General features: G+C 46.4%; 55 protein-coding genes, 1 tRNA gene, 2 pseudogenes and 1 riboswitch (2 of these 59 cut by a window edge). Of the genes and pseudogenes, 35 read left to right on the top strand and 23 right to left on the bottom strand.

What is annotated here, in order from left to right:
• The 5 genes from rbsK to rbsD all read right to left on the bottom strand — a co-directional run.
• Positions 1-743, bottom strand: partial view of a ribokinase gene (rbsK, locus tag BIT28_RS17690; RefSeq protein WP_075766130.1) — the 5' portion only. It extends 175 nt beyond the left edge of the window; only the first 743 of its 918 coding nucleotides appear in the window; the start codon lies at positions 741-743; its stop codon lies beyond the left edge, outside the window.
• Between the two features lie 180 nt (positions 744-923).
• The gene (gene rbsB / locus BIT28_RS17685; RefSeq protein WP_075766128.1) at positions 924-1,802 is read right to left on the bottom strand and encodes a ribose ABC transporter substrate-binding protein RbsB; all 879 of its coding nucleotides are present in this window, start codon (positions 1,800-1,802) and stop codon (positions 924-926) included.
• Positions 1,803-1,884: 82 nt separating this feature from the next.
• The gene (gene rbsC, locus BIT28_RS17680) at positions 1,885-2,868 is read right to left on the bottom strand and encodes a ribose ABC transporter permease (protein ID WP_075766126.1); all 984 of its coding nucleotides are present in this window, start codon (positions 2,866-2,868) and stop codon (positions 1,885-1,887) included.
• Entirely contained in the window at positions 2,865-4,370 is a 1,506-nt protein-coding gene (gene rbsA / locus BIT28_RS17675) for a ribose ABC transporter ATP-binding protein RbsA (RefSeq protein WP_075766124.1), read from the bottom strand. Before rbsA ends, rbsC begins: the two co-directional genes overlap by 4 nt.
• 35 nt (positions 4,371-4,405) lie before the next feature.
• Entirely contained in the window at positions 4,406-4,825 is a 420-nt protein-coding gene (gene rbsD, locus BIT28_RS17670; protein WP_075766122.1) for a D-ribose pyranase, read from the bottom strand.
• 399 nt (positions 4,826-5,224) lie between these two features.
• On the opposite strand from rbsD, the gene BIT28_RS17665 reads away from it, so the two are divergent.
• A complete protein-coding gene (locus BIT28_RS17665) occupies positions 5,225-5,470 on the top strand; it encodes a hypothetical protein (protein WP_075766120.1) in 246 nt (81 codons plus the stop codon).
• Here the strand turns inward: BIT28_RS17665 and BIT28_RS17660 are convergent.
• Positions 5,467-6,255 carry a TOBE domain-containing protein gene (locus tag BIT28_RS17660; RefSeq protein ID WP_245823746.1) on the bottom strand — a complete coding sequence of 263 codons (789 nt, stop codon included), beginning with the start codon at positions 6,253-6,255 and terminating at the stop codon, positions 5,467-5,469. The two genes, BIT28_RS17665 and BIT28_RS17660, sit on opposite strands and share 4 nt — an antisense overlap.
• A gap of 125 nt (positions 6,256-6,380) precedes the next feature.
• On the opposite strand from BIT28_RS17660, the gene BIT28_RS17655 reads away from it, so the two are divergent.
• Entirely contained in the window at positions 6,381-6,752 is a 372-nt protein-coding gene (locus BIT28_RS17655) for a DsrE/DsrF/TusD sulfur relay family protein (RefSeq protein ID WP_342743779.1), read from the top strand.
• Positions 6,753-6,797: 45 nt separating this feature from the next.
• A complete protein-coding gene (gene def / locus BIT28_RS17650) occupies positions 6,798-7,301 on the top strand; it encodes a peptide deformylase (protein WP_075766118.1) in 504 nt (167 codons plus the stop codon).
• A 114-nt stretch (positions 7,302-7,415) separates the two neighbouring features.
• Here the strand turns inward: def and BIT28_RS17645 are convergent, their stop codons facing one another.
• Together BIT28_RS17645 and BIT28_RS17640 are read right to left on the bottom strand one after the other, a co-directional pair.
• Positions 7,416-8,891 (bottom strand): oligopeptide:H+ symporter, encoded by a 1,476-nt coding sequence (locus BIT28_RS17645; RefSeq protein ID WP_075766116.1) that lies wholly within the window; start codon positions 8,889-8,891, stop codon positions 7,416-7,418.
• A gap of 28 nt (positions 8,892-8,919) precedes the next feature.
• Positions 8,920-10,317 carry an aminopeptidase gene (locus BIT28_RS17640; RefSeq protein ID WP_075766114.1) on the bottom strand — a complete coding sequence of 466 codons (1,398 nt, stop codon included), beginning with the start codon at positions 10,315-10,317 and terminating at the stop codon, positions 8,920-8,922.
• Positions 10,318-11,282: 965 nt separating this feature from the next.
• On the opposite strand from BIT28_RS17640, the gene trxB reads away from it, so the two are divergent.
• From trxB to grdB, 9 genes are all read left to right on the top strand, one after another.
• Positions 11,283-12,494: a thioredoxin-disulfide reductase gene (gene trxB, locus BIT28_RS17635; RefSeq protein ID WP_075766112.1), complete on the top strand. Its 1,212-nt coding sequence runs from the start codon at positions 11,283-11,285 to the stop codon at positions 12,492-12,494.
• A gap of 10 nt (positions 12,495-12,504) precedes the next feature.
• A complete protein-coding gene (gene trxA, locus BIT28_RS17630) occupies positions 12,505-12,831 on the top strand; it encodes a thioredoxin TrxA (RefSeq protein WP_075766110.1) in 327 nt (108 codons plus the stop codon).
• Between the two features lie 156 nt (positions 12,832-12,987).
• Positions 12,988-13,455, top strand: coding sequence for a glycine/sarcosine/betaine reductase complex selenoprotein A (gene grdA / locus BIT28_RS17625; protein ID WP_083651932.1), 468 nt, complete (start codon positions 12,988-12,990; stop codon positions 13,453-13,455).
• A gap of 14 nt (positions 13,456-13,469) precedes the next feature.
• Positions 13,470-13,934 carry a glycine/sarcosine/betaine reductase complex selenoprotein A gene (gene grdA, locus BIT28_RS17615; RefSeq protein WP_089153690.1) on the top strand — a complete coding sequence of 155 codons (465 nt, stop codon included), beginning with the start codon at positions 13,470-13,472 and terminating at the stop codon, positions 13,932-13,934.
• A gap of 72 nt (positions 13,935-14,006) precedes the next feature.
• Entirely contained in the window at positions 14,007-15,539 is a 1,533-nt protein-coding gene (gene grdC / locus BIT28_RS17610) for a glycine/sarcosine/betaine reductase complex component C subunit beta (protein ID WP_075766104.1), read from the top strand.
• A gap of 12 nt (positions 15,540-15,551) precedes the next feature.
• Positions 15,552-16,715 (top strand): glycine/sarcosine/betaine reductase complex component C subunit alpha, encoded by a 1,164-nt coding sequence (gene grdD, locus BIT28_RS17605; RefSeq protein ID WP_075766102.1) that lies wholly within the window; start codon positions 15,552-15,554, stop codon positions 16,713-16,715.
• 176 nt (positions 16,716-16,891) lie between these two features.
• Positions 16,892-17,941, top strand: a complete 1,050-nt coding sequence (gene selD, locus BIT28_RS17600) for a selenide, water dikinase SelD (protein ID WP_083651929.1) — start codon at positions 16,892-16,894, stop codon at positions 17,939-17,941.
• 51 nt (positions 17,942-17,992) lie between these two features.
• Positions 17,993-19,285 carry a glycine/sarcosine/betaine reductase component B subunit gene (locus tag BIT28_RS17595; RefSeq protein ID WP_075766098.1) on the top strand — a complete coding sequence of 431 codons (1,293 nt, stop codon included), beginning with the start codon at positions 17,993-17,995 and terminating at the stop codon, positions 19,283-19,285.
• Between the two features lie 14 nt (positions 19,286-19,299).
• Entirely contained in the window at positions 19,300-20,598 is a 1,299-nt protein-coding gene (gene grdB / locus BIT28_RS17590) for a glycine reductase complex selenoprotein B (protein ID WP_083651928.1), read from the top strand.
• 474 nt (positions 20,599-21,072) lie between these two features.
• Here grdB and BIT28_RS17580 read toward each other — a convergent pair whose 3' ends face one another.
• Positions 21,073-21,498, bottom strand: coding sequence for a GrdX family protein (locus BIT28_RS17580; RefSeq protein ID WP_075766092.1), 426 nt, complete (start codon positions 21,496-21,498; stop codon positions 21,073-21,075).
• Between the two features lie 386 nt (positions 21,499-21,884).
• On the opposite strand from BIT28_RS17580, the gene BIT28_RS17575 reads away from it, so the two are divergent.
• From BIT28_RS17575 to BIT28_RS17555, 5 genes are all read left to right on the top strand, one after another.
• Positions 21,885-21,976: transfer RNA gene (locus BIT28_RS17575), tRNA-Sec, on the top strand.
• Between the two features lie 324 nt (positions 21,977-22,300).
• Positions 22,301-23,668, top strand: a complete 1,368-nt coding sequence (gene selA / locus BIT28_RS17570) for an L-seryl-tRNA(Sec) selenium transferase (RefSeq protein ID WP_075766090.1) — start codon at positions 22,301-22,303, stop codon at positions 23,666-23,668.
• Positions 23,665-25,470: a selenocysteine-specific translation elongation factor gene (gene selB, locus BIT28_RS17565; RefSeq protein ID WP_075766088.1), complete on the top strand. Its 1,806-nt coding sequence runs from the start codon at positions 23,665-23,667 to the stop codon at positions 25,468-25,470. Before selA ends, selB begins: the two co-directional genes overlap by 4 nt.
• Before the next feature lie 233 nt (positions 25,471-25,703).
• Positions 25,704-26,651, top strand: coding sequence for a DUF4382 domain-containing protein (locus BIT28_RS17560; RefSeq protein ID WP_075766086.1), 948 nt, complete (start codon positions 25,704-25,706; stop codon positions 26,649-26,651).
• A gap of 212 nt (positions 26,652-26,863) precedes the next feature.
• On the top strand, positions 26,864-28,579 hold the full coding sequence (locus tag BIT28_RS17555; protein WP_075766084.1) for an NAD-dependent malic enzyme: 1,716 nt from the start codon (positions 26,864-26,866) through the stop codon (positions 28,577-28,579).
• A 79-nt stretch (positions 28,580-28,658) separates the two neighbouring features.
• On the opposite strand, the gene BIT28_RS17550 is transcribed toward BIT28_RS17555, so the two are convergent.
• Positions 28,659-28,991, bottom strand: a complete 333-nt coding sequence (locus BIT28_RS17550) for a DUF3392 domain-containing protein (protein ID WP_075766082.1) — start codon at positions 28,989-28,991, stop codon at positions 28,659-28,661.
• Between the two features lie 177 nt (positions 28,992-29,168).
• Here BIT28_RS17550 and arfB point away from each other — a divergent pair, with 177 nt between their 5' ends.
• From arfB to BIT28_RS17530, 4 genes are all read left to right on the top strand, one after another.
• On the top strand, positions 29,169-29,582 hold the full coding sequence (gene arfB, locus BIT28_RS17545) for an alternative ribosome rescue aminoacyl-tRNA hydrolase ArfB (protein WP_075766080.1): 414 nt from the start codon (positions 29,169-29,171) through the stop codon (positions 29,580-29,582).
• 92 nt (positions 29,583-29,674) lie between these two features.
• Entirely contained in the window at positions 29,675-30,124 is a 450-nt protein-coding gene (locus BIT28_RS17540; RefSeq protein WP_075766078.1) for a hypothetical protein, read from the top strand.
• Positions 30,125-30,197: 73 nt separating this feature from the next.
• Positions 30,198-31,094: an aspartoacylase gene (locus BIT28_RS17535; protein WP_075766076.1), complete on the top strand. Its 897-nt coding sequence runs from the start codon at positions 30,198-30,200 to the stop codon at positions 31,092-31,094.
• 129 nt (positions 31,095-31,223) lie between these two features.
• Positions 31,224-32,075, top strand: a complete 852-nt coding sequence (locus BIT28_RS17530) for a DMT family transporter (RefSeq protein WP_075766074.1) — start codon at positions 31,224-31,226, stop codon at positions 32,073-32,075.
• Positions 32,076-32,196: 121 nt separating this feature from the next.
• Here the strand turns inward: BIT28_RS17530 and BIT28_RS17525 are convergent, their stop codons facing one another.
• From BIT28_RS17525 to BIT28_RS17515, 3 genes are all read right to left on the bottom strand, one after another.
• On the bottom strand, positions 32,197-32,412 hold the full coding sequence (locus BIT28_RS17525) for a hypothetical protein (RefSeq protein WP_075766072.1): 216 nt from the start codon (positions 32,410-32,412) through the stop codon (positions 32,197-32,199).
• Between the two features lie 91 nt (positions 32,413-32,503).
• Positions 32,504-33,724 carry an alanine racemase gene (gene alr / locus BIT28_RS17520; RefSeq protein ID WP_075766070.1) on the bottom strand — a complete coding sequence of 407 codons (1,221 nt, stop codon included), beginning with the start codon at positions 33,722-33,724 and terminating at the stop codon, positions 32,504-32,506.
• 49 nt (positions 33,725-33,773) lie between these two features.
• On the bottom strand, positions 33,774-35,402 hold the full coding sequence (locus tag BIT28_RS17515; RefSeq protein WP_075766068.1) for a methyl-accepting chemotaxis protein: 1,629 nt from the start codon (positions 35,400-35,402) through the stop codon (positions 33,774-33,776).
• 762 nt (positions 35,403-36,164) lie between these two features.
• Here BIT28_RS17515 and BIT28_RS30025 point away from each other — a divergent pair.
• Together BIT28_RS30025 and BIT28_RS30020 are read left to right on the top strand one after the other, a co-directional pair.
• On the top strand, positions 36,165-36,452 hold the full coding sequence (locus tag BIT28_RS30025) for a BUD32 family EKC/KEOPS complex subunit (protein WP_245823744.1): 288 nt from the start codon (positions 36,165-36,167) through the stop codon (positions 36,450-36,452).
• A 9-nt stretch (positions 36,453-36,461) separates the two neighbouring features.
• A complete protein-coding gene (locus BIT28_RS30020; protein ID WP_245823742.1) occupies positions 36,462-36,746 on the top strand; it encodes a hypothetical protein in 285 nt (94 codons plus the stop codon).
• Between the two features lie 24 nt (positions 36,747-36,770).
• Here BIT28_RS30020 and BIT28_RS17505 read toward each other — a convergent pair whose 3' ends face one another.
• From BIT28_RS17505 to BIT28_RS17485, 5 genes are all read right to left on the bottom strand, one after another.
• Positions 36,771-37,094: a DOPA 4,5-dioxygenase family protein gene (locus BIT28_RS17505; RefSeq protein WP_075766234.1), complete on the bottom strand. Its 324-nt coding sequence runs from the start codon at positions 37,092-37,094 to the stop codon at positions 36,771-36,773.
• A 147-nt stretch (positions 37,095-37,241) separates the two neighbouring features.
• Complete coding sequence (locus BIT28_RS17500; RefSeq protein WP_075766066.1) at positions 37,242-37,976, bottom strand: glutamine amidotransferase-related protein; 735 nt, start codon at positions 37,974-37,976, stop codon at positions 37,242-37,244.
• A gap of 6 nt (positions 37,977-37,982) precedes the next feature.
• Complete coding sequence (locus BIT28_RS17495) at positions 37,983-39,146, bottom strand: iron-containing alcohol dehydrogenase (RefSeq protein ID WP_075766064.1); 1,164 nt, start codon at positions 39,144-39,146, stop codon at positions 37,983-37,985.
• A 5-nt stretch (positions 39,147-39,151) separates the two neighbouring features.
• Entirely contained in the window at positions 39,152-40,564 is a 1,413-nt protein-coding gene (locus BIT28_RS17490) for an aldehyde dehydrogenase family protein (protein ID WP_075766062.1), read from the bottom strand.
• An 11-nt stretch (positions 40,565-40,575) separates the two neighbouring features.
• Positions 40,576-41,943, bottom strand: coding sequence for a glutamine synthetase family protein (locus BIT28_RS17485; RefSeq protein WP_075766060.1), 1,368 nt, complete (start codon positions 41,941-41,943; stop codon positions 40,576-40,578).
• A gap of 207 nt (positions 41,944-42,150) precedes the next feature.
• Here BIT28_RS17485 and BIT28_RS17480 point away from each other — a divergent pair, with 207 nt between their 5' ends.
• The 3 genes from BIT28_RS17480 to BIT28_RS17470 all read left to right on the top strand — a co-directional run bounded on the left by BIT28_RS17480 (position 42,151) and on the right by BIT28_RS17470 (position 45,365).
• Complete coding sequence (locus BIT28_RS17480; protein ID WP_075766058.1) at positions 42,151-43,554, top strand: tryptophanase; 1,404 nt, start codon at positions 42,151-42,153, stop codon at positions 43,552-43,554.
• Between the two features lie 152 nt (positions 43,555-43,706).
• Positions 43,707-44,525: a cytochrome c gene (locus BIT28_RS17475; protein WP_075766056.1), complete on the top strand. Its 819-nt coding sequence runs from the start codon at positions 43,707-43,709 to the stop codon at positions 44,523-44,525.
• Positions 44,526-44,678: 153 nt separating this feature from the next.
• Complete coding sequence (locus BIT28_RS17470) at positions 44,679-45,365, top strand: DNA alkylation repair protein (RefSeq protein WP_075766054.1); 687 nt, start codon at positions 44,679-44,681, stop codon at positions 45,363-45,365.
• A gap of 75 nt (positions 45,366-45,440) precedes the next feature.
• On the opposite strand, the gene BIT28_RS17465 is transcribed toward BIT28_RS17470, so the two are convergent.
• Positions 45,441-46,136 (bottom strand): MaoC family dehydratase, encoded by a 696-nt coding sequence (locus BIT28_RS17465; protein WP_075766052.1) that lies wholly within the window; start codon positions 46,134-46,136, stop codon positions 45,441-45,443.
• A 555-nt stretch (positions 46,137-46,691) separates the two neighbouring features.
• Between BIT28_RS17465 and BIT28_RS17460 the strand changes: the two genes are divergently transcribed.
• From BIT28_RS17460 to add, 3 genes and pseudogenes are all read left to right on the top strand, one after another.
• Entirely contained in the window at positions 46,692-47,801 is a 1,110-nt protein-coding gene (locus BIT28_RS17460) for a serine hydrolase domain-containing protein (protein ID WP_075766050.1), read from the top strand.
• Between the two features lie 119 nt (positions 47,802-47,920).
• Positions 47,921-48,133 (top strand): annotated as a pseudogene (locus BIT28_RS17455) (alternative ribosome-rescue factor A); the annotation flags it as partial.
• 116 nt (positions 48,134-48,249) lie between these two features.
• Positions 48,250-48,349, top strand: a riboswitch (purine riboswitch).
• A 25-nt stretch (positions 48,350-48,374) separates the two neighbouring features.
• Positions 48,375-49,370 (top strand): adenosine deaminase, encoded by a 996-nt coding sequence (gene add, locus BIT28_RS17450; protein ID WP_075766046.1) that lies wholly within the window; start codon positions 48,375-48,377, stop codon positions 49,368-49,370.
• Positions 49,371-49,438: 68 nt separating this feature from the next.
• Here add and BIT28_RS17445 read toward each other — a convergent pair whose 3' ends face one another.
• Complete coding sequence (locus tag BIT28_RS17445; protein WP_075766044.1) at positions 49,439-50,794, bottom strand: alpha-amylase family protein; 1,356 nt, start codon at positions 50,792-50,794, stop codon at positions 49,439-49,441.
• A 579-nt stretch (positions 50,795-51,373) separates the two neighbouring features.
• Complete coding sequence (locus BIT28_RS17440) at positions 51,374-52,003, bottom strand: hypothetical protein (RefSeq protein WP_075766042.1); 630 nt, start codon at positions 52,001-52,003, stop codon at positions 51,374-51,376.
• Between the two features lie 440 nt (positions 52,004-52,443).
• Here BIT28_RS17440 and BIT28_RS30400 point away from each other — a divergent pair, with 440 nt between their 5' ends.
• The 4 genes from BIT28_RS30400 (at position 52,444) to BIT28_RS17420 (ending at position 54,589) form a co-directional block, all read left to right on the top strand.
• Positions 52,444-52,596 carry an NAD(P)H-dependent oxidoreductase gene (locus BIT28_RS30400; RefSeq protein ID WP_089153689.1) on the top strand — a complete coding sequence of 51 codons (153 nt, stop codon included), beginning with the start codon at positions 52,444-52,446 and terminating at the stop codon, positions 52,594-52,596.
• A 171-nt stretch (positions 52,597-52,767) separates the two neighbouring features.
• Entirely contained in the window at positions 52,768-53,178 is a 411-nt protein-coding gene (locus BIT28_RS17430) for an ester cyclase (protein ID WP_075766040.1), read from the top strand.
• Positions 53,179-53,392: 214 nt separating this feature from the next.
• Positions 53,393-54,193, top strand: a complete 801-nt coding sequence (locus BIT28_RS17425; protein ID WP_075766038.1) for a class I SAM-dependent methyltransferase — start codon at positions 53,393-53,395, stop codon at positions 54,191-54,193.
• 45 nt (positions 54,194-54,238) lie between these two features.
• Entirely contained in the window at positions 54,239-54,589 is a 351-nt protein-coding gene (locus tag BIT28_RS17420; protein ID WP_075766036.1) for a hypothetical protein, read from the top strand.
• 24 nt (positions 54,590-54,613) lie between these two features.
• Here BIT28_RS17420 and BIT28_RS17415 read toward each other — a convergent pair whose 3' ends face one another.
• Positions 54,614-55,171, bottom strand: a complete 558-nt coding sequence (locus tag BIT28_RS17415; protein WP_075766034.1) for a MarR family winged helix-turn-helix transcriptional regulator — start codon at positions 55,169-55,171, stop codon at positions 54,614-54,616.
• 112 nt (positions 55,172-55,283) lie between these two features.
• Between BIT28_RS17415 and BIT28_RS17410 the strand changes: the two are divergent.
• Together BIT28_RS17410 and BIT28_RS17405 are read left to right on the top strand one after the other, a co-directional pair.
• Positions 55,284-55,934: pseudogene (locus BIT28_RS17410) on the top strand (protoglobin domain-containing protein).
• Between the two features lie 238 nt (positions 55,935-56,172).
• The gene (locus tag BIT28_RS17405) at positions 56,173-57,585 is read left to right on the top strand and encodes an MATE family efflux transporter (RefSeq protein ID WP_083651924.1); all 1,413 of its coding nucleotides are present in this window, start codon (positions 56,173-56,175) and stop codon (positions 57,583-57,585) included.
• On the opposite strand, the gene BIT28_RS17400 is transcribed toward BIT28_RS17405, so the two are convergent.
• A protein-coding gene (locus tag BIT28_RS17400; protein ID WP_075766030.1) for a helix-turn-helix domain-containing protein crosses the window boundary here: on the bottom strand, positions 57,560-57,671 show its final stretch. It continues 722 nt past the right edge of the window; 112 of the gene's 834 nt are visible here — the last part of the coding sequence; the start codon falls outside the window, past its right edge; the stop codon is at positions 57,560-57,562. The genes BIT28_RS17405 and BIT28_RS17400 overlap by 26 nt on opposite strands.

Below are 57,671 nucleotides of genomic sequence, written 5' to 3'. Positions count from 1 at the left end.
GTCGTATCTTTTGCCTCAACACGGAAGCCCAGAACTTGTTGCCCTTCACCATTCTGGCTTAGCCACACGCCCTGACTGCCGAGAGTGATCATTACCTGCTTGATACCTTTAGTATGCAATACATTCGCGGCCTTTTGTGCCGATGCCATATCTTCGACTTTTACACCGGTCAGCAGTTCTGCTTCAGTTTCATTTGGTGTAATCATATCAACAAGTTGCAATAAGTCATCTGATAATGGCTGTGCAGGGGCTGGATTGAGAACCACCCGCGTACCAGACTGCTTGGCAACCTTGGCGGCAGCTTCAATAGTTTCGATAGGCGTTTCAAGCTGCATTAACAGGGTATCGGCATTTTCGATCAGGTGATGGTGCGGCTGAATACGGGCCGGGCTGAGGCAACCATTGGCCTCGGCAGAGATACAGATACTGTTTTCGCCGGTGGCGGCAACCTGGATCATGGCGATACCTGTCGGTACACCTTCTTCGATCATTACTGCTTCGGTGTTCATACCTTCTTTGGCGAAGGACTCACGCATCTCGCGACCGAAGCTGTCGTCGCCCACGCTGGCAATAAATGCGATGTCTGCGCCAAGGCGCGCTGCCGCAACTGCCTGATTAGCCCCTTTGCCGCCGGGAATAACACAATAGCTGTGGCCATGCAGAGTTTCTCCCGGACGCGGGAAAGAGGCTACTTGCAATACATGGTCGGCATTGACGCTACCAAGAACAACTAATTTATTCATATCGGGACCTTTTATCACTAACTGCCGTTTTTATCTGGCCAAAATGTATGGGTTAGCATTGCGGGATAGAGGCTGCTAAACGATGCACTTTGGGATAGAGTTGAGGAAGAGCAGGCCCTAGTTACAAGGAAGAGCAAAAGCTTGTATTAATTAAGGCTTAAGCTCTTCCTGTAGGAACTATTACTTAGTAATGACTTTTAGAGGAACAGGAATGTTTGCCTCTACAGATTCACCCTTAAGCATCTTGTCAGCTGTTTCTACACCCAAAGCACCAATCATATCAGGCTGTTGGGCAATTGTAGCGCCTAGTTTGCCACGCTTAACTGCTGCAATACCGTCATCTGTACCATCAAAGCCAACGATAAGAACGTCTTTGCCTGATGCCTGTACCGCACGCAGGGCACCCAGTGCCATTTCGTCGTTCTGGGCAAATACCGCCTGAACATCTGGGTTAGCCGCTAGCATGTTTTCCATAACGTTCAGACCTTTGGTACGGTCGAAGTCAGCAGGCTGGCTGGCAAGCAGGTCCATACCGTTTGCTTTAACTGCATTCATGAAGCCTTGGCCACGCTCACGGGCAGCTGATGTACCAGCGATACCTTCTAGCTGGATAACGCGCGCTTTTTCACCCACTTTTTCCATGATGTATTTACCGGCCATTTCACCACCGGCAACGTTGTCGGAAGCAATGTGGCTAACAACTTCACCACGGCTTGCACCACGGTCAAGTGTCAGGACAGGGATCTTAGAACGGTTAGCCATGCGAATGGCGTTAGAAACTGCATCGGAATCGGTTGGGTTGATAAGGATGGCCTTCACACCGCGAACGGTAAGGTCTTCGATGTTAGATAGCTCTTTGCTTGGGTCGTTCTGAGAATCAAGAACAATCAGCTTATAGCCTAACTCTTGTGCTTTCGCCTCTGCACCTTCCTTCATGGTGACGAAGAATGGGTTATTTAGCGTTGAAACAACCATTGCCATAGTGTCTTGTGCAGCAGCTGTTGTGCTGAATGAAGCGGACAATACAGCGGCAGAGATTAGAGTTGCTAACTTTTTCATTCTGTTTTCCTTTCTACATATGTCGGGTTGGTTGCGAGCAGGGGAAGCCGCCCGCGTTACTAGTTTTACCTAGCTACAGAGGTTACTTATTTTTGTTATCTACCAAGACTGCCAGCAAGATGACGACTGCTTTGGCAATCATTTGGTAGTAGGACGATACGTCCAGTAGGTTTAGTGCGTTATTTAGGAAGCCGATGATAAGAGCACCAATCAAGGTACCCATAATACGGCCCTTACCACCGGCCAGGCTGGTGCCACCCAGTACGACGGCAGCAATCGCGTCCAGCTCGTATCCCATACCGGCCGTTGGCTGCGCCGAAGAAAGACGAGAGGTGACGATGATGCCAGCTAAGGCTGCTAACAGGCCGCAGATTGCGTAGACGCCAATCTTGACGCGATCTACATTGATGCCCGAAAGGCGAGTTGCTGATTCGTTACCGCCTAGTGCGTAGATATAGCGGCCGAAGCGAGTATGGTTTAGTAGATACCAGACTGCGGCGAACACGATAACCATCAGCCAGATTGGAACCGGAATACCCATAGCATAGCCAGTACCGAACCAGGCAAAGCTGTCTGCTACGTCAGTAAAGCCGGTAGAAATTGGACGACCGTCAGTGTAGACCATAGTGACACCGCGGAGCAGGGTCATGGTCACCAGGGTCGCAATAAAGGCCTGGACCTTACCTTTGGCAATGATCACACCACTGATTGCTCCCAGTGCCGCACCAGCCAGCAAGGCGGTTGGTACTGCGATGATCACCGGGATCTCCATGCCGATCATGGTGGCGGCAAAGGCGCCACAAAGGGCCAGTACCGAGCCGACACTGAGGTCAATTCCGGCTGTCAGGATAACCAGTGTCATACCTACTGCGATAATCGCGTTCACCGAGGTCTGGCGCAAGATATTGAGGATGTTATCGACGGTAAAGAAGTTAGGGTTAAGGAAAGACACTACCACGATAAGAAATACCAACGCGATCAGTGATTTTTGTTCAATTAACCATTCTTTGCTAAATAGCTTGTTGCTACCGGTTTCTTGTGTTTTGGCCATAGCGTTGGTGCTCATGCTGCTACCTCGTTGATTTGTTTACCCACAGCGCAGGCAAGTAATTTTTCTTGATCGGCATCAGTGGCCATAAACTCACCGCTGATTTTACCTTCATGCATAACCATAATGCGGTCACTCATGCCGAGAACTTCTGGCATTTCTGAAGAAACAAGGATGATGCTCATTCCTTCTGATTTGAATTGGTTAATTAGCTGATATATTTCTTTCTTCGCACCGACATCGACACCACGGGTAGGTTCATCGAGGATCAGAACCTTAGGCCGGGTCATTAAGCCTTTGGCAATTGCCACTTTTTGCTGGTTACCACCAGAGAGGTTGCCAATGATCTGGTTACGACTTGGAGTCTTGATATTGAACAGGCGAATAAAGTCTTCGACAGCTGTGACTTCATCATAATGATTGATCTGCACGCCTTTCGTCAGGTGATCGAGCGAACAGATAGACATATTCTCTTTGACTGAAAGCCCTAAAATCAGGCCGTCGCCCTTGCGGTCTTCGGAAATATAGGCGATGCCGTTGGCAAGACCGTCCTGTGGACTGACTGGGTTGATGGTTTTACCATCAAGAATAATGTCGCCGGACTCGCGGGCAAGGGCACCGTAGATAACTTTCATCAGCTCGGTACGACCGGCACCCATCAGGCCGGAGACACCCAGGATTTCACCGCGATCTAACGTGAAGCTTACGTTGTTAACGCCGGAGCCTGTCAGGTTTTTAACTTCGAGGCAGGTGGTACCATGCTTAACATCGATGCGAGGGTATTGCTCGTCCAGACGGCGACCTACCATCATTTCAATCATGGTATCTTCGTCGATATCGGCAACCTGGCGTTCGCCAATGAACTTTCCGTCACGCAGTACGGTGATGTCATCGCAGATCTCGAAGATTTCTTTCAGGCGGTGGGAGATATAGACAATACCGCAGCCTTCCTCGCGCAATTCATTAATCACCTTGAACAGTGATTCTGTTTCGGTATCTGTCAGGGCATCGGTCGGTTCATCCATGATGATAACCTGCGACTTGAATGACAGCGCTTTGGCAATCTCGACCATTTGCTGTTCACCCAGGCTCAACTCACCCAGCAACTGGCGTGAGCTGTGCTTGACGTTCAGGCGCTTGAGCAGAGTATCTGCTTCGCGGTACATCTCGGACCACTTGATACCACCGAAGGCATTGGTTTTCTCACGGCCAAGAAAGATGTTCTCGGCAATCGTCAGCTCGGGGATCAGGTTGAGTTCCTGGTGGATGATGCTGATACCCGCTTCCTGAGAGTGGCGCGGGCCGTTAAAGTTCACTTGTTCGCCCTGGTAGCGGATTTCACCGGCATCCATGGCGTAAATACCGGTAAGTGCCTTCATAAGGGTCGACTTACCTGCGCCGTTTTCGCCCATCAAAGCCATCACTTTGCCGGGGTAGACATTCAGGCAAGCATTGTCGAGTGCTTTTACACCCGGAAACGCTTTCTCAATGCCTTTTAATTCTAAGATTGGCTGTTTCATGTCAGTTCCTTGCAACTAAGCAGAAGAGTGAGGTGTTAAAACACTACGCCGGACTGAAAAATCACATTGGCATATGGGGTGCATTCACCAGTACGGATCACCGCTTTGCTGTTTTGGGTATGAACCTTGAATTCTTCGTGGCTGACATAGGAGATGTTGATTGACTTACCGCACAGTTCTTCTTCGTTACGGATAAGCTCGATCAGAGCATGGTGATGGTCCGGGCTTACGTGCAGGAATTCTTCTGCCAACACAATCCCTTCAATCTGCATTTCGCCAAGAACGGCTTTCACTGTATCAATGAAAGCAGGTACACCAGGAATAAGTGCGAGGTCGATACGTTGGGTTTCATCAGGAACAGGAAGTCCGGCATCACAGATAGTGATTTCGTCGGTATGACCTAGGGTCGCGACGATGTAAGACAATTCAGCATTGATGAGTGCGCTTTTTTTCATGGGTTGCACCTTATTTATTCATGGTGGTGATGCGTTGTGTCAGCCAGCCTTGGCTATTCTTCCTTGCTGTTTTTTTATACATCGAAACGGTTGCGCAATCGTTTCGATGGCTGTAAATGTAAAAGCAAACGTTTCGATGCGCACCTGTAAAGATAGCAAAGTGTGACTTGGGTCAGAACAAATATGCTTTTTCTGAATAAATGGCGGAGTGGATCACATTAATAAAAAATGAGAGTTCATATCCTTGAGATATAGTTATTGCACAACGTTTCATAATGTGAATGGTTAGCGTCAAGTTTATGTGATTTTATGCAAATTACGCCTGAATGCTTTGAATTAGGAGCAGAATCAGGCTTATCATTTGCTCCTGCTCTTATTCAATGAGGTATGGTGTCTGATATGTCACTTTCGGCAGTGAACTTCTTACCGCTTTCCCTACTGCTTGCGCCGGTATCCGCGTTGTTGCTGTGGTTTGCACTGAAAAAGAAAAAAGTCTGGCTGATAAGGCTGGCAATGGTCGGTCTGGTATTCGCCGCACTGCTTTTGGTTGTTTTCCAGTACCTGGATTTCAAGCAGTTCGAGAATTGCCTGTCACAAGGGGCAAATTACGGTGTTTTCCGTGGTTCTTGCATTCAATTTAACTAGCATAGTGTCGCGATGATAACCTGAGAGGAAGAAAAACAGGCGAGGGCATGGCTGCCTGGTTTCAACTGTTCAACGCCATTCTCGTTCTTGTTGATAAGCGCACATACCTCCTCCCCGCCATCAAGCCTTACTGATATTTCTGCGGTGCTGTCTCCGTTCTGAATGTCGCCGATAGTACCGTACAGCCTGTTATCCAGCAGCGGATCATCAGGCTGCTCGCGACAAACTTGTATGGACGGCCCTTTTACCAGTGCCACAACATCCTTGCCTGCACTTAGCTGTAAGCGCGTCGTACTGCCGTGGGTAACGGTTGCGATAACCTGTTGCTTATTTTGCAATGAGATAAACACACGATCATACAGGGCGTGGTTTTCGATGCTGCTGATGGTACCGAAAAACTGGTTTCGAGCACTGGTCTGCAACGAGAATTTTGCCATTACACCAAGCAGGCTATGAAGCGGCGCGTCTTTATCATTCAGAGCCTGGAGTCCCATATTCTGGATTGTATCCAACAAGTCATACATTTGGACGATACGCTGACCAAAATTAGTTAGAGATGCGCCACCGCCACCTTTTCCGCCTTTTTCGCTGGTGATCAAAGGGGTTTCAGAACGTGTATTCATATCCTTGATGGCATCATAGGCGGCTTTATAACTGATCCCTGCCTGCTTGGCTCCCTTGCTAATAGAGCCAGTTTGCTGGACGGCCTTGAGCAAAGCAACACGGCGGGGATTGGCAAAGACCTTTCCGTTCTCAGAGAGGGTGAGCAGGGCGTCGAAATCCATAATTGAAGGGCCTGTGTAAGCGAAAAATAGAGCTAAATCATGAGTGTAACGGCATAATTGACGTAGAGTATAGCGAATTATTCTTTCAGGCATAAGGTTGCCTCAGCATTTATCAGGACATAGCGATGTTAGATATGGCTAAACAAACGTTACTTTTTATTCTCAATGATGCCCCTTATGGCTCAGAGCGATCGTTCAACGCGCTGAGGCTGGCAATTAATCTTAATGAACAAGAGAAGACAGAGACCAGCATCAAGATTTTCTTGATGTCTGATTCGGTTTCCTGTGCCCTTGTTAAGCAGGCTCCTTCAGAGGGCTACAACATTCAGCAAATGATCGAAATCCTGATTGCGCAGGGGGCAGAGGTAAAGCTGTGCAAGACCTGTACAGATGCTCGCGGGTTAACGGCGCTGCCGCTGATTGAAGGCGTGGAGATAGGAAAACTGGATGATTTGGCAACATGGACGCTCACTGCAGATAAAGTCGTTAGTTTCTAGCACCGTTTTTTAGATTCACCTTTTTACATCGAAATTCGAGGCAAAATGGCAATATTAGATATACTGACTGTTCCAAATGAGAAATTAAAGCGCAAAGCATCACAAGTGGAAGACATTGCTGCCGTGCAACCACTCATTGATGACATGCTTGAGACCATGTACAGCACGGATAATGGTATCGGCCTTGCGGCCACTCAAGTAGGGCGAACAGAAGCTATTGTGGTAATAGACATTTCTGACTCCCGCAATGAGCCACTAGTGTTGGTTAACCCGCATGTTGCAGGCGGCGAGAATATCGCGGCGGGTCAGGAGGGCTGCCTGTCTGTACCAGGCTATTACGCCGATGTCGAGCGCTATACCAAGGTCAAGGTGACAGCGCTCGATCGTCATGGTCATGCGATTACTATCGAACGTGATGATTTCCTGGCAATTGTAATGCAGCATGAGATTGATCATCTCCAGGGGCAGCTGTTTATCGACTACCTGTCGCCGCTTAAGAAGCAGATGGCGCTCAAGAAAGTGAAAAAACACCTGAAGTTAAGTGCTTAAGTATCTTTCATTGAAGGCGAAGATAACCTGCTCGAATAGATAAAGCGCAAGACAGTAAAAAGCGAGAACCCAAGGGTTCTCGCTTTAATTATAACTAAAGGTTATGCGAGTAAATTACGCTGTTTGTAGCTCTTCTTTGGCTTCCTGCTCAGGATCAGCTTCAATCAATTTGTTCAGGCGAGGAGCCAGAATCACACAGACCACACCGACTACCGCTGAAGCGACGGCCAGGGCGTAGAAGTAGTTACCGTAAGATACTAAGCTTTCTACCGGTGTCATCTCAGCTTCGCCGGATGAAGACAGGCCTGCCACCCAGGCACCTGCTACGGATGCCAATGCCAGTGTCATGTTCCATGCACCGTAGATAAAGCCGCGGATACGGCTTGGGAACAGCTTGGCGATGGCAGAGAGGCCCAGCGCCGAAATCAGTAGCTCACCAATGGCAAACAGGAAGTGAGGCGCGGCAATCCAGAATGGATTTAGCATGCCTTTCTCGTCGCCAAAGTACTGGGAGAAACCTGCACAGGCAAACGCCGCCGCACAAATCAACATACCCAGCGCGAACTTACCCGGCATCGACAAGTCTTTGCCTTTTTCGCCCAGTGTCGTATAGATGTGAGCAAGAATCGGACTCAGGAAGATAACCCACATCGGGTTCAGGGACTGATAGGATACCGGGTTAATCGCGATACCGAATACTTCAGGTACAATATTGTTGATTGCAAAGAAGTTAAGCGATGTTGGCATTTGGTTGTAGAGAATAAAGAAGGCGAGTGCCTGTCCCATCAATACCAAGCCCACAACCATACGCTTGCGGCTGGTTGGTTTTTCTTTCTTCATTTCTTTGGTTATGAGGAAAAGAATAACCAGAGCAGCGACGGCCAGAACAAACTGCGCCAATGGCAGGTTAGTTAGCAGGTAGCTGGCTGCGGCAACAGCGAGCAATGCACCTGACAGGAACAGGCTGTTGGTCTTGAACGGAACCACGCGCTTGTCGGCTTCGGTTGCCTGCTTGATTTTCTTGTTCAGCAGCAGGTAAGTCACCACGTTCACAGTCATACCCACGGCCGACAGAATGAAAGCGGATGTCCAGCCAATGCTGTAGGCCATGATTGGAGCACCTAGCTGTGCTAGGAAGGCACCAATATTGTTGACCATATAGAACAAGGTATAGGCTCCATCAAGACGCGGGTCGTTCTTGTCATAAGAAGCGGCAATGATAGTAGGAGGCGCAACACTACCAATACCACGACCGACAGCGACCGTACCCAAACCGATAAATACGAAGTGCGGCTGCGCCGTTATCGCCGAATAGGCAATGATGAAATAACCCAGCCCCTGGAAGAAGAAGCCCCAAACCAGCGTCCGCTTGGCGCCAAGTACCTTGTCGGCCAGCCAGCCACCGACGAACAGCATGGCAGCGCCCAAAGCGGCAAAGGCACCGAAGGTTGCAAACGAGGTTTTCTGATCGATACCCAGCTCGTCGCCCAAGAAGACTGGCAGGATAGCCCAGAGACTATAGAAAGACAGCGCCCACCAGAACTGGCATGAACATAGGATATAAAAGGTCAACGGATGACGTTTTTTCATTGTTTATTCTCCATCACAGCAGAGGACGCTACAGAGCTTCGGTATAGAATGTCTTGTAGGCACGGTACAATTCGTAAATATCGAACTTGGAGGCCAGTTCGAACGGCGAGTGCATAGAAAGTAAGGCAGCACCGGCATCGATGGTATTAATGCCATAGTGCGCGAGGTATTTAGCCACAGTGCCGCCGCCGCCTTCGTCCACCTTGCCAAGCAAACCGGTTTGCCAGGTGATTTCGTGGTCGTCGAAAATACGGCGAAGAGCCGCGACATACTCGGCATCGGCATCATTCGATCCGGCTTTGCCGCCATGGCCAGTATATTTGGTCAGCACAAGCCCGTAGCCCAACTTGGAGGCGTTTTGTGCATCATGCACAGATTCAAATAACGGGTTAAGCCCGGCATTGACATCTGAGGACAGGGCATAGGATTTCCACAGACAGCGACGCAGCATCTGGTCGTTATACTGTGTGCCTGCCTGACGGATTAATAACTCGCCAGTGAAAAATTCAAGATAGCGGGATTCTAGACCTGTTGCACCAGACGAGCCAATTTCCTCTTTATCTACCAGGAAGCAGACAGCTGTTTGTTCCGGAGTCGGAATTTCCAGGATGGCTTCGAGTGATGTATAGGCGCAGATACGGTCGTCCTGGCCATAGGCACCAACGATACCCTGATCAATACCAACATCACGTGCATCACCGGCAGGGACTAGCATTAGCTCGGCAGAGATGAAGTCAGGCTCTGTGATTTCATACTTCTCGTGCAGCTTGATAAGAATGTGCTGTTTGACCTTGTCTTTGATCTTTTCGTCATCGAAGGACATAGGCACAGAGCCGACGATGATTTGCAGTTCTTCACCTTTCAGGACTTCTGCAGCATTACGTTCGCGCTGAACTTTCTTGTCCAGGTGCGGTAGCAAGTCCGGGATGGTGAAAACAGGGTCTTGAGGGTCTTCACCGATAACAATATCTACGGCACGGCCTGACTTAGTCACTACAACACCGTGCAAGGCCAACGGGCGAGAAGCCCACTGATACTTCTTGATGCCGCCGTAATAATGAGTACGCATTAGCGCCAGCTCATTCTTCTCGTACATCGGGTTAGGCTTTAGATCCAGGCGAGGGGAATCGATATGGGAAACGACAAATCGAATACCTTCACAAATAGGACGTTTGCCTACAACAGTTAACACAACGTTCTTATTGCGGTTGATGAAATATACTTTATCCCCAGCGACTAGTTGTTCAAATTCTTCAATAGGGCGGAAGCCATGCTGCTTGGCTTCTGCAATAGCTGCTTTCACGCATTGGCGTTCTGTTTTTCCTGCATTGAGAAAATGTTTGTAGTCTTCACAGAAATGATTGATCTCATCGATTCGGTTATTTTCAAGATTGAGCCAACCATTAGTGTATTGCAGTGTATCCATTGCGTAACTCCAAATGTCTATATGAACTTCGGGGCGGAGATTATCATTCTATCAAACAGGGGTTTTGTGAGCATTATCCTCTTATCATTTAAAATTAACGCGGAAGATTCTGCTGGTATCGATTGGGTGTGTAGTTGTTGCTATGTGTTATTGCTGTTTTTGATGATAGGTGCTTTAAATTCAAATGAAATGATTGTTTAACTAAGTTATTTGCTTGTATGCAGTGAATTTACTGAATTTGAATCTTACTGTTTATAGTCATAACAAATAAAAATAAAACATATTTCATTGGGTAATCATAATAATTTGCGGTGGAAAATTAATCTTTCGTGCCACTGATTTTTTATGTGCAACTGGTTCACTATATTTTTTTAACCTAAGCATTAGTTATTCTAATGGTAAATGTTATTTGTCAGCTTTGTTAAAATTTATAAAATATTAGTAATTAAAGTGTCAGATCGTAGAAATTTGAGGAAATTTGACACTATAGAGGTATGGTATTTCTTATAGTGTAACGAAATTTCTCATTTTAATTACTTTTTGTGCTTAAAATAACCCTAGTTATTCAAGGTGCTTATGGTTGAATATGATCTATGTATCATTAGCAGTTCTATTTCAGTGTTTTATCCTGTAATTGGGCATTGCTCACAAAAAAATAAACATTACTAATTATAATCGCCTACAAGTTGTTAAGGATGAGAGTCAATCATCTATATATAGGTAAAACTAATAAAATTAATTACTTGCTTATATAGAGAATACAATACCTTTTACTATCTGATTTTAAATGATGAGAGTGGCGATTAGTTATCTCGCATTGTTCGTATAAACCGTAGGGCTTATAAAGCTTGCGTCGAGAACTGATTTATTTTGAAGTGCCATAGATATTCGTAACACTTATTAATAGTGAATAAGTGCTAGGTGTAGATGGCATGTGGTAGTGAAAATAAAAATCGGTGATAAATATGTCAGAACTATACGATGTCATCATTATTGGTGGCGGCTCGGGCGGTATGTCAGCAGGTGTTTATGCAGCCCGCGGCAAAATGAAAACGCTAATTCTTGAAGATAAGCGTAATACCGGTGGCCAGGCAGCAACAACCAGCGAAATGGAAAACTATCCGGGAATCCTTGAAGCAACCGGCCCGCAGCTCATGGATATGTTCCGTGACCACTGTAATAAGTTTGGTGTCGAGTTTGCCCGTGGTTTAGTTACGGATATCAGTATTGCAGAAGATGGTTTCATCAAAACGCTGAAAACCAACAAAGGCGAAGAGTTCCAGACCAAGAGCATCATTATTGCAACCGGAGCAACGCCTCGCATCCTGGGTATCAAGGGTGAAGCAGAATTCCGTGGTAAAGGTGTTTCTTACTGTGCAACCTGCGATGCGGATTTCTATGAAGAGCTGGATGTTGTGGTTGTTGGTTCAGGTAATACGGCAGTTGAAGAGTCTGTCTTCCTGACCAAGTTCGTGAATAAAGTGACCATGATTGTCTTGCACGATCAGGGCATTCTGGATGCGGATCGTACGGCACAGGAACAGGCTTTCGCCAACGACAAAATCGAGTTTGTATGGAACTCAGTGGTGGAAGAGATTTGTGGTGACGAGCTGGTTGACGGCGTGAAGCTGAAGAACCTGAAAACAGGTGAGATCACTGAAATGTCGACCGACGGTGTGTTCATGTTCGTTGGTACCGTGCCGAAGACTGAATTCGTCAAGGAGCTGATTGAGCTGACACCGCAGGGCTACGTGATCACCAACGAGAAGCAGGAAACGAGCGTTCCGGGCATTTTCGCAGCTGGCGACGTAACCGATAAGTTCTTACGCCAGGTAGTAACAGCGGCAGGGGATGGCGCAGTTGCAGCAGTAGCAGCCGACCGCTATATCGAAGAAGAAGAGAGTTGGCGTAAGTCTGTTGCCGAGTTTGACGGCACAGCTATGGTGGCATTCTGGAACCCGCTGAGCAAAGAAAGCCTGGATGTTATCAACGAACTTGAAGTGCACTGTAAAGATCAGCCGGATCAGCGTGTCGTGACTATCGATACCTACAAGAGCCAGAACATTGCCAACCGCTTCAATGTGAAAGAAGTGCCCGTAGTAATCAGATTTGACGCTGGGCAGGAAGCCAAGCGAGTAGATGTGAAGGATATCGCTGAGTTAGAAACTCTGTATTAAGGGAAACGCAATGATCGAATTGAACAAAGAAAATTTCGATACTGAAGTTAACGTCGACGGTGTTGTCTTGGTTGATTTCTGGAGCGAAAACTGCGGCCGATGCATTGAGCTAATGCCTGATGTCATCAAACTGGCTGAGCAATACGGTGAAGAGATCAAATTCTGCAAGCTAAACATCCAGGGTAACCGTCGTTTGGCAATGGCGCAGAAAGTGATGGGTCTACCTTCAATTGTGTTCTACAAGAACGGCGAAAAAGTGAAGCACCTGTCTGGTGAAGAGCTTGAAATTGAAGAAATTGCACAAGAAGTTGAAAGCTTCATCGCTGAAAAAGCGTAAGGCCAACTGAAAAGAATTTGTATTGAATAGGTTATCTAACCTGTTGAACAAATAGAAAAACAACGTTTCACACTGAAACTGCGTTTTTAGAAAACATGTTGTACCGGGCAACTGGCAACAACATAACCTTAGTAATCTGTACCCTTGGAGTGAACAATGCTCAAAGATAAGAAAGTTATTATCTTGGGAGACAGAGACGGTGTTCCAGGACAGGCTATCGAAGCTTGTATCAAAACTGCTGGCGCACATGTTCTTTTCTCTACAACTGAGTGTTTCGTCTGAACCAGCGCAGGTGCTATGGATCTGGAAAACCAAAAGAGGATTAAAGGTTTTGCTGACGAGTTCGGCCCAGAGAATCTGGTAGTCGTACTTGGTGGTGCTGAAGCGGAAGCTTCTGGCCTTGCATGTGAAACCGTGACAAACGGCGATCCTACTTTTGCCGGACCATTAGCCGGAGTCCAGTTAGGACTCTCTTGTTATCATGTGGTTGAGCCGGAAATTAAAGACAATGTGGATTCTGACGTCTATGACGAGCAGATAAGCATGATGGAAATGGTACTTGATGTCGATGCCATCGTGGCAGAGGTCAAAGAGTATCGTGAGCAATTCGGAAAGTATGTTTAATCGGGAGAAAGATTGTGTTCGCTAATAAAACAGTGATCATTCTTGGAGACCGCGATGGCGTACCTGGTCAGGCAATTGAAGCTTGCATGAAGACCACAGGTGCTCACGTTGCTTTCTCTACTACAGAATGTTTCGTTTGAACAAGCGCAGGCGCAATGGATCTTGAGAACCAAAAGCGGATTAAAACCCTTGCCGAGGAAAAAGGCGCAGAGAATCTTGTTGTGATTCTTGGCGGCGCAGAAGCAGAAGCTTCTGGCCTGGCATGTGAAACCGTCACCACCGGCGATCCGACTTTTGCAGGACCATTGGCGGGAGTCCAGTTAGGACTTTCTTGTTATCACGTGGTTGAAGACGAAATTAAAGAAGCCGTCGATCCGGCAGTCTATGACGAGCAGGTCGGAATGATGGAAATGGTACTTGATGTCGATGCGATTAAAGCGGAAATGCAACAATACCGCAGCGAAACTGCATTAGCATAAGTATATCTCAATGCTGGTTCGGGTCAGGCCTCTGGCTCGAACCTACTATCCGGCTCGGATGCAGGAGTAACAATGGGATACGCAGTAATTAAAGGTGTGAGCTATGTGCTCGCCCATACCCCAGATGTATTGATTCAACATGGTTCGGTACAGGTGCAGTCTCGGGCTAAAGACCCGGCAGACAGCTATTTACAGCAGCTAAAAGACCACCTTCGTCCTTATGAAGACGTGGTTTCTTACCCGGCCAACCAGTGTTATATCGGTAACCTTACCCCACAACAGTTGGCAGATATTCCCCAGCCATGGTTTGAGAACAAAGAACATACTTCTCACGAAGGCAAGTTCGGCGAAATTTATAGCCAGGAAAGTTTCTATGCCATGTTGAACCACGTAGACGTGTTCAACCTGGTTCATTTCACTCAAGAATTTATTGACACCTATCAGCCAAAGGTTGGCCAGCATGCCCTATACGGTGATGTTGACCTGTTTGCCGGCCACCAGCTTATCACCAAAGATGAGATCCTGGCGCTGGTTGAAAATCATCAGGCGGAAGTGCTGATGATGAACAGTGAGCTGGTCGGCTGTGTGAAAGCCGCCCACGACGAGGATGAAAACCTGTCTGCCCATATTATGCTTGAAAACTTGTGTACCAAGGCATCAGGCGTAATGGCGGCCATGCACCTGAAACAGCAGGGTATTGAGCTCGACAAGGTTGATTACCTAATCGAATGTTCGGAAGAAGCCTGTGGTGACATCAACCAGCGTGGCGGCGGTAACTTCGCCAAAGCGATTGGTGAGGTTATCGGCTGTAATACCGCAACGGGTTCGGATGTACGTGGTTTCTGTGCGGCACCTGCCCACGCGATGACACTGGCTGCCGCCTTGGTTAAATCCGGCGTATTCAAGAACGTGATGGTTGTTGCTGGTGGCGCCGTTGCCAAACTGGGCATGAACGGCCGTGACCATGTTAAAAACGACATGCCGGTACTGGAAGACTGTCTGGCTGGCTTTGCCTGTATGGTGACAGAAAACGACGGTATCAGTCCTGAAATCAATACTGATATTGTTGGTCGCCATCAGATCGGTACCGGCTCCTCTCCACAGGCTGTTATGACAGCACTGATTGCCAACCCGCTGAAAAATGCCGGTATGGCAATGACTGACATCGACAAGTACTCTGTCGAAATGCAAAACCCAGAAATTACCAAGCCAGCAGGTGCCGGTAATGTTCCGGAGTCAAACTACAAGATGATTGCGGCGCTAGCGGTTAAAGAAGGCCAGCTAGAGCGCACCCAGCTACCTCAGTTTGTTGCTGAGCATGGTATGACAGGCTTTGCACCGACTCAGGGCCACATCCCGTCAGGCGTTCCATTCCTGGGCTTCGGTCGCGAAATGATTGTCAACGGTGACATCAACAACTTCATGATGGTCGGCAAGGGCAGCTTGTTCCTGGGCCGTATGACCAACCTGTTTGATGGTCTGAGCTTTGTGGTTCAGAAAAACAGCGGCAAGCAGGAAGAAGTGTTTGATGAGGCTCAGGTCAAGCAGGTTGTTGCCCAGGCAATGCGTGATGTGGCTGAGAACTTGTTAAATCGCGAACAGTAATCGGAGGTTGCTATGAGTAACATCAATCAACAACTGTCCGATACCTTCAACGCCATGGCTGATGGCCTGCTTAGCGGCCAGTTTGGCAAGAAGACCCGCATCGCCCTGACATTAGTTGGCAGCGAGCATGGTCCTCAGGAGTTACTTCGCGGCGCTCAGTTGGTCGCTCGCCAGTATAGCGATATCGAACCGGTACTGATTGGCTGTGACGATCCTGAGTGCGGATTCGAATGCTATCCGGCGGCCGATCTTCACGAGTGCCACAAGGTGATGGAAGGGCTGTTCGCTGACAAAAAGATCGATGGTTGTGTGACCTTGCATTACGCATTCCCGCTGGGTGTGAGCACCATGGGAAAAGTGGTAACCCCGGGAACAGGTCGTGAAATGATCATCGCCTCGACAACGGGTACCACAGATACCAACCGCCAGGCAGCACTGCTGAAAAATACGATTTATGGTATTGCACTGGCCAAGGCGAGCGGTATCAAAAAGCCAACAGTCGGTGTTTTGAATATCGACGGTGCGGCACTGTGCGAGCGTAGTTTGCGTGAGCTTGCCGAAGGCGGCTATGACATCCACTTTGCGGAGTCTGGTCGTGCCGATGGCGGTATCGCAATGCGAGGCAATGACCTGCTACAAGGCACACCGGATGTCATGGTGACTGATAGCCTGACCGGTAACCTACTTATGAAGATGTTCTCTTCGTTCACCACTGGCGGCAGCTATGAAGCATCAGGCTTCGGCTACGGTCCGGGGTTGGGTGAGGGCGCTTCCGACAAGCTGATAAATATCATTTCAAGAGCCTCAGGCGCCCCTGTTGTAGCCGGCGCGATGAGACTGTGTGCAGATGCTGCAAAAGGGAGTGTTATGAAGCGAGTCGATGAAGAGTGGGAAGCGGCGTCGTTGGCCGGGTTGAACAGCGTGCTGGCCAAGTATCGCCAACCTAAGCAACCGGTAGAGGCCAAGGCAGAAGTGACTGCACCACCGGAGAAGGTTACTGACGCAGAAATTGGCGGTATTGATATCCTCGAGATTGAAGATGCCTGCCAGGCGCTGTGGAAGGCTAACATCTTTGCCCGCACAGGCATGGGCTGTACCGGCCCGATAGTGTTAGTGGCAAGAGACGACTTGGAGCAGGCACGGGCACGGTTAACCGAAACTAAGTTTATCGGCTAATGGTGACAGTCGCCAAAACCTCCAGCCAATCTACTTCGATGGCAAGAGAAGTCACACACTAGGAAATTCGCGAGCGCGAAATCGGCAGCATCGAGAGTAGCGCCATGCCATCCTGAATAAGAACACATGATTTTTGTTTAGGGTGGTATCCACCGTCCGTTACTAAGGATATAGAGATGACAGAAACAGTAGTGCGTCTTACGCAGATGACCAAAAAAGCTGGGTGAGCGGCGAAAATTGGCCCTAAGGCCATGGCGCAGGTTCTGCAGTCCATTTCACCCCTATTTCCCGAACAAGCGTATCCCGATCTGATGGTTGGGTTGACGGTAAGTGATGATGCTGCCGTCTACAAAATCACTGATGATGTTGCCGTCATCCAGACATTGGACTTCTTTACTCCAATCGTCGATGACCCGTATGACTTTGGTGCCATAGCTGCTGCAAATGCACTCAGCGATGTTTACGCCATGGGCGGCCAGGTAACATTGGCAATGAACATATTTTGTGTTCCGAGTGATCTTCCCCAGGAGATCGTTGGCCAAATCCTCAAAGGCGGTGCGGAGAAAGTCCGTGAGGCCGGAGCGGTATTGGTCGGTGGTCATACCGTCGAAGACGATGAACCGAAATTCGGTTTGTCGGTAATGGGTACGATCCATCCCTCTAAAGTGCAAACCAAAGCTGCTGTTGACAGCGGCGATATTCTGGTACTCACCAAGCCGATTGGTACTGGCTTAATTTCAACCGCAGCAAAACGGGGTAAGGCGAGTCAGCAGGCTATTACAGCCTCAACCGACAGCATGAAAAAGCTTAACCGTAAAGCTGCTGAAATTTTCGCCCGCTATCCGGTGAAAGCCTGTACCGATGTTACTGGTTACTCGCTTCTTGGTCATGCCTTGGAAATGGCCGAAAAGAGCGATGTATGTATGCACTTTAACGCAACCCAGGTGCCGTTTCTGATCGAAGCCGAAGACTACGCAGCCCAGGGGTTATTTCCCGGTGGTGCCAAGCGTAATCTGGATGCTTACCGAGACGAGATTGAGTTCGCACCGGATCTTGATGAAAGCTGGCAGCGCAAGCTGTGTTGTCCGGAAACCTCCGGCGGCTTGCTGGCAGCCGTACCCAAAGATTGTCTGGACGCTTTATTAACTGAATTTAGCAATAGTGAAGAACCATGTTGGGTTGTCGGGTACGCCGAGGCAGGAGCCGGCATCAAAGTAAGCCATTAGTACGGATATTGAAGGCTACCCATCCCAATTGACGCTTGTTTGGAGATATAAATGAAACTCGAACTAGGCAATATTCATGTTCGTGATTTGGCTTTCGGGCCAGTGAGCGAAGTAAAAGAAAATACTGTGGTGATTGAACAGCAAGCACTTTTGAACCACCTGTGCGAACTGGATCACCGTATCCGCTCGATTGAACTATCAATCGCAAAACCAGGCGATAGCATCCGTATCATGCCGGTCAAAGATGCTATTGAACCTCGAGTGAAAGTCAGTGGTGGTGGCGACATCTTCCCTGGCCGTCACTTAGGCGAAGAAGCAATGGTGGGTGAAGGTCGTACGCATGTGCTGAAAGGCATGGCGGTGATCACTACCGGTGAGGTTGTTGGTTTCCAGGAAGGTATCCTGGATATGAGCGGCCCGGGTGCACAATACACACCATTCTCTTCAACCATGAACCTGGTTATTCAGTGTGAAGTGGATGACTCATGTAACCAGTACGACCACGAAGGTGTACTACGCCTTGTTGGCCTGGAAGCAGGTCGCTGGATTGGTAAGCTGGCTGCAGATGTAGAGCCGGATGAAATCCAGACATACGAAACCAAGCCATTGCTAGAGCAGGCTGCCGAGTATCCTAACCTGCCAAAAGTTGGTTATGTCTACATGCTGCAGAGCCAGGGTCTATTGCACGATAGCTACTACTACGGCGTTGATGTGAAAGGCATGCTTCCGACACTGATGTACCCAACAGAAGTGATGGATGGCGCAATCATCAGTGGTAACTGTGTATCTGCCTGTGACAAGAACACCAGCTATGTTCACCAGAACAGCCCGGTTATCTACGATCTTTATCGTCACCATGGTTCGAAATACAACTTCATGGGCGTTATCGTCACTAACGAAAACGTTACTCTGCGTGACAAAGAACGTTCATCTAACTTCGTTGTTAAGCTTGCCAAGCAAATGGGTTGGGATGCAGCGATTGTCAGTGAAGAAGGCTTTGGTAACCCAGATGCCGACCTGATGATGAACTGTGCCAAGCTAGAGGCTGCCGGTATTCAGACTGTCTTGCTGACTGATGAATATGCAGGCCAGAACGGTGAGAGCCAGTCATTGGCAGATTCACACGAGAGTGCGAACGCTGTTGTGACTAACGGTAACGCCAACCAGCTAGTGACACTACCTGCAATGGACAAAGTGATCGGTCACGACCGTTATGCAGATATGGTTGCTGGTGGCTTCCAGGGTAGCTTGCATGAAGATGGCTCTATCACGGTTGAAATTCAAGCGATTCTTAGCGCAACCAGTGAACTTGGTTACCATCACCTCACCACTAAAGCAAGCTAAGCGAGGATACTCACATGACATTGAAAGTAGTTTATTACTTGAACCAGTTCTTCGCCCAGAAAGGTGGTGAAGAGATGGCCCACACTCCAATGGAGGTGGTTGAAGGTACAGTTGGTGTTGGTTCTCAAGTGAACACAATGCTACAGGACAAGGCAGAAATCACACATACCATTATCTGTGGTGACTCCTACTTCAACGAAAATGAAAGCCAGTGCTGCCACGGACTGCAAGAAATCTTAACTCAGCTGAAACCGGATCTCATCATTGCGGGTCCTGCTTTCAACGCCGGTCGTTACGGTATGGCTTGTGGTACGGTTGCCAAAGTTGCTCACGAAATGGGCATCACCACAATTTCGGGTATGTATCCTGAAAACCCTGGTTATGAACTGTTCCGTCAGTATGCGTACATGGTTGAAACAGGTAACAGTGCAGCGAGCATGCGCAAAGCCGTTCCTGCAATGGTTAAGTTGATTAACCGTTATGTAGAAACCGATGGCGAAGTAGGTTCTCCAGAAGAAGCGGGTTACATGCCTCGTGGCATCCGTGTGAACTTCTTTGCAGAAAAACGTGGTTCTGAGCGTGCCGTTGACTTGTTGATTTCCAAAATTGGTGGTCAGGAGTTCACAACTGAATATCCAATGCCAGTGTTTGACCGCGTTGAGCCTCAACCTCCTGTTGAAATGATGAGCACAGCTAAGATTGCGCTTGTTACATCAGGTGGTGTAGTACCTAAGGGCAACCCAGACCATATCGAATCTTCAAGTGCATCTAAGTATGGCGAATACAGCATTCGTGGTTTGGAAACCTTGACGGAAGAGACTCATGAAACAGCGCACGGCGGATATGACCCAGTTGCTTGTAACCAGGACCCTAACCGAGTTCTTCCAGTCGACGTGTTGCGAGACATGGAACGAGAAGGTGTTATCGGAAGCCTGCATGACATGTTCTACACCACGGTCGGTAACGGTACGGCGGTCGCGAAGGCGAAAGAATACGGCGCAGAGATTGCGATGAAGCTACAGAAGGCAGGGGTGACAGCTGCTATATTCACCTCCACTTGAGGCACTTGTACTCGTTGCGGCGCAACGATGCTCAAAGAAATCGAAAGAGTAATGCCTGTAGTTCACGTTCTAACTGTCGTGCCTATTTCTAAAACGGTTGGTGCAAACCGTATTGTTCCTGCGATTGCGATCCCTCACCCACTGGGTGATCCAACAATGCAGCCGAAAGAAGAGAAATACGCGCGTCGTCAACTAGTCGAAAAAGCACTAAGTGCACTTCAGACTAAGATTGATGAGCAGACAGTGTTCTAAGCATTAGAAAACGATAGAACAAGAAGCACTCAAGCCAGCCGGTTTACCGGCTGGCTTTTTTAGTGTCAGAGTGCAGGTTAAAGATAGATTTCCTTTTATTCGGGATGAGAGTGTATTGTGTTTTAGTATTGAGTTTTCAACCCCATCTAGCTTCCCCCTTCTATCAACTCTCTCGATCTCGTTACCTTTTCGTACAAGGGGAAGAATATTCTCTGATGTTGAACAACCACGCTCATCTACAATCATTTCTGTTAGCCGAATAAGACTAACTTCCTATTGATGAAAAATGTACAGGTACAGAGAATAACTCTCCCCCTTGACTGAAATAGTAACTTGGCAACGGTTGTCACAAGAAGGGGGAGTTGGAGGGGGTTGCTTAGATTAGGCTCAACTTTATAACCTGAAGCAGGAGATAGTCGGCAGGGGAAAGGATCCCCGCCATGGCGGGGATCCTGATTTGGAGAAAGGGGAGGGCTAGTAAATACCCTTGAAGCCAAGAGAATCGAGACAGGATTTGATCAGCTGCAGATCGATGAAACGAAAATCAGTTTGTTGTTTTTCGGGGAACCGGGTATCAATCTCTTCATCGGTAAGAGTCAGGTGTGTTGGGTTAGCTTTGCATAGGGCTTGGTAACGTTCGATGGTCTGCTCGATAAGGTTTAATGATTCTATATCCAGCTCATCATGGTTATTAAGCACGATGATACTGCGATAGGGTGTTTCATGCGGTTTAACACTTCCTGCGAGAGGGTGGGAGATAATTTTCCCGCCAAGATGTACTTTGTCTCTGGTAAGCATCAATACATCTTCAATATGATTTCTGGATGTACATTGTATTTTGGTGTTTAGCTCAGCAATGCTTGGGTTGTTAGTAATTATTTCGAGTCTATCGTATCTCATGTTTATCTCCCTAAATAACCAAGCCAATGAAAAAATAAAGCTTTATTGGTCATAAATTGTTCTGTTGGTAGCGGTTATTATAATAAAAAGATCAATTCTAATAGCAGGCAAATATCTTGTTTTTGTTATTTGTTAATCAAAATTAGGATATCTAATGACACTCATTAATTTGTTAAAGGCTAATGTGAATGGTTTGTGATTTTGCTGTTTTATTTTTGGGTAAATAAATGTGTTACTAGCGGGATGTGACTGCAAAAAATGTTAGCTAGTTAACCAAAATAGAAATAAGTTTCATATAAAATCATCTTTGCCGGAAAGGTCACAGAATGACTGTTAAACACTTTCAAATCATAACCTTATTAGGTACATTACACCCATCGAAACGCGGAAGTGGATGGGGTCTGGTGGCCCTCCCGGTCTTCAAAACCGACGTGAGCTGAATAGGCTTTGGCAGGTTCGATTCCTGCTCCTTCCGCCAACTCTTTTTAACGTTACAGTCAGTTGATTGTCCATTCAAAAACGTTATAGAGACTAATTTTTTAGAACGAGTATATATAATATTATTATACTTGTTTACTCAGGGTTAGAAGAATGACGGTGACAACGTTACTCGCCAACTAATAATAGAAAATTAGTTTTTATCATTATACTTGTCCTTGAAATCTTCCTTGTTTGCCCCCTGAAATAATCAAAACATTTACTTTAATGGTTTCTTGGTTAATTATCAAAAGTTTATCAGCGTGGTCTGCTTTTATTATTAGTTAAGTTTCTGTTTTTATTAATTTCCAATCGGGGCTTGATTATGACAGTAAGCACCTTATCTTCCATTCCACAAGTTGAAAAAATACTTCAGCAGGCTTTTTTGTCACCATATATCGAGCGGTTAAGCCGTCCGGTCGTGACGGATATAGTCCGTGAGCAGGTGCAAACCTACAAAAAGAAGCACTTAAGTGATCCTGAAGGTGTGCCTTTTTCGGTAGAGCAGCTGTACCACTATATAGAACAGGGTTGTTGGGTTATGAACCAGCAGCGATTGCAGCGTGTTGTCAACGGCACTGGCGTGATCGTTCATACCAACCTTGGGCGTTCGCCGTTAGATGCCGAGATCTGGCAGAGTGTTGGCGAGGTCAATACGCATTATAACAACCTTGAAATTGATCTTCATACCGGTAAGCGAGGAAAACGCAAGGGGATGTTGCAGCAGTTAATGCAGCACCTGGTGAAAGGCGAGGATACGCTGGTCGTCAATAATAATGCGTCGTCAATTTATCTGATGCTGCATGAGTTGGCGAAAGGCAAAGAGGTGATTGTCTCACGCGGTGAGCAAATTCAGATCGGTGGCGGCTTCCGTATTCCTGATATTTTGGCACTCTCTGGTGCCAAGCTGGTGGAAGTCGGTACGACGAACATCACAACGGCAAAGGATTACCTTGATGCGGTAACCGAAAACACGGCGATGGTGCTGATTGTCCATACCTCCAATTTCAAGATCCGAGGCTTTACGGAATCTGCCGATATTAAAGAGCTGGCAAGGGATCTCCCGGATCATGTCGTGCTTGCCGTCGATCAGGGGTCGGGCACGACGACTGAAGATATGCCGGATGAACCTACCGTTGCCAGCTATATCCAGGCCGGTGCTGATATTGTTTGTTTCTCTGGCGACAAGATCCTCGGTGGTCCGCAGGCCGGGTTGGTTACCGGTAAGCAACCGTTGATCAGGCAGCTTGAGAAAAACCCGATGATGCGTGCGTTCAGGCCAAGCCGTATTGTGTATTCATTGCTTGAAGAGCAGGTGGTTCGCAAACTTAACCAGTTAGAAAGTGGCCGTGGGGTTGCTGAAAGCAAGCGCACGATTGGCGAGGCGGAGCTTGAACAAAGAGCCTGTCTACTGGCGGAAGGTTTTGGCGATCAGCTCCGGGTTGTTAACTCGGAACTAACCGTGGGCGGTGGTTCGTTGCCGGATCAAAGTGATCCTTCCTGGTCGATTGAGATCGTCACAGATAACGGACGAAGCAAGCGCTCTGCGGAAAAAATGCTGAAAATCATGCGTAGCTGGCCGCTGCCGGTGATCGGCGTTATCAAGCATGACAGGGTGCAGTTAAATCTCGCCACTATTGAAGAATCTGAAATTCCGTATCTACGTAGCCAGCTGGCGGAGGTGTTGTTATGAGTTATGTCGTCGGAACGGCTGGCCATGTCGATCATGGTAAATCGGCGTTAATCAAAGCGCTGACAGGCATTGATACTGCGCATTTGCCGCAGGAAAAGAAGCGGGGAATGACTATCGATCTCGGCTTTGCCTTCTTTAAGCATCAAGACGGCACGCCAGTAGGGGTTATTGATGTACCGGGTCACGAGCGGTTTATCCGAAACATGGTGGCCGGTGTGTGGAGCCTTGACATGGTGTTGTTTGTGGTAGCAGCCGATGAAGGCTGGATGCAGATGTCGACTGACCACCTTAAGGTGATAGCATCTATGGGGATCGACAATGTGACTCTGGTTATCTCCAAATCGGATTTGGTTGACGATGACATGCTTGCGTTGGTCGAGGAAGAAGCGCTGGAGCAGTTCCTTGAGATTGCTGGCTTTATTCCGGACTCAGTGGTGGTATCAGCCCATCAGCAAAAAGGGATCGACGAGCTTCGCCAGCATATCTGCCGTAAACTGGGCAATCATTCGAATGATGCTCGTCAGCAAACAGCTGTTCAGCGTCAGGCACACTTGTACATCGACCGCGTGTTTACGGTCAATGGTGTCGGCACAACAGTAACGGGAAGTCTGTGTGGCGGTGAGTTTCATGTCGGCCAGAAGCTGATTCTTCAGCCTTCGGGCAGGGAAGTGCAGGTGAAGAGCCTGCAGTCGTATCACCAGAATATCGAAACAGCCCAACCGGTATCCCGCGTCGCGATCGCGTTGAAAGGTGTGAAGAAAAAAGAAGTCGAACGTGGTTTTTGCCTTATGGCCTCGAAGGAGTCCGGCTTCATTGTTGATGAGGTGATTGTTCGCCTGGATGGCATGTTGTTTGAGAACAAGTGTCGTAACAACAGCGAAGTCGAAGTGGCGTTCGGTACGTTTAATACCCTTGCTAAGATTTTTGTCTTCAAGGGGACTAACCTGGCTCGCTTAAGGTTGAAAGAGCCGGCCTGCTGTTTTTGGAACCAGCGCGCGCTGCTTATCCAGCATGGCGGTAGTAGCATCATAAACTGTGGGGCAGTTGTCTGGGGAGGCGAGGTAGCCAAGCAGCACCGCAACAAACTGTATGATTTGTTAATGGCAATGCCAGATCAGCCAGCATGGGAAGATTATGTCACTATCAACATGTCCCTGTATGGTTACGCCAAGCGTGGTGATCACCAGCTTGATGAATCCGGCTATAAAGCCTGTGGTGATTGGTTATTCACCGAAGAGTGTTTCAATAACTCTCATCAGGCGATTGAATCAATCCTCAAGCAAGAGCAGATTGATTTATCCGTCAATGAGCTAAGCGGCAAGGTTCAGTTGCCGATGAATGTCTTGTCAGCCTTGCTACAGCAGCTTGTCGAAGAGGGCAAACTAAAGCAGAGCGGCGAACTCTTCTCACTTGGCAGTGGTCGTAGTGAAGCCCAGCTTTCTCCAACGGCAAAACAGATTTTAGAGCGAATGAGCCAGGCTGAGAAGCAGGGCTATGAAGCGGATAAGGAAAAGATCCCGGGAGCGCAGAAAGAGTTGCGAAATCTGGTACGTCTTGGCTTCGCTGTGCCGCTTGAAGGTAAGATTTATTATGAAAAAGCGCTTTACGATGATCTGGTTAACGACATTATCGAAGGACGAGAAGTCAATGAGCGCTTTAAGATCTCCGATGCCAGAGATCGAACCGGCTTGTCGCGAAAGTATATGATCCCTGTGTTGAACCGGATGGAATCCGACGGCTGGATCAAACGCGTCGAGAATGATCGTCAGGTGCTTCGGGCGGCGGAAACGGCATTAGTCTAATTGAGTTCTTTAGCTAAGTTGTAGTTTTATTATCAGGAAGCCTCACACTGTGAGGCTTCTTTTTTGCAAGCAGTAACTAGCTCTTTGGGAAGCGTATTTTTGCTTAACTATTGCACTGTTAGGCCGTTTTGTAAAATCTCTGTCAGACTTGCGTCAAATGGGAACTTTTGGTTTTGAATACTGCATGAGTCTGGGTATTCTTCGGGCAGAATTATTAATTGAGAGTTTAATCAATGCGAAAGTTGGTTGTTGCCAGTGTAGTGGCTCTGGCGTTAGCAGGGTGTAATTCAGGTTCATCAGATGGTAGTAGCAATACTGGTCAGTTCAACTTGGCCTTTTCTGATGCGCCAGTAGACGGTCTGAGCAAAGTTTGTGTTGCCTTTGATAAGATCACGGTGCATCACACAAACGGTGGCGAGTCTAGTTGGGGAACAACGTCTTTTGCCTCAGATCAAAGCTCGGCGGAGTGTATTCCTGCTGGTCTTGCAATTCCGCAAGATAGCGATGGAAACCCGGTGTTTATGGTCATCAACCTGATGGCTTATCAAGGCGAACAGTCATTGCAGGTGTTGAGTGATGAGCAGATGGAAGCCGGCCAATATACTCAGATGCGCCTCTCGGTGCTTGAAAAAGGTAATTACACCGATGGCACACCGTATTCGCATGTTGTAACAGACACAAGTGCCACAGAGGGAATTCGAGTACCTAGTGGCGAGCTGAAACTTGATGGTTTTGATGCACAGGCAAATGCAACTCAAGCCTATACACTGGAATTCGATTTGCGTAAGAGCATGGTTGAAAATGCCAATGGTTATCAACTGAAGCCGCGCGGCGTTCGCTTGGTAAACAACCAGGATGTCGCAACGATCTCTGGTGAAGTTACCTTGGGTGGCGGAGCTTGCGGCAATAACATCAATGATGCATTCGTTTATGTTTACACAGCGCCTACCAGTGGTGTTCATGGTGATTTGGGATCGACCAATGAACCTTACACATCTGTTGGGGTTGATTCTGCGTCTGGTAAGTTTGAGGTCGGATATGTACCTTTGGGTAGTTATGACGTTGTCTTGGTATGTAACGGCAGTGAAGATGACCCTGAAAATGCAGGGGACCAGTTAACAATCGATTCTAGCTTTGTTGACGAAGCATTGACTGCCAGTGGCCGAACGTTCACTTTCTAGTCATTGATAACCCGCTATTACAGCGGGTTTTCTTTTAAATTATCACTATAAAATCAACTAATTATTCTCCGAATATCACATTTTTCATCCAGTATAGGGCGTAGAATCTTTCGTTATCTCCTAAAGGAGTCAATGTCAGCCCTCTTATTGTCTGTCATCGCCGCAGGACATTTTTGAGGACTGATTGTCGAAAATAAGACTGGAGGGATACCATGACGATAGGCAAATACCTGCGTTGGAAAGATGAAAATGGCAATGAATTCAGACCTGTTTCTCTAACCGGAACAGAGCTGCTTAATGACCGGACACTCAACAAAAGTACTGCATTTACCTACGAGGAAAGAGAAGCTTTTCAGCTGAGTGGCTTGTTACCCCCGCGTGTTCAGACCTTTGATGACCAGCTTAACCGCGTTTATGACGGTTTCAGAAATGCATCGACGGATATCGAGAAGTACCTGTTCCTTCGTGCCCTCCAGGATCGAAACGAGACATTGTTCTACGCCTTGCTGTCTCGCCACATCGAGGAGATGACGCCGATCATCTACACCCCGACAGTGGGCAAGGCTTGTCAGGAGTTCAGTCACCGCTACCAGAAGGCACGTGGTTTATATATTACAGAAGACAACGTCGATAATATGGGCGAGCAGGCCCGTCACTTTACCGGTAAAGACATCAAAATTATCGTGGTAACAGACAGTCAGGGGATTTTGGGACTGGGTGACCAAGGGGTTGGTGGCATGGGGATCCCAATCGGTAAGTTGTCGCTCTATACCTTGGGAGCGGGGATCCATCCTGCTCATTGTTTGCCGATTGCACTGGATGTGGGTACTGATAATCAGGATCTGCTGGACGATCCTATGTATCTGGGTGTACCCCGCAAGCGGATGCGCGGTGAAGAATACAAGACCTTTATCAAGAAGTTTGTCCGTCAGGTGAAACAGCATTTCCCGAAAGCCGTGTTGCAGTGGGAAGATTTTAGTAAATCGAATGCGTTTGATAATCTAGCTGATTACGAAGACTTCCTGCCTTCATTCAATGATGATATTCAGGGCACGGGCTCGGTGGTACTTGCCGGTATTTTGGGTGCAGTCAAAATCAAGGAAGAGTCACTCGTCGATCAATCGTATGTGGTTTACGGGGCCGGAGCCGGTGGAGTTGGGGTAGCCGATCAGATTTATGCCGGTTTGTTGAAAGAAGGCTGTTCTCATACGGTAGCGCGAGACAAAATCTTCATTCTCGATTCTCAGGGGTTGGTCTTCGATGACCGCGAAGGGCTGGATGAGTATAAGAAGCGTTATGCCAAGCCGCGCTCGATTGCAGAGAGCTGGCATACCGAAGTGCTTGGTAAAGTATCACTGACAGAGTTGATCGACAATCACCCGGTTACGGTACTGTTGGGAACCAGTGGCATTGGTGGTGCGTTCAAAGAAGAGCATGTCCAGAAAATGATGGAGTATACCAAGCGTCCAATGGTATTCCCGCTATCCAACCCGACAGCAAATTGCGAGGCACTTCCGGAAGATATCTATAAGTGGAGTGACGGGCAGGCTATCGTGGCGACAGGTAGCCCGTTTGAGAATGTCAGCTACAACGGCTTTGAGTACCGGATTGGGCAGGGTAACAATGTGTTTATCTTCCCGGGTGTTGGCCTGGCAGCCATTGTTTCTCGTACCAGGAAGATTAATTTGGATATGTTCACTATGGCTTCTTATGCGCTGGCTGAATGCGTATCCGAGGAAGATCTCGCTGCGGGTTGCGTTTATCCGCGGATCAGTGAGCTGAAAGATGTCTCGTTGCGTGTTGCGACCAGCATTCTCTCCAATATGCAGGCGACGGATCCAAACAGCATTTTGCGAGGAAAAGATGTCGAGCAGGAACTGGCCGAACATATGTGGGAGCCGGCTTACCTGCCATATCGCAGGGTGTGATTATTGATTGTTAAGATATAACCAAAACCCGGTATCAAAGCCGGGTTTTGTTTTATCTGCGGATTAGAGGCTAGGTGTACTATACCTGTCTGTTACGCTGCGCCCACGAACCGACAAAGATAAAAATCGCGACAACAAGGCAGATTAACCATTGGCTGGGTATGTGGCTAAGCTGTTTGGCCAGCCAGGGAGAGACGGAAACAATCAAGAAACCATACCCGAAGGCGTTGACCAAAATAAATACGATGGTGCGGATGATAAAGTTGGTACCGGAAAGTTGCCGTCTCAGTGCTCGGTTAATATCGGCACCGAAAACAACGAGCAGACAAGCAACCATGGCCGTGGAAATTTCGCTTAGCCTGGGGCGTATAAACTGGCCTGAGTCTGTTAGAAGTTCAATCAGTAAGTTCATGGATATAATAGCAATAACGTTAGATTTGCAAAGAATACTGGTTCTTCATTGATGACCATACTGTCTTGGGGCGAGCCTGTAAGCATGATCACATTTGGCTTGCTGACAACTGATTACAGAATCAGTGATATAATCGATATTTGAATACCTTTTCGTTACAGGTTTGTATTTCTTTTCATGTTAACAATCTCCAACTCCGTTCAGCTTGCTGAATGGGAAATCGAAATGTCAGCAATTCGCGCTCAGGGGGCGGGAGGCCAGAATGTCAACAAGGTTTCCAGCGCGATTCACCTTCGGTTTGATATAAAGCGTTCATCCTTACCGGCTTTCTATAAAGAACGCTTGCTGAAACTCTCTGACCACCGTATTACAAAAGATGGGATTATCATCATCAAGGCCCAGCAATATCGGACTCAGGAACAGAATAGGGAAGATGCATTATTACGGCTCAAGGAGTTGATCCAGGCATCAGTTGTCCAGCAAAAAGCACGACGGGCAACCAAGCCGACTAAAGGCTCCCAGAAACGCAGAATGGATAAAAAAACGCAGCGCGGCCAGACAAAAACCCTCAGAGGTAAGGTTAAGTTTTGAGCAGGTTAACAGTTTGATTCTTTAGTCCGTGAAAGATAACCGAATAGGGTTTAATTTCGTTCCTAACATAATGATATGTAAAGGTGATATGGATGTCAGAGAAGAAAACATGCCAGTTGCTTCAACTGTATTTGCGGGAGTCAGAGCGGGTCAGGTTACTGGATTTGGATGCCTTGCCAGAGCTTGATTCAGGCGAACAGGCCAATATGCATGAATGGCTGTCCAATAAGCGAAATTTCTCACTTGAAGAGATAGCGTCCCAGCAGTGGCTGAAAACCTGTAGCGCCGGGTTTGTTACCGAGCTGACGTTCTTTCCGGACGGTTCGCTTAACGAGTACACGCTATTTAACCGCCAGCAACATTCGGGCTGGTGGGAGCTGGTAGACGGTGTGATAGAAATGGTTATCCATAAAGGTGAAGACCTGTTCCGTTGTGCAGTAATAGCCAATCGAACCGTCAATATTCACTCGGCGATCGAGTATAAAAACGACGAGTTGCATTCTTATTTAAAACTGGCACAAACCCGACCTGTCGAAAATTAGTCAGTTTCACTGGCAAAACGTGAGTGAAACTGGTATTCATTTCAGTAGATTATGACGAGTGAGAGCCAGGCCTGTGAATACAAGGACGAATACAATTAATTCGGTTGCTGTTGTCGGCGGCACGCATGGAAATGAATTCAGCGGGATTTACCTGCTTCGCAAGTGGCAGCAAGATCCACAACTGATCGCCCGAGACTCCTTTGCGACCCAGACTGTTTTTGCCAATCCGAAAGCGTTTGAAGAAAACAAGCGCTATCTTGATTGCGATCTGAACCGACAATTCAGCTTTGAAGATTTGAACAACCCTGAACTGGCTAATTACGAGCAGAGTCGAGCGAAGGCTATCAACCTTCAGATCGGCCCGAAAGGAAACGCCAAAACAGACTTCATCATCGACCTGCACAATACCACCAGTAATATGGGGCCGACACTGATCCTGCTGCAGTCCGATGCGTTTAACCGCAAGATGGGTGCCTACGTTAAGGCAAAAATGCCTGAAGCCGTCGTGGTGCTGGAAGATCAGACATCGGTTGATGAACATTACTTCCTAAGCTCAATCACCAAGCAAGGCGTGATTGTTGAAGTCGGCCCGCAGTCTCAGTCAGTGATCCGCCAGGATGTGCTCGACTGGATGGAAGAGATGACCCAGCACATTCTTGATTATGTCGAACTGCACAATTCAGATTCTCTGCCGTCATTGCCTGCAAACTATGAAGCATTCAAATATGAAGAAACGCTGAAGTTGCCGGAAGATGACAATGGCGAGCGTATCGGTATGGTTCACCGAAATGTCCAGGATGCTGACTTTAAGCCGATTCGTTCGGGAGACCCGATATTCACCCTATTTGATGGTAAAGAGATTTGCTGGATTGGTGACTATGAAGCCTACCCGCACTTTATCAACGAGGCGGCGTATTACGATAATAATTTAGCGATGTCATTGGCCAAGAAGGTCATTGTCGAGCTGTAGCAGTCGAACTGTAACGCGTAGCGGGTGAAACACAGTCATACTATAGAGCAGTTCCCAACATTGGTGGGGGCTGCTTTTTTATTCTTCTGCCCCCCTGTGAATCAGATTACGAAGGTGTTGGTTAGATAAATGACACAGGATGAAAAGCCATTCTCGAGAGTGATGGCGGTGACTACGCTCGCAATGCTGGCATTTGCCGGAAACTCATTACTAAACAGGGTGGCGTTGCTAGAAACAGACATCGATGCTGCCACTTTTACCACTATCCGTCTGGTTTCGGGATCTGCGGTATTGTGGCTGATTTCCATTCACAGAAGCAGTGCTCAGCCAGCCGAAGGGAACTGGCTCTCTGCTCTTGCCTTGTTTGTCTATGCGGCAGGTTTTTCGTTTGCCTATATTAGTTTGTCGGCTGCGACCGGCGCATTATTACTTTTTGCTGCCGTGCAAACAACTATGCTGGGATATGGGTTGTGGCAGGGGGAAAGGCTAACGGCGGTTCAATGGTTAGGCTTTGGCTTTGCTATCAGTGGGCTGTTGGGGTTGCTGCTACCCGGTTTATCAGCCCCACCACTGGTGGGCTCGGTATTGATGCTCGCCGCTGGCGTAGCCTGGGGGATATATTCGATCAGGGGGAAAACGGCGGGTGATCCGGTTCTGGCTACCACGGGTAATTTTCTCCGGGCAGTGCCTTTTACTTTGGTGTTGAGTGTAATAATGCTCGGCCGATTATCTCCAGACTGGTCCGGGGTGGGGTATGCGGTCTTGTCTGGTGCTATTGCGTCGGGTCTCGGTTATGTGATGTGGTATAGCGTTCTCCCTGCATTGCAGGCAACAACCGCTGCTACCGTTCAGTTGAGCGTGCCAGTAATAGCCGCAATTGGTGGTGTGTTATTTCTTGGGGAGTCGATTTCACTGCGTTTGTTCCTGGCATCGATTGCAATCCTTGGTGGTATTGCTCTGGTGTTGAGTAAGAAAGGTTAAAGTGAAGCAATAACAATGAAACTGGTATATGCCGCATCCATGCGGCGTTTTTTTTCCTTTCTACACGTCATGTAGCCAGTGTAAAAGAGATCGAGCAACGAACTCTTTTATATTAAAAATATCATTGAATGTTTTGATTATCATCTTTTGGGCTTTCGGCTTCATATAGATGCTTCCAGCTTTCATAAATATCAAACACATTAATAAATGGTACACAGCCAGCACTATCACAGTGCTTATTAAACTCGCTAAAGCCCATGAACTTTCTGTCCTTATCGATAACTACTAGGTTTTGATGAGTGTTTAACTGAGGCTGTTCATCATCACCGTCTTTCATTATGATACCCCTCTTAAGACTGTGTCAGCCAAGCAGTGTTCTAGTAGTTTTATACTTACTGACAATTATTATTTTAGCTGTTATATCGAGGCTATTTTATATACTTTGGATTAACGCCTCCCCATAGAGTATATAAATCGCATAATAGTCGTCCGGTTTTGCTTTCCATCTCAGACCTAGATATTTCGCCAACACCTTGTTGACCGAATAGAACGACTTCATCTCCAGGTTTAGCACCTTTAATGTCTGTAATGTCAACCATCGTTGTATTCATTGATGTCTTTCCGATGACTTTCGCTCTTTGACCATTGATTAAGACATAGCCTTTTCTACTCAGAGACCGAGGGTAACCATCAGAATAACCTACTGGCAGATTAGCTAGTAATGATTCTCTCGATAAGATTTCGGTACTATCATAACCAACAGTTGAACCTGCAGGGAATTTATGAACAGAAGCAATTTCTGTTTTAAAGGATACAATACTTTTGTACTCTGGAAATTGTGATGTTGTGTCACCATACAGTGCTCCACCTGGACGGATCATATCCAAACGAGCTTCTGGTAGCATCAATGTCGTGTATGAGTTAGCTGCATGAAGAGTTACATCATCTCGCTTTAAGTCAGAGTGTTCTATTAGCCAACTAGTCTCATTCATGAATCGTTTTAGGCCCAGTCTTGTTGTATTTAAATCCTCTGTCGGAAAGTGGGTCATCATACCTACAATGTTAACACGTGGTGTTTTTGTTACTTTGACAGCATCCTTTTTACCACTATCGGTTGTTAGGTCAATACCGTTACGCCCCATTCCAGCAGAGTTGAAAGCAAGATGTACTGAAATATTTGTATTGTGTTTTTTGGCAATTTTAGAGATAGCTTCAGCTTGCTCGAGGGTACCAATAAGCTCCTCAATATTAAATTTAACAGCAGCTTCTATTTCATCAGGAGTACCAGCTCTTACTCGAAGTATTTGACCATTGAAACCTTTTTTCCTGGCTATTTTGGCTTCTTCATTACTGGCTATTGCTATACATGAAATGTTGCTATTAATAACTGAAGGAATAAGGTTTTCGATCCCATTTCCATACGCATCTGCCTTCATTACAGCACAAATTCTGGTCTTGCTTCCAACTTCTTTTTGAAGCAGTTGAATATTATTTTCGAAAATGCCTCTATCAACTTCAACCCAGGCATTAGGCTGCATTGCTTGCTGTTCCTGTGTAATATCATTACTTGATAGAATGAACGGAGCACTCATGGCATTATTGGCAACAAGAGAAATTGAAAAAGCTATAAGCGATAATTTAAATTTCATTTAATACTCTTATGTGGATTTTATCTAATTGAAGTTATTTTAACTGTCGTTATAATCTGAATTGGCCAACAATATCATGAAGATTACTTGTGCGATTGTTCAAATCTGTTAACTCAGTTTCGGAGTTTTTAGTTGCAATCTGATTATCATCGGCACTTATACTTAAACAAGACACACTACCTGACAAGTGTTGAGCTGCATCTGATTGTTCCTGCATAGAGTTAGATATCTGCTCCATGTTATTGAGTAAAGAAATAATTTCATCAGTAAAGCTTATCAGTGAGCTTCGAGCTTCGTTTGCGTGACAAGTACTTATGTTGACTAACTCAACTGAGTTCTTCATATTGTCAGAAGTAATGTTGGTATCGTGATGGATGTTTTTTAGCATATTCTCTATTTCGACTGTTGCAAGAGCAGTTCGTTCCGAAAGGTTACGTACTTCATCGGCAACAACAGCGAATCCTCGTCCTTGCACACCAGCACGAGCGGCTTCTATTGCAGCATTCAATGCCAATAAGTTGGTTTGATCTGCAATATCTTTAATGACAGATACAATCGTATTAATTTTATTGGCACTTTTATCTAATTCTTCAAGGTTTGAAGCCAGTTCATTGACCCCTTCCTGAACATTTACCATACCATCTACAGCTTGATCGACTTTTGTTACAGTTTCCTGTGTTTGTACTTCAAACTGTTTTGCTTGATCGTTTATGCTATTTGTTATGCCTGATACACTTTGGATACTGGCGGCTAACTCCTCGATAGCAGTGGCACTACTGCGCACATTTTCAGCTTGAGAAGTGGAACGATCAGATATTCCATCAAAAATATTATTGAGTTGTTTTGATGTGTCTGTTATGGAGTTTGAGCCATCGTTAATTTCCTGAATTCTAATCCGAAGGGATGCAATGAAAATATTAAACGAATTAGTTATTTTCCCGATTTCATCATGACTAGTGGTCGGTATTTCTCTTGTTAAATCCCAGTTGCCATTAGCAAAGCCCTGTAATACGTGGTTAAGGTGGTTAAGTGGTTTGACTATTCTTATTGATATTTTGTATGTCACCAGCAATGTGAGCAAAATAATAATGGTAGCAAAAATGCCAACTTGAACAAGTATTTGATTTTTTACCGTATCTAAATAACTTAATGCCACATCAACACCGATGACATAGTACTCGCCGTTGATATTTCTAAATGGAATGAAAACTGAACGCCACATCCCAAATTCACCTTCGTATTCTTCATATTGAATTTTATGAGTTTGGAATGCATCACGTAAGCCTTGGGGAACAACTTTATACTCTTCAAGGTACCAGTTTTTATACTTGCCAGAGGCTAGCTCATTATCTGATTTATTGATGTAGGTATAATATACTTTTCCATTTTTCTCTATTGTCGAATAAGCCCAGTCAATTTCTGATTTTTTTGTAAATCGACTAATCTTATTACTAATAGATTCGTAGTTATCTGAAACTGACGGTAATGTGTCATGAGCATTTTCACCAATTAAACCATTTAAAGCATATGCAGAAGCTGCTAGTTTTGAGTCTAATCCATCAATTGCTGTTCTGTATATTACATTGTATGAATACGTTGAATATGACACTATGATTAAGAAGGCCAACGTTGAAAAGCAAGCCAAGAGTTTGCCTCTTAGTCCCCAGTTTTGATTCATTCTATTACCTATTTATATAAGCTTGACAGACAACAAAGTTTGTCAGGCTAATATGATCCTATAAAAATGTGCTTTGTAACCAATGCAAGTGAGGCTTTTAAATTGAAGGCTGATTATTTTTAGAATTCGTTATCTTAAATGAATTAAATATCAGCTCAATCAATATTCGTGTTAGTTATATTTCTTATGTTTATATTACGGCCGAGAGATTACTTATTTTCATTATCAATATCAATAGGTGAGTATTAAAATCCATTCTCCAATGACTAGAAAATTAGGCGTCCAGTAAAATTTCGTATAAATACTCTATTTATATCTGCTTGATTAAAAAGAGTTTTATTGGGGTCTTTGTTTTTACATCTTTTTGGTAAAGAAAAAGCCCAGACTGGTCCGAACAGTGATCTTGATCCCAATAGGTGGTTGCTAAATATCATTTATTCTCATTGTGATGTGATGAACGTCATAAATATGGCGTCGTGATGTTTCTTTGACGCTTACTTCGTGAGCCTGTTTTTAATGATTAATATCATGTGATTGAATGATGGTTTGGAGTGGTAATTTTATTTTCTCTTCTGCTCGGTGCTGTAATGTTAACCAACGTATTAATTGTAGAGTGCTTTCCTTGCTACCTTGTCTCGATATATCTGGCTGCTGTGGTGGCCTAGGTAAAGGATAAAACAAAGGGTCTAATCATAGATATCACGAATGCAACAGGAAATGACATTACTACTAATCGAGGAAACCTTAGGCTATTGAAATTTCTTGGTAGAGGAAAGTCAGGTTACTCATATCTCGCCCAACGAGGTGAAAAATCAATATGTGGTTAAGTTGATGCATTATGAGCTTTGTCCATACTACGCATTTGGTGATGCCAGTAAGGTTGAGCTTGAAGTGGTAGCCTATGAGAAGTTACAGCAAGTCGGAATAAACGTACCGACTTTGCTAGAGGTGAGTGCTAAAGAAAACTTCTTGGTAAAAGAAATCATTGATGGGCACCTTGTGACAGACCTTATCATTGACGAAGTCCTTCCAGAAACCTGTATTGAGTAAGTTTGTAACATGGCCTCTACACTCCAAAATGAAGGGTTAAATATCGACTATTTCCCCGATAATTTTGTGTTGTGCGAAGGCACTCTCTATTACGTTGATTACGAACACAACCCCTATGATGAAAACTGGAATCTAGTGAACTGGGGACTGTATTACTGGGCAAACTCCCAAGGAGTGAAAGCGTACAGGGAAACGAAAGATCCTGCTCAAATCAATATACATGAAAGCTTTGGGATTCCGATAAAAGCGCCATTCGAAGAACAGATAAACCAGTGGATTAGCAGCTACGTCTAGAAAGCCTTTTGTAGTAATAATCTTTTAATGTTGCCCGAATATTTCTGTGCGAACACTGAGCCTTTCGCCAAGCCAGATGGCATCGCGGGTATGATCGGCGAGATGATTGCCGGTAACCGGGTGGATCAACACTGAAAGCCCAGCACGATGTTGTTCGAGCCATTCGATGAAACCAAATTGGTTATCGTTGAAATGTACCTCGAACATGGGCTTCACATGAGGACCAACTTTCTTTTTCACCAACGGGAAGATTGCGGTGGTATCCGCTCTGCTTAGTCGGATTTGCTGATGGATTTGTTCAGCAAGTGACTGTTGGGAAAGGTCAAAATAAATATGAGCATGGTACATTGCTGTTTCTCCTGCGGTTACTTCAAACAGGACATTTATCTGTTTGATATAGCCAATTGTAGAGAAATTGATAGCGACAACCATAACTCCCGGTAGAAGAAGATGTTCAGATATTTCGAATAATATATCGCCCTGTTACACGCTGCTCTAGCGAGAGAAGTTCAGGTGGCGAAGTTTGATAAAGTTAATCATCCATTGGGTGACACCTATGTAGTCGGTAGGTTGGCTTAATGAAAGTAAGGCGTGTTCTGAAACTTGCGGTGGATAGCTATCACGTCTTAATTTGATCAGATCGTGGCTGTATTCGGGGGTAAATTCTGGGTGCCCTTGAATACCAAGAAAGTGACTACCGACCTGAATCATTGCATAGGGACAAAATGCACTACCAGCCAGTACCCGTGTTTGCTCTGGTGGTTCAATGACTTGGTCCTGATGGCTAACCAGTAGCGAGTAGCGTTTTTCTGCTGGTGTCAGCCAGCTATGCTTGCTGACTTCGTCAAGTTGAAGTTCCACTTCGGCAACACCAAGTCCCCAGCCTTTGTCGGTGCGGCAAACCTCGCCGCCAAGCGCCCTGGCAATCATCTGGTGGCCAAAACAAATGCCAACAAAAGGAACATGTTGCTGGAACAGCTGGTGGATAAAGGCCTCAAAAGTGCGGATCCATCTTATGTCATCGTAGACGCTGTACTTGCTGCCCGAACTGACATATGCATCGCACTCATCCAATGACTCTGGGTACTGGCCGTCAATAACGCGATAGAAGTGGAGCTCGATGTCCGAGCTGACCTGGTGAAACAGCTCGCTAAACATTGCCGGATAGTTGCCGTGCTTTTCTTGCAACTCGGGCCTAACATCGTCACAGAGTAAAATGCCCAGTCTCATAGCGCCTCAGTCAGTTAGATTGCCGCTAACGGCGTGACAAAAGATATCGGCATATTGCGCGGCGTCGAAGGACACAGGATTGCCAGCTGCCGCCGCATCTGCCGCAGCCATTTCACCGATACGCTGAGCCTGTTGGTTATCGATTCCAATTTCAACCAGAGTATGGGGAATGGCCAGTTCTTCCCGGAGAGACAGTACCCATGCCATAACACCGTCAAAGTCAGATTTGGGCAGGGCAAGGTATCGGCTCAGGCGCGCCATTTTCTCATTAATTCTGGGGCGATTGGCGGTGAGTACATATGGCATCAGTACAGCATTGAGCAGACCGTGGTGTTGGTTATATACCGCGCCTAATGAATGTGCAATGGCATGCATTGCGCCGAGTCCTTTCTGGAAGGCGGTAGCTCCCATTGTGGATGCCACGAGCATCTGGGTTCGTGCCTGAACATTGTTCCCGTCGAGGTAGGCGACGGGTAGATAGTGCATGATCATCCGCATCGCTTCAAGCGAAATGGCATCGGCCATTGGATGATAGGACGGTGAGCAGAAGGCCTCCAGATTATGCGAGAGGGCATCCATTCCGGTTGCGGCTGTCAAGGGTTGGGGCAGGGCGGTGGACAGAGAAGGATCAAGCAAGACGTGAGCAGGCATCATCTTGGGGTGAAAAATGATCTTTTTTAGCTGCTGGTTTTCGTCGGTGATGACTGCGGCACGGCCGACTTCCGATCCGGTACCTGCAGTGGTCGGTATGGCGATCACCGGCGCAATAACCTTGGCATCGGCTTTTTGCCAGTTGTCTCCCTTATCTTCAAATTCCCAAAGTGGGAGAGACTGATTTGCTGCCAGTGCAATCGCCTTGGCGGCGTCTATACTGGATCCTCCGCCAAAAGCAATAATGCCATCATGTTTACCTTCCAGATAATGATGGATCCCAGCTTCGACATTTTGTCCGGTTGGATTGCCCTGAACGCCGTGAAATATCTGAATCTCCAGATCAGCAAGGCGACATTGAGCAAGGGCATTTCGAACCATTTTACTGTCAGCCAGGACAGGATCTGTCACCATCAGCGGCTTATGAATGTCGGCATCTTTACAGTATTGGGCAAGTTGGTCAGAACAATGTTCACCAACGGTAATTGCGGTGGGATAGTGCCAATGTGTCTTGAGCATGACGGTTACTCCTGAGGGTGCTTGATGTGAAATGATTTAGGCCGGGTCAGGGTTTCAAACCCCAGTTTTGACAGGGCGCACCCGCGCCCAGAGTGCTTAACGCCCGCCCAGGCAAGCGCCGGATCAAGGTAGTCACACCGGTTGACAAAAAACGTACCGACGTCCAGTTGTTCCCCTAGCTTTATGGCCTGCTTGGTATCGCGGGTGAAAATGCTGGCGGTAAGCCCGAATTCGCTGTCATTCATCAGGGCGACGGCTTCATGATCGGAATGCACTTTCTGTACGGCAACGACAGGGCCGAATGTCTCTTCGGTCATGACTCGCATCTGATGAGTCACATCAGTCAGCAACTGAGGGGCTAAATAGGGCGTACCCGGTTTGCTGGCCGGAAAGTCTGATTCATTGATGTGGGCAGTTGCGCCCATCTCGATGGCCTGCTGGATATGAGCCCGGACAAAGTCGGCTGCAGCGGTTCGCACCAGAGGACCGAGGGTCGTTTCGTATTCGAGTGGCGAGCCAAGTTGATACGCATGAATTTCCTCTTTGGCACGATTGACAAACTCATCATGAACTGTGGCGTCGACGTAAACACGCTCGATACCGCAGCATGATTGTCCACCATTGAACAGAGCGCCATCGATAACAGTGGCTACCGCATGGTCCAGATCGGCATCGGCACGGATATAGGCAGGATCTTTGCCGCCAAGCTCCAGACCAATGTTGTGGAAGTGGCCGGCCGCCGCTTTCTCGACCATCCGCCCTCCAGAGACCGAACCGGTAAAGACCACGTGCTGTATTTGTTCGCTGGCAATAAGTTGTTCGGTATCAGTATGGTTAAGAAAGAGGTGCTGGAACACGCCTTTGGGCAGCCCGGCCTCATCAAAAGCCTGCTGCAGTCGCTCAGAGCATAGTGGCGTTTGTGACGAGTGCTTGAGAATCACACTGTTTCCTGCCAGCAGAGCCGGTATGATCGAGTTGATAGCGGTGAGGTAAGGGTAGTTCCAGGGGGCGATGACAAATACCGTGCCGAGGGGCTCATGCTTGATATAACGGGTAAACCCCGGTTTTTCGTTCAGGGTGATTGGTTCAAGTGCCTCGTCGCAGATGGAGATCATATAGCGAGCACGCTCTTCAACGCCTCTTAGCTCGCTGTTGCTGTAGCGAATCGGGCGTCCCATCATCCAGCTGATCTCGCAGGCAATCATCTCTTTGTGGGTCAGCAGGGCGTCAATGGCTTTGGTGCAATAGGCTTTCCGCTGTGAGAGCGGTGTTTGTCGCCAGTGACTTTGCGAGATGTTTGCCCGTTCCAGCGTAGCTATGATGTCTTCCTGGCTGGCTAACGGCTGGGTGACAACAATGCTATTATCCGCCGGGGAGACAGTTTGTAAGACTGCGTTTTCATCAGGTTGATGTGTCATGCCTGCCTGCCTCAGATGATTTCGAAGTAGCGGTTGAGTTCCCAATCAGTAACATGCTTTCTGAATTCTCTGTCTTCCCATTCTCGTGATGCTGCGAAATGTTCTACGAAGGCATCACCAAACAGCTCGCGAGCTGCCTGCGACGCTTTGAAGCGCTGGGTGGCATCCCATAGGGTACGAGGTAATCCCAGCTCTTCAGGGTGGGGCTGCTCATAGGCATTGCCGGTAACAGCGTCATAGGGCTCCCATTCCCTTGCGATGCCATACAGGCCGGAGCCCAGGGCAGCGGCTAGGGCAAGGTAGGGGTTGGCATCTGCGGCGCCAATTCGGTATTCGATTCGCTGGCTTTTGGCAGAGCCTGAAATTACTCGCAGGGCCGTGGTACGGTTTTCAATCCCCCAGGTGGCATCAGTAGGTGCCCAGAATCCGGGGATCATCCGGCTGTAGCTGTTGACGGAGGGAGCAATCATACACAATAGCTCGGGCATCAGCCGTTGCTGGCCGGCGAGGAAATGCCGCTGTGCCTTACTCATGGTATGGGGCTGGCTTGAGTCAAAAAATGCTGACGAACCGTCTTTGTTCATTATTGAAAGGTGAATATGGCCGCTCTGACCGGGATAATCATTGCTCCACTTCGCCATGAAGGTCGCCAGTAAATTCTGCTTTTGAGCCAGCACTTTCATGTAAGTCTTAAATAGCGCAGCCTTGTCTCCTGCGGCTTCGGCGTGGTCAACGGCAATAGCAGCTTCGATCACACCGGGCCCCGTTTCCGAGTGGATCCCCTCTATCGGAAAATCCATGGTTTCGGCCATGGCAAGAATGCTTTTGTATAAATCCGAGTAGGTTGAGTTACGGATCATGGAATAGCCAAACCAGTCGGGTGTGACGGTTTCTAAGTTTTTGAAGCCTTTCTCTCTGGCGGAGTGCGGGGTTTCATTGAAGAGAAAAAACTCATACTCAAGGGCGGCCATGGCATCAAACCCCATCTCGTCGGCTCTGTCGATCACCTTTCTTAGCGTGGCCCTGGGGCAAATTGATTCAGCCGGCCCGGCAAATTCGGCAATAAACAACAGCATTCCGCCTTCGTCGAGGACATCTCGACAGCTATCCGGAATGATACGAACGGGGGCATCGGGGTAGCCGGTGTGCCAGCCTGTGTATTGGGTATTGTCGTAGAGCTGATCTTTAACATCCCATCCAAGGACGACATCACAAAAAGCGAACCCGTGTTCGAGCGAAGAGAAAAATTTGCTTTTCGACATGTATTTGCCGCGCATGACACCGTCATTGTCAAATAACCCGACTTTGACGTGTGTGAGGCCGCGGTCATTGATGATGACTTTGGCGTCGTCGATTGTCTTGACGTCTCTTGGTTCCATATTGCAGGCATCCCTGTTAACTGTAAGAGCAGCCGGATAATGTTGTTGGTGCCTTATGAGTTCCCTAAGTCGTTTTAAGCTCAGCTTGGCTCAATAAGGTTTTATAGGTGGCTGATATATTTAACGTAGGAAGGCGAAGGGTATTCGTCAACTCAAGGAGGGGATTTGCCTTACGCTATAGTTAGCGGTGAGGATGAGGAGGCGCCAATGAAACGTATTCCTGAGCCCTTTCGGATAAAAATGGTAGAGCCTATTCGGATGACGACGTTGGCGGATAGGCAAGAAGCTCTCAAGCTGGCGGGTTATAACCCCTTCGCGTTGAGAAGCGAAGATGTCTATATCGACCTGCTGACCGACTCGGGTACCGGTGCCATGAGTGACACACAATGGGCCGGATTAATGCTGGGGGATGAGGCTTACGCGGGGGGCCGGAATTTTTATCATCTTCAGGCAGCTGTTGAAGATATTTTTGGCTATCGTGACTTTGTGCCGACACACCAGGGGCGGGGTGCAGAACAGATACTGTTTCCGTGCCTGGTTGATAAATTGCGGGAGGAACGTGGCGGTCAACAACCCGTTTTCCTTTCTAATTTTCATTTCGATACTACTGCAGCTCATGTGGAGTTGGCCGGAGGCAAGGCCATTAATATCGTGGATGAAAGGGCATTTGAAACCGATCTTCTTTATGACTGGAAGGGCAATATTGATCTGGAGAAGCTAAAAGCATGTATTGCTCACTATCATGCAGAAAATATTGCGGGGATCATTGTCACCATAACTTGTAACAGTACAGGGGGTCAGCCGGTATCGATGGCAAGCCTGAAGGCGGTTTATCAATTGGCCAAACAGTATCAGATTCCGGTGATCATGGACTCGGCCAGATTCTGTGAAAATGCCTGGTTTATCAAACACAGGGAAGCTTGTTATCAGGGCCATTCGATTAAACAGATTGTTGCCGAGATGTACCAGTATGCCGATATGCTAACGCTGTCAGCCAAGAAAGATCCCATGGTCAATATCGGTGGGTTATGTGCTATTCGCAATGATCGCGCCTTGTTTCAGGATGTGCAAACCCGCTGTGTACCGATGGAAGGTTTCATTACTTACGGCGGTATGGCTGGCAGGGATATGGAGGCGCTTGCTCGCGGTCTCTATGAAGGGTTAGATGAAGATTATCTGACCTACAGAATCAAGCAGGTTGAGTATCTTGCCTATCGGTTACAGCAGGCAGGCGTACCGATTCAGTTGCCTGCAGGAGGACATGCTGTCTTTGTCGATGCAAAAAAGATTGTACCGAATATCCCTGCAGAACAATTTCCTGCCCAGGTATTATGCAATGCGTTGTATCTGGAGGCCGGGATCCGTGCGGTTGAAATAGGATCACTACTTGCCGGTCGTGACCCTGTCACAAAAAGGCAAAAACCATCACCTGTGGAGTTTTTGCGTCTTACCATTCCCCGCCGCGTATATACCAATGATCATATGGATTATGTCGCAGACGCGTTGATCAATGTAGTCAGCCAGGCGAATAACTTATCCGGACTGGAGTTTGAGTACGAAGCGCCGGTACTTAGGCACTTTACCTCGACGTTTAAATTAGCGAGCGGATAGCTCAATAATTGAGCATAATTCAGTATGATCCGTGACCTTGCTTCCAATGAGTGTAAGGTTTAGCTCCCCTTAGTTGTTACTGACTATATTCAAAGTAAATCAAGTGATTAGTAAGCATTCTAACCAATAATTGCGATAAAGGGGGCACGATAATGATGCGTTCGACTTTATGGATGAAGTGGTTTTCAGTGTTATGTTTGTTGTGTGTATGGTCGGTAAACGCCTCTTCAGCGAAACTCGTTTTTTCGGAAGAAGGGGAAACTGTTAATGCGTTGACGCTGGGGGTAATGAAAAAACAATTACTTACACATCAGATAGATATTTATGATCCCCAATACAAGAAAAACAAGCGATATCTGGCCTTTGCTCTGCATGATGTTATGGCATTGGCTTACGGAAAATCGTGGGAAAGTAAGCTGAGTACCGACGTTAAGTTTGTTGCGCTTGATGGCTACCAGGCAGTTTCGCCTTTCGATAAACTGTTAGAACAAGGTGGCTATATCGTATACCGTGATGCGGAGCAGCCTGACTGGGAACTTATTGGCCACAACCAGTCTAACCCCGGACCTTTCTACATGGTCTGGACTGGCAACAAACAGACGCCTAAGCAAGCTTATCCATGGCCTTATCAGCTGGCAGTTATTGATACGGTTGAGTTTAAAAATCAATACCCGGCGTTGTATCCTCAGCAAGTTAAAGAAACGACGAATGTATTTGCCGGATTCAAATTGTTCAAAGACAGGTGCATGAAGTGCCACGCATTAGATCAGCAAGGGGGAAAGGTTGGTCCTGATTTGAATGCCCCAATGAATATCCTCGCCTATCGCAGCCCCGAGATATTGCGGGAGTACATTCGTCAACCATCGAAATTCCGCTATACCCAAATGCCTGATCATACCGATCTTAGCTTCCAGCAAATTGATAGTATCCTGGAATATTTAGCCTACCAGGGCAAAGCCGCCAAACGTTGAATACCTTTTAAAATGGGGAGAATCAATGTCCAGTAAGCTCAGCAGGCTTGCTGAGCTTATCGATTGAAACTGAGTGATAAAAAGTAGTTTTCCGCTATTCCTAACTGTGTTCCAATACAAAAATAATAATAGTTAGTTGTAAAGGAAGTACTTATGTCTCTGATCATTCCCATGGTGATCTTTATGCAGCAGCGCATGGCTGAAGCAGGCAATGCCGAGGATGCAAAGGCGATGCAGGCATATATGAAGACGGATCAGCCGTTTTACGGTGTAAAGGCTCCGGAACGTCAGGCCATTTTTAAACTGGCGCGCGAGCACACTAAAGTCGGTACATTTACAGATTATAGCCGCCTGGTTCTCTGGCTTTGGTCAGGTGAGAACCGGGAGGAACAGTATTTGGCTATGGATGTCGCCGAGTACTATAAAGCCTTTCGGACCAAAGAAGCATTTGAAATCTACGAAGAGATGCTTCTGGAGGCCACTCATTGGGATACCGTAGATAAAATTGCATCTAACCTTATTGGAGGCTTGGTTAAAGAAAACAGAGAGCTGGAGGAAAAGCTCAGAGATTGGCGTGTATCCGACAACATGTGGTTGCGCCGAGCTTCGTTGCTGGCCCATCTCAAGCATAAGTCTGAAACGAATGTCCCTATACTGGAAGAGACTATCTTGATGCTGGCAGATGAAGAAGAGTTCTTTATTCGAAAGGCGATTGGCTGGGTGCTGAGAGAATATTCCAAAACCGATCCTGACTATGTATCAGCGTTTGTAGCGCGCAATGAAGGTAAGCTATCTGCACTCAGCAAGAAAGAAGCATTAAAAGTGATTGAAAAAGTGTAGCGACCAGGTGCTGATATTGAAAAAGGCCATCTTGAGATGGCCTTTTAACGTTTGGGTGGTACCGTCTGGCTTCGTTTAGAAGTGAAGGCGGATCACAGATTCAGCGACACAGCCCGGACGGCGCACGCCCTCAATTTCAACTGTTAGTTCCTGAACGATTTCAAGTCCACGCTTGATCGGTGTAACAGACTGAATCTTTGTGCTGGCACGAACACGGTTACCTGCTTTTACCGGATAAGGGAAGCGTACCTGATTCAACCCGACATTAACGGTCATTTTCGCTGTCGGGAATTTCTGGTTATCCGGATCAACACTGTCAGTCAGCACAGAAAGTAGCGACAGAGTCAAAAAGCCATGGGCAATAGTGGTTTTAAAAGGTGACTCTTCGGCTGCACGCTCTGGATCGGTGTGGATCCACTGATGGTCTTCAGTGACATCGGCGAAGCTGTTAATACGGTTTTGATCGACAGTTAGCCACTGTCCGACATGAATGACTTCACCAAGGGTGTCATTTAACTCATTGAACAGTTTTTCTGCTTCAGGCTTCATTACGATCGGCGCAGGCTGGGCAACAGGCTCAGCTGGTGCTGCTATATCGTCATTGGACGCCAGTTTATGATCTTTTATTAAAAGACCGATCTGGCTATTGTTTGCCTTATTTCTAAGCTCAAGCCAGTAGTCACGCAGGGAAGGTGATAGGAAATCTTTAAGTTCGAACGGATGTAGCGAAAGAACATCACGCTTCTGTTTAAAAAAATCGACTACATTCATGACTATGTGACCTTATTAATATGTGTCTTGAAGTGGCTGAGGCTGTGTATTGTAGCGGTTATGGCCAACAATAAAAGTCATTTTGTGCCCTGGATCTCACTTTCAAGCTCATCCGATGAGTATTTCTTTTTATTTATCAAGCATATACGAGCAACGCAAAGATAGTGCAAATGATCTAAAATTTGACATAACTATCACGCAAACGGTATGAATTCTCAATAAAACACTATTTTCAGCGAACACTTGTACACAATAAATATTATTTTCAGCGAACACCTGTACGCAAATTACTATTTTGAGCGCACATCTGTAAGCAGTAATTATTAATTCAGTTGAATTAATAGCAAATAAATGCGTCATGTTAAAAAAGAACAATAAAATAATCATAGAGGAAAAATAAGTATATTTCTTGAACTATTTTCTAATAAATGTTTTTTTTTGTTCTATTTGCTGACACTTTATTGTTATCGAGTTTAATTCTCAATTCAGAGAAGATAATGTGCTGCTTTTAGGCGCTAACCTTAGTGAAAATTCGATAAGGTTGGTGTATCTGTGATGTGCAGGTTGTGGTCTGTCTTCCTTCTCTTGCTGCCTTTGGGGGTAGCGTTGCCTGCCCCCAAAGACGAGATCGTTTTCGCACTCGATAGCTATGTGAAAAAGTCAGTGAAAAAAGGGATTCCAGGTGCATCACTGGCTGTCATTATCAATGGCAATATTCGCCTGCTGCGTGGCTACGGGGTGACTAAAGCCGGTGGCAATAAGCGGATAGACTCAGCTACAGTTTTTCCGCTGGCATCGATATCGAAAACATTTGCATCGGCAGCAACATCGATATTGGTTTCCAAGGGGCTAATTGAGTGGGATACCCATGTCATACCTTATCTCGACAATATTGAGTTCAGTGATCCTGACCTGGGTAAGAGCGTCACATTAAGGCATTTGCTGTCGCATACTACCGGGTTGGTGCCTCAGGCCTACTCCGATATGCTGGAAGACAACGTGCGCTATACCCGCATACTCCGGGCGTTAAAGCGAGTTAAGTTCGTGTGCGATCCCGGAAAGTGCTATGGCTACCAAAACGTGGTGTATAACCTCAGCGCCGACATGCTTGCCCAGGCCGCGGGGATGGATTTTCCCACCTTGGTCAAAGAGCAGGTCTTTATTCCGCTGAAAATGAACCATGCGTCTTACGGGTTGGATGAGTTCGAGCAGAGTTCAAATCGCGTTGTTCCGCATGTCAAAGTCAAGTCTGGTTGTGCAGCCGTGAAACCCGCGCCTTATTACTACAAGGTGCCGGCTGCGGCAGGGGTTAATGCCAGCGCACAGGATCTGGCTAAGTGGATGCTGGCCCAGTTTGGCCATAACCCGTCGGTACTGCGCTCTTCGGCCCTGGAGGTGATGCATAAGCCTCACATACGGGCTAATCAATACCGTTATCGTGCCAAGCTGAGTAATGTTTATTACGGGCTGGGCTGGCGGACTTTTGATTACAAGGGGATCACAGGCTTTGTTCACCACGGCGGGTGGGTGAAAGGGATACGAACTGAAATGGTATTTAATCGCCACACCCAAACCGGCATGGTCTTTCTGACCAACTGCGAAACCAAAGTTGCCAGAGAGATTGTGCTGGAGTTTCTCGACCTTTATAAAGAGTATCTGGAGTGAATACGGGATCAGGCGTTATGTGTTTTTTTGCTTCCAGTCATTGATGGCGGTAATATTTACCCCTGAGGTAGATTGTGTGTTTCTATCTCGTCAACGATTCTTATCAGAGGAAAGATATCATGGGCAAGAAAAAGAAGTTACAGCTGGTGGATAATATCCAGCTAGCTGAGCAGAATGAGCAACAGACCGAGCTAGGTCGCGGTACGATTCAGGACAACGCCCTGAAGGCGGCTGTGACAAGCAAATTATTTCGTACCCGTGTCGTGAAGGCGAAAAAAGGGAAGGGTAGCTTTCAGCGTAAGGGTAAGCACGGAGGGCGAGAGTCCTATTCAATAGCAGCATAGTTGCTGTTATCGCATAGGGTTCTTTCCCCTGTACTATAATTATTCATTTTAGCCGTCTCAGATGCGCTAACCGTATGGATTGCAGGTAGTTAATCACAATGATAGACTCCTCAGCCAACTTGCTTCGTATAATCCCAATGATATGGTTTGGGAGTTTCTACCAAGAGCCTTAAACTCTTGATTATGAAGTCTGTAACTTTATGTACCATTTGAATAAAGGTAGAGACTCATGAACAACTTCGACCTGCCCAAGATAGATCTTCACTGCCACCTAGACGGTAGTGTTCGCCCGCAAACGATTATTGAACTGGCTCACCAGCAAAACCTGCCTCTTCCAAGTGAGGATATCAGTGAAATCAAAACACTGATGGTTGCCCCTGAAACATGCCAGAACCTTGATGAGTATCTGATGCGTTTTGAACTGCCACTTTCTGTGATGCAAACAGAAGAAGGGCTTGAGCGTATTTCGTTTGAAGTGTTTGAAGATGCTGCCAAAGAGAACGTCAAGTATTTGGAAGTTCGCTTTGGTCCTATGCTTCACCTGCAAAACGGCCTGACCTTTGACCAGATCATCGGCAGCGTTGTTAAAGGCATGAAGAGAGCAGAAGAGCAGTACGATATTCATGGCAATTATATTTTGTCGATTCTGCGTACCATGCCGAAGGATCGTATTAACGAAGTCATTGACGCCGGTGCCAAGTACCTAAATAACGGTGTTGTCGCTTTTGATTTGGCGGGTAGTGAAGTATCTGGCTTCTGTCATGAGTTCATTCCATATGCTCAGTATGCCATCGAGAAAGGATACCGAGTGACTATCCACGCTGGTGAGCAGGGCGATGGCCAGAATGTTCATGATGCGGTATCGCTATTGGGCGCTGAACGTGTTGGCCACGGTATTCATATCAAAGGCCATCCGGAAGCTTATGAGCTGGTCAAGAGTGAGTCTGTGGCGCTGGAAACATGTCCTAGCAGTAACATCCAGACTAAGGCCGTTGATAACCTCAGTAGCCACCCGATCAAGGCTTTCCACAAAGACGGTGTACTAATCACTATCAACACCGATAACCGTACTGTGTCTAATACGACGATGACTGATGAAGTGCGCAAGGTCGTGGAAGAGTTCGATCTAAGTCGTGAAGATTACTTTGCTATTTACAAGGTCAGTGTTGAGCACTCCTTTGCGGCAGATGCAGTGAAGCAGCATCTGATGCAGTACGCAGACTAACGTTTAGCTTATTCGAAAAGGGCCAGACATGATGTCTGGCCCTTCTTGTTTCTATAGCTGGTTTGAAATTAGAGAGCAAGCATCCGCGCAGTACGAGCAGGTACTGAGAGCGTGTGATAGCGTGAGCTGATGGTTTCGCTATGGTTGCTCAGCTTGTCTTTGTATGGCAGGTACCAGTTGAACTCGAACTGATTGGTATCAATGGTGTAGGAGCGTTCTTCGCCACACTTGTTGATAGCGACAAGCCCTTGTTTCTCTCGTTTGAATAGCAGCAGGCACTGATCGCTGTACAGCACTTCCATTGTTTTGCCTTGCAGCTGATTATGGAAGCTGATCATGGCGGTCATATCACTGCGGTTCCAGACATCTTTCCACCGGCCGTTGTCTTTGTCTTCGTTGGCAGACAGTGCATCACTATAAATGAGTGGTGTGCCACCGTCTTTACCCAGAATATACGCATAGGCAAGCTTCTCATCAGTTGGATCCATGATTTGATAGCGGAAACCGTCATTAGTCGGAATATCGTGGGTAATCGTAAAGGTAACGGCTCGATCATTGGATAGTGCCTGACCATAGGCCTGCGGATCATGGAGAGCAGTCATACTACCGTTGAAAGAAAATGCTGAGCGGATTGAGGCAAAGAGAGGGAAATCGTAGGCACTGTGGTTGGTGTCGTTCAAATAAGGTTCCAGGAACGAATGGTAATCGTTGCTGCCCTTGCCACCGCTGGTGATCACTTCGCCAAAGACATGCATGCCAGAGGTGATCTCAGGGGTAAAGATCTGAGTGATCTGGTAGTTGCTCATGTGCTTAACGGCATCCACACGGAAACCGGATATCCCCATATCTTTAAGCGCCTGAAGATAGAGTCGTTGCTGCCCGACAACCCAGTTGTTTGGATCAAGATCCGGTAAACCTGTATCACCGTTGCCACCGCACAGACGCCAGTATTGCACGTGTCCCGGGTTGCTCCAGTCGGTGATACATCCGGCCGGGTGGAAGTCGTTGGCAGAGAACTGACCAAGGCTGAGATCACCAAACAATTTCTGTCGATTCACGTAGTCTGCGTTTTGGTTATATTGGGTAAGCAGTTCGCTGCCAGGGTAATTCAGATCGCTGCGTTTCCAGCTCTCGTTAGCCATGTGGTTGAGAACAACATCGGCATAGACACCGACACCTTCTGCTTTTAGTGCGGCAATCAGTGCCTGCAAGTCCTCTTTGTTACCAACAGGTGAATCAATTAGGCGAATGTCCTGAGGCTGGTAACGTGCCCACCATTGATCACCGGTCGATTTTAACGGTGGGGAGATGAGTACTGTCTTGTAGCCGGCTTGTGCGATTTCTTTTGCCTGACTGGTGATGTCACTGTATTTCCAGTTAAAGGCATGAAGAATGGTATCGGCATGTGCCTGGGAAGCAAACATGCCAGCGCCTAGCAGTGCGCTAGCGCTCAACAGGCTCGCTTTAGTTAGCTTGTTAATCCCCGAAGCTTTTTTGGAGCTAGTGGTTGCTAATGTAGAGTTGAATTTCGTCATTGTTGTGCTCTGCTTTGTTATTGGAATAGTTTGGAGGTTATTTATTAATCTGGCGAATGATTAGCGCTTTTTTATAAAGGTGAGAGCAATATCCCGAACGGTAGTGATGAAGTTATCAATAGTGTGAGTAGATGAACGTTATGTAGGGCTAAATATTTAGGTTAGTTATGCTGCAGGAGTGTCAGTATAGCATTGCTATTGGATGAATATATTGAGCTGGCTCTATAATGTTGAAATAGCACAAATAATTTGGATGAAGTAATATCTGAGATTATTCGGAAATTGTTTTTGGTTGGTTGATATGTCCCGAAGTCAACGCTTATTCGATTTGCTTCAATTGTTGCGCTGTCATAAATATCCAGACCTCTACAGACTTGGTGTTTGGCTTAACTTTTGTCGCTGTTGATCCTGACGGGCATCGCATTCGGGTATTTACGCCTGAAGAGTAAGTGTTATCGCCGTTAGCCGCTACTCCATTATTTCAACGTTCTCTCTTTGAAGGATATCCTCAAGCTGGTGGATACGTGTATTGACATTTTTGCTTCCATTGAAGTGGAACTGCTTATCGACTTTCTTTAGCCTCTTTGATGTTTCTATATAGATAACGATAGCAATTACTAGGGGAGAACCTGGAACATAAGGGTAATAGCTTATGCTCGGTGTATCCCCTGGTAAATAGGTATCATTGTCGGAATTGAAGCTATGAAGCACTATTGTCGAAGAAATTATATGACTCAGATAATCGGAGTCGTAGTTATCCAGCGTAGCGGTTGTTAATACAACATTCAGTAATTTATGGCTTTGCTTTTCTACGGTCAAAAGATGTTTATCTGCACTTATAATCGAGATCATCACATCACAATAACTGGCTTCAGTTGCTTGTTGGAGGTTGGTCATAAGCCGTTTTTCTTTGCTGTTTCGTCCGTCTTTTTCTGAGTAAAGAATGTGGAAGTGGTGTTCGCAAAATTCTTTAATTGCTTTATTGTAAATCGCCTTGTGTAGCGAACGAGCCCTAAAACTTGAATGCTGAAACTTTATTCCCATGACTAAGAAAGGAATAGGGATAATAAAAAAAGCAATTAGTACAAGATAAATCATATTAACCTACTATTCGTGAAAAATTAGCTGCTTGCCATGTGTTCATTCCAGAGTGGTGATTACTAGTCAAGAAAACTCTTTAACCGCTCTTTCTTTATGGATTTAACTTTCACTATCTTTCATCACCTTTCGAGATGTTTCAATTTAAAATTGTACGTTTGACTTGGAGTGAGTGACTTGATGTTAATTTTGTGCGCCAAATCACGCTTTGTTGCTCGACTTTTATAGCAATTAGTAGAGCTTAGTCGCTAGAGGCGTTTAATTTTTTTGGGTTGAGGTTCAATGTATATGAGCTTTTGTAATGCCATTCTGAAAGCGGTCAAGAGAGGGCTGGATGAAGGCAATCATGACTTGACCTTATCCACCTAGATAATGACAACTTCGATCCTGAACGCTCCCTGCACCTTTTTGACGAGTAAGTTCTCGACTACAAACAGCGAATTGAAAGAGCAGATCATATTGTATTTATCTTCACTATTTGGTGGGAGCTTATGCCTGCTTTGACAAAAGGGTTTATCGATAAACTTATCTTTCCGGGGATTGCTTATGACTACAACAGCAAAGGAGCTCGCATGTATTGCAAGTTGGATTAATTAAAAGGTGTAACCATAATCATCGACGATGAATACGTACTCGTGTTGGGGGTTATCAGTCAGGTTAGCCTGTGTATTTTTCTAGGCGTTAGTCTATACCTTTACTGAGCATTAATTCCTTATACGATACGCTGCAGGGACTATAAGGCGATCCCTAGCAAGGAGATGACTATGAACCTAACCGTTACCAAGTACGAGCGAGTATGGATTGAAGGGCTCAATAGAGGAGATGTTTCGGTTGCAGATGAGGCTTTTGCGCCGGATTGCGTCATTCACATTGCCGGGGCACCGGAGCCTAACATCTCGGTTTCAGCATTCAAAGAGTTGGTAGCGGGTCTTTTGACCGCTTTTCCTGACTTACAGATTACAGTCGAAGATCAAATTATCGCGGGTGATAAGGTGGCGACAAGGTGGTCGGCTGAAGGGACGAATACGGGGCCTCTGGGTGATAGCCCTGCAACAGGCAAACGGGCAAAGTTTGGAGGCTTGATATTGGATCGAGTGGTAGGGGAGCAAGTTGTTGAACGTTGGGAGCAGTGGGATCAAATGGGTATGCTGCAACAAATTAGTGTTATCCAATAAGAATAATAATCTATATACGCCTACCAGTTGATAGTAGAGTGGTTGCGTATTGCTGTTAAGCTGTTAACTTATATTCTTCTTTATAAATCAGCCTCGAATAAGATGCACAATTAGGGCGTGTTGACCTTTCGAACAAAATTCAACCACGAAAGGTCAACACGGCCTATTGTAATCCGCTCGCAGCTAGATATTTTCCACGGCACAGGAGGTAACAGTGCAAGAAGAATACATGGGGTATTATGCGAATTTTGACGAAGAGCAACGTCTCGTCTGTCAAAATATCACCCGGATTGAATTTGATACCACGATCAACCAGCTGGAAAGATTTACGCAGCCTGCAAAGAAGATCACAGAGTTCGGAGCAGCAACTGGCCGCTATTCCATATATTACGCACAGAAAGGGCTGGAGGTTACTGCTGTAGAGCTAGTACCAGAGCTGGTTTCGCAATTAGAGCAAAACGCGGCTGAGCAAGGTGTCGAGCTGAATATTCATGAGGCAAATGCGACGGATGTGCATTTTATTCCGGATAACTCTCAGGATATCGTGCTTATTCTAGGTCCTCTGTACCATATTCAAAATGAAGATGAGCGACAGACTGTTATTAAAGAAGCTTATCGAATACTCAAACCGAATGGTATCGTGGCCGTTGCTTATATCAGTCGCTTCTTTGTTGCTGGATTGCTGGCAAAAATGTCGCATGCTCTGGTAACACCACAAGTTTTGGGTGAATTACATGAAACAGGATTGGTGACGACAAAAGATGTTGACCCGTTCTTTAGAACGGGGTACTTCGCCACGCCCGATGAGGTTGAAGGTTTAGTTCAATCGGAAGGGCTCGACGTTGAAAAGCATGTGGCGACAGATGGCTTTGGCCGATACATTGGGGCGGAAATTAATGCGCTGTCTGAGCAAGAGTATCAAGCCTGGTTGCAGTATCACCTGATGGTATGTTCCAAACCATCATTGCTTGGCTCGAGTAATCATGGGCTGGTTATTGCTCGTAAACCAGAATAATAACTCTGATATGTTTTATATATTTTCCAAATGGACGCATGTGGAATGAATAACCTTTTTACTTATGTCGCTGCGATAAAAGGTGAAGCGGTAGGGCTGGAGTTAATCAGTCGGGAGTCAGTTGATAACTCTTATGAAGATCAGAGTATTACCGTAGATTGCAAAGAGTCGTTATTTCACTTTTCAAATGGCGTAACAATTAAGTACTGCACTGAATCCGAGGAATTTGAGGCGAATGAGCTGATATGCCCGGAGTGCTGGATTTCTTATGAAGTGATTTCAGAGTCATCAAGTACACAGATACGTCCCAAGAGAAAGACCTTTACCAACCGGTGTCAAGAGAGCTTCTGGTTTAAGCTTCACAAGCAGTCGGCTTTTGGGGAATACAAGCAATAGCTATTACGAAATAGCCCATGTGAATTAATTTGAATGCTCACGGCAAATTAGATCACTTTCCGTCGAGGAAAGAGGGACTTGCAGTAATGCGCATCTGTGAGGAGCACCATCGGCTACGTTTTTTCTGAAATACTTACAGCTATTGCATACGCCAAATGGTGCTCCAGCGCGTTGTTCTAATGCGCTGGTGAGAACTAGTTCCAAAGTACCTGATAGGGCGTTCAACTGAGAATTACTTAGTTGTTCAATAGCGCCAAGCAATGCTTTGAGAGGGTCATTATTGAGTATGCCTTCGCCTTTCTCGGTCAACAGTAAAAAAACCGAACGCCGATCACCTACATCTTTTTTCTTGTAAATTAAACCTTTACGCTCAAGCGCATTCAGGGTTTGAGAAACTGTCCCTTTAGTTATACCTAAGTATGCGGTTAGGGATGAAGGGGTTTTCGAAAACCTATTTGCCTGAGACAGAAAACGTAAAGCTTCCCACTGGGCGGGCTTGAGTTCGCTCAGTCCGGCATCATTATTAATGACCCGACTTAAGCGTTCAAGTAAGGCTAGGACATGTTCAGAATGGCTGTTCATGACTTGATAGTATCGACTAAAAACATTCCTTGCAAGAAAAAGAAATCGGATATAGTTTTATATATAGTATTTAGTCGACACTAAGTGCCTATAGATATCTTGTGAGGAGCATATGATGAAATATGTACTGATTTGGTTGTATACAACAGCATTTGTTTTTTCAGTAGAGGCATTAGCTGCAAAAGAGATCCCGGGTTATGCCTATGGAGACAAGCAATTAGCAAAAGCTCCATATACATTGAAAGATTTAGAGGCTCTAAAAGCTACAGTGCTTTTTACTGAAGACGATGCCAAGTGGTTACGAACAAGCCGTAAAGTGCTAGAGCCTCATGCAGAAGAGATTTTGGATACATGGTACGGCTTTGTCGGCTCAACGCCTCATCTGCTGCATTACTTTTCAAATGACAAAGAGAAAGTCGATTAAAACTACCTTGCTCGGGTTCGTGCCCGCTTTATTCAGTGGATCTATGATACGGCCGATGCTAATTATGATCAGAGTTGGCTAGATTATCAGTATGAAATAGGCATTCGCCATCATCGTTTGGGCAAAAATAAAACGGACAAAGCGAAGGCTGTAGGACACATACCATTTCGATATGTAGTTGCCTTAACATATCCGGTAACAGCGACATTACAGCCCTTCTTGGAACGTTCGACCTATTCTCCTGAAGAGGTGAATGCAATGCATCAAGCGTGGATAAAGTCAGTGCTTATGCAGACGATTTTATGGAGCTATCCATATACAAAACAAGGGGATTTCTAGTCGCTTCGATTATCCCTGTATTTGTTGTGCAGTGCCCATTGAATCAATAAGTTACATTAAACTCGGAGCACACGGAGTATCGCTGGTTCACGCTAGCGATATTGTTGGATAATAACGTTTAAGTCAGTTGCCACAACTTGCTTTTTCGTGCGGTTCGTTTTTAGGAAACACTGAAGAGACCAAAACTAAAAATACGCTGATTTATCCTAAACAGTGGCTCTGCTAACTCAGGTCTTTCATGGCTACAGTGTTTGTCTCAGTAATTCACGCTAAGAGAGAACACGTCATGGACTATGGGCATGATCCAATTAAACGTTTATTTTTCAATTTATATTGGCCGACACTAACCGGAATGTTGACTATGGCGGCTTACCAAGTCGCTGATGGCATTATCGTGGGTTATGGCGTTGGTACGATGGCGCTAGCAGGGATAAGCATGAGCTTTCCTGTCTTGATGGTGGCGGTATCACTGGCCATGCTGATCGGCGTAGGAAGCAGCATGGTTGTTGCCATCAAGCTAGGGGAAGAACAAGTTGCAGAAGCTAGTCGTGTTTTTCACTACAGTTGCAGCTTTTCTGTATTGATATCAGCGATACTTGCTGGTGTATTGCTAGTTTTTATCGATACTTGGGTCAACTTGCTTGGCGCCAATGCGGACATCGAGCCTTTTTTAAAAGAATACCTTATCTACTTCGCGCTATTTCTGCCTACGCTGTTTCTACGATTTAGTTTCAGTTTATTATTAAATAATGATGGCTCGCCCAATGTTTCTCGGAATGCCAATATTATCTCCAGCGTTTTGAACGTTGTGCTCGACCTTGTATTCGTCCTGGGTTTTGACTGGGGACTAAAAGGAGCCGCAATTGCAACGGGTATCTCCCAAACTGTCGCTGTTGTCTTCATGGGATATCATTTCTATCTTGGGAGAAACCATCTTTCATTAAGACAATATGCCGTTAGAGTTGTTGAACCTGAGCAACGTCGAATTCTTGAGTTAGGCTTTCCTATCTTTATCTCGGAGTTATCGGGGGCATTGGCTTTTGGATTGCTTAACAAAGCGGTGATTGATCAAGGTGGAAGTGAAGCAGGTGCTGCGTTGGCGACAATTAGTTTCACGCTGTTCTTTGTGATGAAATTTCTTGTTGGGGTCGCTTTTTCAGTACAACCCCTGTTTGGTTTTAATCACGGGGCCAATAATCCACAACGTATTGAAGAGTTGTTGCGTTTTTCTCTCAAGTTTGTCGTTGTGATAGGGATGTTGGCCTATGTCCTTATTTTCTTGTTTGCAGAACAGATAGTTTTGCTATTTAACGTTGTCACTCCCGAAGAAGTTGCGCTGGCGACTCAGGCATTGCACTGGTTTTATCTCGGTACCGCTTTTATGGGGGCAAACCTGGTCTTTGGTGCCTACTTTCAGTCGTTAGAAAGAACCAGGATTGCAACTTGCGTAGCCACCATGCGTGGCGTGGTGCTCGTGGCTTCGTTCCTTATAGTGTTGCCCAAAATCCTGGGTATGACGGGAGTGTGGCTGGCCATACCGTTGGCTGAGATCGCCGCTTTTTTAGTGACACTTACTTTTGTTTTTCTGAGAAAAAACGTGCGGTCAGTTTCAATGACATCGAGCATTAACCATTCTCAGGCTCGTTATTAACCCTGGTGGCTTGTTGCTTTCGCCATTGGGCTGGCGTGTGTCCGGTCGTCTTTTTGAATTGTCGGATAAAGTGCGTAATATCTTTC

It is taken from the genome of Photobacterium proteolyticum, from assembly GCF_001939735.1.
In the GTDB taxonomy this organism is placed as follows: domain Bacteria; phylum Pseudomonadota; class Gammaproteobacteria; order Enterobacterales; family Vibrionaceae; genus Photobacterium; species Photobacterium proteolyticum.
This window is presented reverse-complemented; position numbering and strand designations above follow the sequence as displayed.

Bases quoted from the DNA above. Each gene is read 5' to 3' on its own strand.
- rbsB (WP_075766128.1), bottom strand. From the start codon at position 1,802: ATGAAAAAGTTAGCAACTCTAATCTCTGCCGCTGTATTGTCCGCTTCA.
- rbsC (WP_075766126.1), bottom strand. From the start codon at position 2,868: ATGAGCACCAACGCTATGGCCAAAACACAAGAAACCGGTAGCAACAAG.
- rbsA (WP_075766124.1), bottom strand. From the start codon at position 4,370: ATGAAACAGCCAATCTTAGAATTAAAAGGCATTGAGAAAGCGTTTCCG.
- rbsD (WP_075766122.1), bottom strand. From the start codon at position 4,825: ATGAAAAAAAGCGCACTCATCAATGCTGAATTGTCTTACATCGTCGCG.
- BIT28_RS17665 (WP_075766120.1), top strand. From the start codon at position 5,225: ATGTCACTTTCGGCAGTGAACTTCTTACCGCTTTCCCTACTGCTTGCG.
- BIT28_RS17660 (WP_245823746.1), bottom strand. From the start codon at position 6,255: ATGGATTTCGACGCCCTGCTCACCCTCTCTGAGAACGGAAAGGTCTTT.
- BIT28_RS17655 (WP_342743779.1), top strand. From the start codon at position 6,381: ATGTTAGATATGGCTAAACAAACGTTACTTTTTATTCTCAATGATGCC.
- def (WP_075766118.1), top strand. From the start codon at position 6,798: ATGGCAATATTAGATATACTGACTGTTCCAAATGAGAAATTAAAGCGC.
- BIT28_RS17645 (WP_075766116.1), bottom strand. From the start codon at position 8,891: ATGAAAAAACGTCATCCGTTGACCTTTTATATCCTATGTTCATGCCAG.
- BIT28_RS17640 (WP_075766114.1), bottom strand. From the start codon at position 10,317: ATGGATACACTGCAATACACTAATGGTTGGCTCAATCTTGAAAATAAC.
- trxB (WP_075766112.1), top strand. From the start codon at position 11,283: ATGTCAGAACTATACGATGTCATCATTATTGGTGGCGGCTCGGGCGGT.
- trxA (WP_075766110.1), top strand. From the start codon at position 12,505: ATGATCGAATTGAACAAAGAAAATTTCGATACTGAAGTTAACGTCGAC.
- grdC (WP_075766104.1), top strand. From the start codon at position 14,007: ATGGGATACGCAGTAATTAAAGGTGTGAGCTATGTGCTCGCCCATACC.
- grdD (WP_075766102.1), top strand. From the start codon at position 15,552: ATGAGTAACATCAATCAACAACTGTCCGATACCTTCAACGCCATGGCT.
- BIT28_RS17595 (WP_075766098.1), top strand. From the start codon at position 17,993: ATGAAACTCGAACTAGGCAATATTCATGTTCGTGATTTGGCTTTCGGG.
- BIT28_RS17580 (WP_075766092.1), bottom strand. From the start codon at position 21,498: ATGAGATACGATAGACTCGAAATAATTACTAACAACCCAAGCATTGCT.
- selA (WP_075766090.1), top strand. From the start codon at position 22,301: ATGACAGTAAGCACCTTATCTTCCATTCCACAAGTTGAAAAAATACTT.
- selB (WP_075766088.1), top strand. From the start codon at position 23,665: ATGAGTTATGTCGTCGGAACGGCTGGCCATGTCGATCATGGTAAATCG.
- BIT28_RS17560 (WP_075766086.1), top strand. From the start codon at position 25,704: ATGCGAAAGTTGGTTGTTGCCAGTGTAGTGGCTCTGGCGTTAGCAGGG.
- BIT28_RS17555 (WP_075766084.1), top strand. From the start codon at position 26,864: ATGACGATAGGCAAATACCTGCGTTGGAAAGATGAAAATGGCAATGAA.
- BIT28_RS17550 (WP_075766082.1), bottom strand. From the start codon at position 28,991: ATGAACTTACTGATTGAACTTCTAACAGACTCAGGCCAGTTTATACGC.
- arfB (WP_075766080.1), top strand. From the start codon at position 29,169: ATGTTAACAATCTCCAACTCCGTTCAGCTTGCTGAATGGGAAATCGAA.
- BIT28_RS17540 (WP_075766078.1), top strand. From the start codon at position 29,675: ATGTCAGAGAAGAAAACATGCCAGTTGCTTCAACTGTATTTGCGGGAG.
- BIT28_RS17530 (WP_075766074.1), top strand. From the start codon at position 31,224: ATGACACAGGATGAAAAGCCATTCTCGAGAGTGATGGCGGTGACTACG.
- BIT28_RS17525 (WP_075766072.1), bottom strand. From the start codon at position 32,412: ATGAAAGACGGTGATGATGAACAGCCTCAGTTAAACACTCATCAAAAC.
- alr (WP_075766070.1), bottom strand. From the start codon at position 33,724: ATGAAATTTAAATTATCGCTTATAGCTTTTTCAATTTCTCTTGTTGCC.
- BIT28_RS17515 (WP_075766068.1), bottom strand. From the start codon at position 35,402: ATGAATCAAAACTGGGGACTAAGAGGCAAACTCTTGGCTTGCTTTTCA.
- BIT28_RS30020 (WP_245823742.1), top strand. From the start codon at position 36,462: ATGGCCTCTACACTCCAAAATGAAGGGTTAAATATCGACTATTTCCCC.
- BIT28_RS17505 (WP_075766234.1), bottom strand. From the start codon at position 37,094: ATGTACCATGCTCATATTTATTTTGACCTTTCCCAACAGTCACTTGCT.
- BIT28_RS17500 (WP_075766066.1), bottom strand. From the start codon at position 37,976: ATGAGACTGGGCATTTTACTCTGTGACGATGTTAGGCCCGAGTTGCAA.
- BIT28_RS17495 (WP_075766064.1), bottom strand. From the start codon at position 39,146: ATGCTCAAGACACATTGGCACTATCCCACCGCAATTACCGTTGGTGAA.
- BIT28_RS17490 (WP_075766062.1), bottom strand. From the start codon at position 40,564: ATGACACATCAACCTGATGAAAACGCAGTCTTACAAACTGTCTCCCCG.
- BIT28_RS17485 (WP_075766060.1), bottom strand. From the start codon at position 41,943: ATGGAACCAAGAGACGTCAAGACAATCGACGACGCCAAAGTCATCATC.
- BIT28_RS17480 (WP_075766058.1), top strand. From the start codon at position 42,151: ATGAAACGTATTCCTGAGCCCTTTCGGATAAAAATGGTAGAGCCTATT.
- BIT28_RS17475 (WP_075766056.1), top strand. From the start codon at position 43,707: ATGATGCGTTCGACTTTATGGATGAAGTGGTTTTCAGTGTTATGTTTG.
- BIT28_RS17470 (WP_075766054.1), top strand. From the start codon at position 44,679: ATGTCTCTGATCATTCCCATGGTGATCTTTATGCAGCAGCGCATGGCT.
- BIT28_RS17465 (WP_075766052.1), bottom strand. From the start codon at position 46,136: ATGAATGTAGTCGATTTTTTTAAACAGAAGCGTGATGTTCTTTCGCTA.
- BIT28_RS17460 (WP_075766050.1), top strand. From the start codon at position 46,692: ATGTGCAGGTTGTGGTCTGTCTTCCTTCTCTTGCTGCCTTTGGGGGTA.
- add (WP_075766046.1), top strand. From the start codon at position 48,375: ATGAACAACTTCGACCTGCCCAAGATAGATCTTCACTGCCACCTAGAC.
- BIT28_RS17445 (WP_075766044.1), bottom strand. From the start codon at position 50,794: ATGTTTGCTTCCCAGGCACATGCCGATACCATTCTTCATGCCTTTAAC.
- BIT28_RS17440 (WP_075766042.1), bottom strand. From the start codon at position 52,003: ATGATTTATCTTGTACTAATTGCTTTTTTTATTATCCCTATTCCTTTC.
- BIT28_RS17430 (WP_075766040.1), top strand. From the start codon at position 52,768: ATGAACCTAACCGTTACCAAGTACGAGCGAGTATGGATTGAAGGGCTC.
- BIT28_RS17420 (WP_075766036.1), top strand. From the start codon at position 54,239: ATGAATAACCTTTTTACTTATGTCGCTGCGATAAAAGGTGAAGCGGTA.
- BIT28_RS17415 (WP_075766034.1), bottom strand. From the start codon at position 55,171: ATGAACAGCCATTCTGAACATGTCCTAGCCTTACTTGAACGCTTAAGT.
- BIT28_RS17405 (WP_083651924.1), top strand. From the start codon at position 56,173: ATGGCTACAGTGTTTGTCTCAGTAATTCACGCTAAGAGAGAACACGTC.